We start from the raw sequence: 53,373 nt of genomic DNA, 5'->3' as shown, positions 1-53,373 counted from the left end.
GGGAGCGGCGGCGACCGTGGGTGCGAGGGTCCCGCCGAGGGCGAGCAGAAGCAGAGTCAGGAGAATCCGGAACAACGGTAAGTGCGGGGTGCTGCGCATGTCGGTTCCTTCCTGTTCGAGCATGGAGCGCCATGAGGCCGACGGCGTACTGGGTGACATGGGGCGGCGGGGTGATACGTCTGCCGGTCAGTACGACGGCGATGATGCGGCCGACCAATTCGCTTGCGACAACCGGATCGCTCTCCGCGCTGATGGCACGATGCCGAGGCGTGAGTCGGTCATGAAGGTCTCCGATGCGTGGGGGGTGCCGAGTGAACCGTTGACTCTCAGGATCGCTCGGACGTGCATGGGAACGCTCCCACGGAGATTAGGAAGGCGCCAGGACGTCGTCAAGGAGTCTGTCGAAACCCGACGTCAGGCATGCCGCTGAATGCCGGGTCCGCACATACTTCGAAAACCGCGTGATGCGTCGACTATTGAACGATCTCCAGCAGTAATGCGAGATCTGTGGGACTTACCGGCACTCGTATTGAATGCGGTCACGCACTTCAAGGGATTCGTCAGCTCTCGACGGTGTCGAAGCGTCGCACGTCGAAAGCGGCGATCGGGTGGGCCGTGGAGCCCTCGACGGCCAGGTCGGCGATGATCTCGCCGATGACGGGAACGAACTTGAAGCCGTGCCCGGAGAAGCCGCAGGCGATGGTGACCTGGGGATGCTGCGGATGGGTGGACAGCACGAAGTGCTCGTCGGGGGTGAGCGTGTACGTGCAGGCGGCACCCGTCAGGAATCGTCCGTCGGCCAGCGCGGGGATCCGCGGACGCAGATACGCGCGCATCGCTTCCACCTCCTCCGGATGGATCTCCCGGTCGAGCTCGTCCGGGTCGGCGCGGGAGCCCACGGTGTGGAAGGCGACCTTGGCGCCGCCGTCCGGGCCGTCGAGCGCGGGGAAGCCGTAGATGTCGGTGCCGTCGCGGTCCTCCCAGACGTAGACCGGATGCCGGTCCGCAGTGAAGGGCGCGGTGCCGCCCCGGGGAGCGAACCAGTACATGACGCGCCGCTCCACGTGCACCGGAACGTCGATGCCCCGCAGGAGCCGGGACGCCCACGCGCCCGGGGCGATGACCAGTCGGTCCGCCACATACGTCCCCTTCGCCGTGGTGACCCGGACGTTGCCGGGGGCGTCGATCCGCCAGCTGCGGACGGGCTCCTCGAAGCGCAGGTCGGCGCCGCGCCGTGCGGCCAGGTCGAGGTGGGCCGAGACGGTGAGTTCGGGCCGGGCCACGCCGGCCTCGCGCTCGTAGAAGGCCACCTCGTCGTCGGCGGGGGTGAACGTGGGGAAGCGGCGGCGGAGCTCGGCCCTGTCGAGCATCTCGTGGGCCAGTCCCCAGTCCCGGGCGCTGCGAACGCTTCCGGCGACCATCGGGCTGTCCTGCGGTCCGATGACCAGCCCTCCGGTGGTCGTGAACACCTCCTGGCGGCAGTCCGCAGAAAGTTGGTGCCACAACTCGCGGGAGCGCAACAGCAGGGGTACGTAGCCGGAGCCCTCGGCGTAGCTCTGCCGGTAGATGCGCGAGGCGCCGTGGCTGGCCCCCAGAGCGTGGGCGGGGCGGAATTGTTCCAGCCCGAGGACCCGCTTGCCTCGCCCGGCCAGGTGGTACGCAGCGGCGCTGCCCATGCCACCGAGTCCGATCACGATGACGTCGTAGGGGGCTGCCATCGTCGACTCCTCGGAATGTCACTTCGACCTCGTTCAACGATAGGACGTGTCGAGGATCCCGATCATTGCTGCCGGGACGACCGAACTCGAATCGGAGCCTGGGTTTGTGCCGTTTGACGGACCGAATGAGCCCGTCGCGGTCAGCCGGCGGGGGAGGAGGCGGGCAGGTCCTGGTCGGCGGCCCAGGAGGCCAGGATGCGCAGGCGTTCGTGGGTGGGGGAGCCGGGCTCGGCGGTCCAGACGGTCAGATTCTGGTCGGGGTCCGTGTTGGCGGTGAGGGTGTCCCAGTCCAGGACGAGTTCGCCGACGACGGGATGGTTGAGGGTCTTCGTGCCCACGGTGCGGGCGGCGACATGGTGATCGCCCCACCAGCGGGCGAACTGCTTGTCGCGCAGGGACAGTTCACCGACCAGTTCGATCAGGCGGGGGTCCTCGGGATACTTCGCCGCCTCCATGCGCAGTTGGGCGACGGCGATGTGCGCGGAGGTCTCCCAGTCGGCGTACAGGTTGCGCATCGCGGGAGTGGTGAAGATGATCCGCGGATAGTTGCGGTGTTTTTCCGGGATGCGGGAGAAGTCGGTGACCAGGGCGGCGGCCAGGGCGTTCCAGGCGAGGATGTCCCCGCGCCGTCCCTGCACGATGGCCGGGGTGGCGGTGAGGTCGTCCAGGACCCGCTGCAACTGCGGCTGGACCTTCTGGCGGCCGCGGCGCCGGGTGCGGTTGGTGGTCTTGCCGGCGAGCTGGAAGAGGTAACCGCGCTCGTCGTCGTCCAGGTGGAGCACCCGGGCGAGGATATCCAGCACGGGCGCCGACGCCTGCATACGGCCCTGCTCCAGGCGGGTGTAGTAGTCGGTGCTGATGCTGGCGAGCTGGGCGACCTCCTCGCGGCGCAGCCCCTCCACCCGGCGGGGCTTGCCCGTCTCGGGCAGGCCGACCGTGCGGGGGCTCAGCTCGGAGCGGCGCTTCTTGAGGAATTCTCCCAGCTCATTGAGGGGAACGTTGGCGGTCATGCTTCCCAGGATGGCATCGATCGCACCTGGACAAGGGGGGAGAATTTCCTCCCAGGATGTTTCCCTCCCGGGATATTTCTCTCCGCTTTTCGCGCCTGCCCCCGCGTGTGAGGCTCGATCATGAGCAGTCGCGTTCCTCACGACGGCTGCGGCTCACCGATCCCCGCACCGAAGGAAGACCCCATGCGCGGAGCAGTCATTCACGCCCCCGGCGATGTGCGCTTCGAGACCCTGGACGACCCGAAGATCCTCACGCCGACCGACGCCGTCATCCGTACGGCCGCCACCTGTGTGTGCGGCTCGGACCTGTGGCCCTATCGCGGCGCGGAACCGATCGGCGACCCGCACCCGATGGGGCACGAGTACGTCGGCATCGTCGAGGAGGTCGGCAGCGAGGTCACCAACGTCAGGCCGGGCCAGTTCGTCGTCGGTTCCTTCGCCACCTCGGACAACACCTGCGTGAACTGCCGGGGCGGCTGGCAGTCCTCCTGTCTGAACCGCGAGTTCATGAGCACCGCACAGGCCGACCACGTGCGCATCCCCAACGCCCACGGCACCCTCGTCGCCACCGACGAGCTCCCGGACGCGGAGCTGGTTCCTAGCCTGCTCGCCGTCTCGGACGTGATGGGCACCGGCTGGTACGCCGCCCTCGCCGCCGAGGTGAAGCCCGGCTCGACGGCCGTGGTGGTCGGCGACGGAGCGGTCGGCCTGTGCGGTGTCATCGCCGCCAAGGAACTCGGTGCGGAGCGGATCATCGCCATGTCCCGGCACCAGTCCCGGCAGAAGCTCGCCCGCGAGTTCGGCGCCACCGACATCATCAGTGAGCGCGGCGACGAAGGCATCACCCGCGTCAAGGACCTCACCGGCGGCATCGGCGCCGACTCCGTGTTGGAGTGCGTCGGCACCGCCGAGTCCATGCGGCAGGCCCTGCACTCCACGCGCCCCGGCGGCAACGTCGGCTTCGTCGGAGTCCCCCACGAGGTCTCGATCGACGGCCAGGAGCTGTTCTTCTCCCAGGTCGGCCTGCGGGGCGGCCCGGCCCCCGTGCGCCGATACCTGCCCGACCTGATCGACCTCGTCCTGACCGGCCGGATCAACCCGGGCAAGGTCTTCGACCTCACCCTGCCCCTGGACCAGGTCGCCGAAGGCTACAAGGCCATGGACGAGCGCCGCGCCATCAAGACCCTGCTCAAGCCCTGAGCGCAGACGCGTCCGCACCCGGGGCCGCACCGGCGCGGTGCGGCCCAAGGACCGGCAACCACCCCCGCTCGCACAAGGACTGACATGACGACCTTCGCCCTCATCGGTGCCGGACCCGGCCTAGGGCTCGCCACCGCCCGGCGCTTCGGGGCCGCCGGCCACACCGTCGCCCTCATCGCCCGCGACGAGCAGAAGCTGGACGGTCTGACGGCCGACCTCGCCCGCGACGACGTCCAGGCGCGCGGCTACCCGGCCGATGTCCTCGACATCGAGTCCCTGACCGCGGCCCTGTACGCGGCCGCGGCCGACCTGGGCACCGTCGAGATCCTCCAGTACAGCCCCGTGCCCCGCGCCGACTTCATGAAGCCCGTCCTCGACACGAGCGCCGACGACCTGGACGCCCCGCTCGCCTTCTCCGTCAAGGGCCCCGTCACCGCGGTGAACGCCGTCCTGCCCGGCATGCGCGAACTCGGCCGCGGCACGCTGCTGTTCGTCAACGGCTCCAGCGCCGTACGCCCCAATCCGAAGGTCGCCGGAACCTCGATCGCCTTCGCCGCCGAGAGCGCCTACGCCCGCATGCTGCACGACACGCTCGCCCCGGAGAACATCCACGCCGCCCAGCTGATCATCCCCGGAGCGATCCGGCCCGACGCCGAGCACAGCAGCCCCGACGTGCTGGCCGAGCGCCTGTACGACCTCCACGCCGAGCGGGACGGCTTCCGCCATTACGCCGAGCCCCTGCCCGACTGACCCGGACGACACCATGAACTCGGCCACCCTCCGCGCCGTCGCCCGTGCCGCCACGGCCATCACTGTGCTGCTGGTCGCGGCGGCCTGCGGCGACACCTCACCGGCCGCCCCGCACAAGACATCCTCCGCGTCCTCCGCCCGACAGCACACACCGACGGCCGAGGCACGCACCACCCCGTCCGACAGGAACACCGCCATGGACATCCGGGTCACCCTCGACGGCCGCCCCGTCGACGCCGCCCTGAACGACAGCCCGGCCGCCGGTGACTTCGCCGAACTGCTCCCGCTCTCCCTGGATCTGGAGGACTTCCACCAGACGGAGCGGATCGCCGACCTGCCGCGCAGACTGACCACCTCGGGCGCACCCGAGCCGCGCGCGCCGAAGGCCGGCGACCTGACCTACTACGCGCCCTGGGGCAACCTGGCCCTCTTCTACCGCGACGGCGACTCCGCCAACCCCGACCTGCTCATCCTCGGCCACATCGACGCCGACGCCGACCGGCTTGCCGGGGCCGGCCGGATCACCATCGAAGCCGCGCCCTGACCCGCCTCGCCGTTCGCCCCCGCATGAAGGGGGGGAGGAGATCCTCCCCTTTTCGCCCGGTTCGCTGCATGGGACCGTCGAAGACGTGGCCGCGCCGTCCGTCCCTACGGCTTCAGCCGCCACCACGATCCCCCGATGTCCACGCAAGGAGAGACCACACGTATGCCTTCCGCGTCCGGGACCACCCCCGGCAAGCTCCCCTTCGTCGTCTGGGTGCTCGCCGCCGGCACGTTCCTGATGGGGACCACCGAGTTCGTCGTCGCCGGTCTGCTGCCGGAGCTGGCCGATGGCCTCGGAGTCAGCGTCTCCCACGCCGGCCTGCTGATCACCGCCTTCGCCATCGGCATGATCGTCGGAGCGCCGACCATGGCCATGGCGACCCTGCGCCTTCCCCAGCGCCGGACGCTGATCCTCGCCCTGGCCGTGTTCTGCCTCGGGCATCTGGTCGCCGCCCTCAGCACCTCCTTCACGATCGTCCTCGCCGCCCGCGTCGTCACCGCCCTGGCCACCGGAGCGTTCTGGTCCGTGGGCTTCGTCGTCGCCACCACCGCCGCGGGACCGCACAACGCCACCCGCGCCACGGGCGTCATGATCGGCGGCCTGACCCTGGCCAACGTCGTCGGCGTGCCGATCGGTTCCTTCGCCGGCCAGTTCACCGGCTGGCGCGGCCCCTTCTGGGCCCTGGCCGTCCTTTCCGGGCTCGCCGCCGTCTTCATCGGCCGTTTCATCCCGGCCCGGGAGCAGCGCGTCGAGGTGTCCCTGCGGGCCGAGGTCCGGGCCCTGCGCCAGGGCCGGCTGTGGCTGGCGCTGGGCGCCGCGATGCTCATCATGGGCGGGGTCCTGGCGACGTACACCTACGTCACGCCGCTGCTGACCGACCGCGCGGGCATCCCGGCAGGCGCCGTACCGCTCGTCCTGATCGCGTTCGGCGTCGGCGCCCTGGGCGGCACCACCACGGGCGGCCGCCTGGGTGACCGGCGTCCGATGTCCACCACCATCACGGCCGCCGCGGCCACCGCCCTGGTCCTGTTCCTGATGATCCCGCTGTCCGGCAACCCTGTCACGGCCACGCTTCTCGTCTTCCTCATGGGCCTGACCGGCTTCACGGTCAACCCGGTGGTCACCGCGCTGGCCATGCGCTTCGCGGGCGATGCGCCCACTCTCACCTCGGCGTTGACCACGTCCGCCTTCAACACCGGTATCGCCGCCGGTTCGCTGATCGCCGGTACGGCCCTGGACTCCTCCCTCGGTCTGACCGGGCCGCCCCTGGTCGGCACCGTCATCGCCGCCCTCACCCTGCTGCCGCTGATCGCCCTCGCCGTCCACGGCTCGTCCGGCAAGGGCCGGATCGTGGCCCGCAGCAGCGTGTCCACGCAGGCGCGACGCGACGAGGCCGCGCAGGTGCCGTCGCAGCGCTGACTCGTGCCCGGATCCGCGCACCGCCCACCGTCGTGCCCCACATTCCCCACCTGAAGGGACAACAGCAGTGAATCCCACGTACGACTTCACCGGCCAGGCCGCTCTCGTCACCGGGGCCGGTGCCGGCATGGGCCTGGCGACCGCCCGCGCGTTCGCCGAGTCCGGAGCCGCCGTCGCGCTCACCGACATCGACGAAGCGGCCCTGAACGCCGCCGCGAAGGACCTCACCGGCGCCGGCCACCGGGTCCTCGCCCTCACCTGTGACGTCAGTGACGAGGACCAGGTCGCCGCCGCGGTCGACCGCACGGTGGAGACCTTCGGCCGCCTGGACATGGCCTACAACAACGCCGGAATCCAGATCCCGCCCAGCGACGCCGCCGACGAACCCGCCGAACGGTTCGACCGCGTCAACGCCATCAACCTCCGCGGCGTGTGGGCGTGCATGAAGCACGAGCTGCGGCACATGCGTGCGCAGGGCAGTGGCGCCATCGTCAACTGCTCCTCCCTCGGCGGCCTGGTCGGCCTTCCGGGACGGGCCTCCTACCATGCCTCCAAACACGGCGTCATCGGCCTGACGAGCAGCGCGGCCCTCGAATACGCCCCGCGCGGTATCCGCGTCAACGCCGTCTGCCCGGGCACGATCGACACCCCGATGGTCAGTGACATGATCGACAAGGGGGAGCTCGACCGCGCGGAGGCCGAGGCCAACCAGCCCATCAACCGGCTCGGCACCGCCGAGGAGATCGCCCAGGCGGTCCTGTGGCTGTGCAGCCCCGGAGCGGGTTTCGTCGTGGGCGTCGCCCTCCCCGTGGACGGTGGCTACGTCGCCCGCTGACAACAGCCCACGCATCAAGGAGAGTTGAGAGACATCATGGAATTCATCAAGGCGCAGCCCAGCAGCAAGGCCCCGGCGGACTGGTTCACCGGCGATGTGTGGTGGGACGTCATCGTGGCCGGCCAGGAGCCGTCCCGGATGCGTGCCAACCTGGTCCGCTTCTCGCCGGGCGCCCGCACCAACTGGCACTCCCACGCCGTGGGCCAGACCCTGCACGTCGTTTCCGGCATCGCCCTGATCGGCACCCGGGACGGCACCGTCTTCGAGGCCCGCCCCGGCGAGACCGTCGCGTGTCCGCCGAACGAGGAGCACTGGCACGGCGCCGCCCCCGACCGGTTCATGGAGCACATCGCTCTGTGGGAGGGCACGGCGGACGGCACTCCCGAGACCACGTGGGCCGAGCCGGTCAACGACCAGCAGTACAACGGCCGCCGCACCCGCGACCAGTAGCTCCCGGCCGGCCCGTCCCACCCGCATCCGGGCCCCGCTCACGACGTCACGACATCACGGCTTCCCGGACACGGCCGCCTGCCCTGCCCCGCGCGCAAATGCCCCCGATGACGTCGGCCAGTCGCCTCCGACGGAGCCTGAAGGGGGGAGGAAAGTCTCCCTGCCACGAGCGTTGCCGGTGGTGCAAGACTCCCCAGGTGCCCAGTAGCCGCTGCCCGAGCACGCGGTTGCCGGCCTTCCGGCGGTGACGACGATCCACTCGCGCGTCCCGCTGATGTGTACGGCCGATCCGTCCGCGATCCGAAGGCGTACGTATGTCAACTGAACTCCCCGAGTCCGCCGTTCCACCCCCCACCGGAGCCGGCGAGACCTCCCCGGCGCCCACGCGGCGCACCTTCCTCGCCACGAGTACCGCGGTCGGCGGCGCCGTCGTCGCGGGGAGCGTCGTAGGAGGGACCTCCCTCATCGGCACGGAAGAGGCGGCAGCCGCCGAGCGGCCGTCGTCCAGCCGTGTGTCCCTGACGGTGAACGGCATGCGTCGGACGGTGACGGTCGACAACCGCACCTCGCTGCTGGACCTGCTCCGGGAGCACCTCGACCTGACCGGGTCCAAGAAGGGCTGCAACGCGGGTGCCTGCGGGGCATGCACAGTTTTGGTCGACGGGCAGCGGGTCAACTCCTGTCTGACGCTGGCGGTGCGGTTGGAGGGTGCCGAGGTCACCACGATCGAGGGACTGGCCGAGGGGGATCAACTGCACCCGCTGCAGCAGGCGTTCATCGACGAGGACGCCTTCCAGTGCGGCTACTGCACCCCGGGCCAGATCGTCTCCGGGGTGGGTTGCATCCAGGAGGGGCACACCAACTCGCCGGAGGAGATCCGGGAGTGGATGAGCGGCAACATCTGCCGCTGCGGCTGTTACGTCAAGATCGTGCGCGCGGTCGAGCACACCGCGAGCCGGAAGTAAGGAGCCGCCGACATGCATCCCTTCTCCTTCACGAAAGCCGCCAACACCCGTGAGGCCCTCAACGCCGGGCGCGCAGGCGGCCGTTACATCGCCGGCGGCACCACCCTGGTCGACCTGATGCGCGAGACCGTCGAGCGCCCCGACAGCCTGGTCGACATCAGCGGCCTGCCCATGCGCGAGGTCACGGCGACCGAGCGCGGGGGTCTGCGCATCGGCGCCCTGGTGACCATGTACGAGGTTGCCGCCCACCCCAAGGTGCGTGTCCTGTATCCCGTCGTCTCCGAGGCGCTGGAACTGAGCGCCTCGGCCCAGCTGCGGAACATGGCGACCATCGGCGGCAACATCATGCAGCGCACCCGGTGCACGTACTTCCGGGACGTGACCGCCGACTGCAACAAACGCGAGCCCGGCTCCGGTTGCGCCGCGCTGCACGGCTACAACCGCACGCACGCCATCCTCGGCACCTCCGACGCCTGCGTGGCCACCCACCCGTCGGATGCCGCCGTGGCCTTCGCCGCGCTGGAGGCGACGGTGCACCTGCTGGGCCCGGACGGAGCACGACAAGTCCCCTTCGCTGCCTTCCTGTTGCGGCCCGACAGCACCCCGCAACGCGAACAGGCCCTGCGCAAGGGCGAGTTGATCACGGCGGTGGAGATCCCCGCTCTTCCGCGCCCGCTCATGTCCGGCTATCTGAAGGTGCGGGACCGGCAGTCGTACGAGTTCGCCCTGACGTCGGCGGCCGTCGCGCTGCACATCCGCGGCGGGGTCATCCGTGAGGCCAGAGTCGCTGCCGGGGGAGTGGGCACCGTGCCCTGGAAACTGCCTGCCGTCGAACAGCACCTCGTCGGGGAACGCCCCTCGGGGGCCCTGTGGTCGGCCGCTGCCGCGAAGGCGGCGGACGGCGCCCGTCCCCTCCAGCACAACCGCTTCAAGGTCGAGCTGCTCAAGCGCACCGTCGAACGCCAGCTGCGCGTCGTAGGAGGTACCGAGTGAGCCCCCAGCCGCAGGCAGCCGTGGGTGCGCCGCTGTCCCGGGTCGACGGCCGGCTCAAGGTCACCGGACAGGCGTTGTACGCCGCCGAACACGACGTCGACGGAGTCGTGCACGCCGTCATCGTCGACGCGGCCATCGGCCGCGGCCGCATCACGTCGATCGACACCGGCGCCACCGAGGCCCTTCCGGGCGTACTGAAGGTGATCCACCACCGCACCGCGCCGAAGCTGCCCTACCGCGACAACTCGGGGTCGAACAATCCGCCCGGCAGGCGACTCCGCGTCTTCCAGGACGACGTTGTCCGCTTCCACGGCCAGCCGGTGGCCGTCGTGGTGGCCACCACCCTGGAGGCCGCACAGCACGGTGCGAGCCTGGTCGAGGTCGGCTACGACGCCGAACAGCCCTCGACCGACCTGACCGGGGCCGAGCCGGACGAGCCGACCCGATACGCACGCGGCGACGCCGAAGCGGCCCTGCGCTCGGCCGCCGTACGACTGGACCTGACCTACCGCACGGCGCGCAACCACCACAACCCGATGGAGCCGCACGCCACCATCGCCCGCTGGAACGGCGACAAGCTCACCGTCTGGGACAAGACCCAGTGGGTGGTGGGCACGCAGACCGAACTCGCGGCGGTGTTCGGACTGGAGACGGACGCGGTGCGCGTCATCTCGCCGTTCGTGGGCGGCGGTTTCGGTACGGCGCTGCGCTGCTGGCCGCACGTGGTCGTCGCCGCGCTGGCCGCCCGCGAGGCGAAGCGCCCGGTCAAGCTCGTTTTGAGCCGCAAGCAGATGTACCTCGGAACCGGGTTCCGCCCCTCGTACCAGTACCGCCTCCGCCTCGGCAGTGACCGGCGGGGCCGACTGTCCGCCGCGGCCCACGAGTTGGACGCGGAGACGTCGTCGTACGAGACGTTCACCGAGTCCGTCCTTGCGGCCGGCCAGATGCTCTACAGCATGCCGAACGTGAGCCAGGCGTACCGGACGGTGCCGCTGGATCTGCCCACGCCGCTGTACATGCGCGGGCCCGGCTTCCAGACGGCCTCCTTCGTCATCGAGTCGGCCATGGACGAACTCGCCCACAAACTCGGCGTCGACCCGATCGAGCTGCGCCGGCGCAACGAACCGAACGAGGACGAGTCGTCGGGCCTGCCGTTCTCCACCCGCCGACTGCGCGAGTGCTACACGGTCGGCGCGCGCGAGTTCGGCTGGCACCGCCGCGACCCCGAGCCCCGCTCGACACGTGAGGGCGACTGGCTGATCGGCAGGGGCATGGCGGCCGGCGTCTACGACACCGCCCGCATGCCGGCCCAGGCCCGGGCCCGCCTCGACGCCGACGGCACCGCGCTGGTCGAGGCCGCCGCCACCGACATGGGCCCGGGCACCTACACCTCCCAGACTCAGGTCGCCGCCGACGCCCTCGGGCTGACCGTGCGCACGGTCACCTTCCGGCTGGGGGACTCCCGCTACCCGCCGACCCCACCGCACGGTGGCTCGATGACCATGGCCAGCGTCGGCTCCGCCACCCTCGACGCCTGCAACAAGGTCCGCCGTCAGGCGATCCAACTGGCCGTCCAGGACCGCGAGTCACCGTTGTACGGGGTGGACGCCGGCGATGTCGTGGTGCGGGGCGGCCGACTGCACGTGAAGAACGACCCCACGCGAGGGGAGACGTACCGGCGGCTGCTGGCCCGGAACCACCGCACCCACCTGGAAGCGGACGGCTCCTTCGCACCCCCGTCGGGCCCGGAACGGCACTCCTTCTACGGCTACAACGCGACCTTCGCCGAGGTGGCCGTGGACGCGACCCTGGGCCTGGTGCGGGTGCGGCGCGTGCTCGGTGTGTACGACGCGGGCCGCATCATCAGCCCGAAGCTCGCCGACAGCCAGGCCCTCGGCGGCATGGTCGGCGGCATCGGCACGGCCCTGCTGGAGCACACGCTCACCGACCACCGCGACGGCCGGATCGTCAACGCCAACCTCGCCGACTACCTCGTCCCCGTCAACGCCGACATCCCCGACCTCAAGGCGATCTACCTGGACGGCGAGGACCGCGAGGCCGACCCGCTCGGCGTCAAGGGCCTCGGAGAGCTCGTGATGATCGGAGTGGCGCCCGCCATCGCCAACGCGGTCTTCAACGCCACCGGCCGCCGCGTCCGTGAACTGCCCATCACTGCCGAGGCGTTGATCTGACCGAGCGCTCTTGCTCCCCCTCGGGGGAGTACCCACCGCTTGTCCGGCAGCCTGCCTCTCCCCGTCCGGCAGCCTGCCTCTCCCCGTCCGGCTGCCGGACTCTCCAGGGCCGTCGCCGCGACGTCTGCCCGCGTCGCGGCGACGGCCTGCCTACCGTGGCGTGAGTGGTGCCGCACCCGATCGACTGCTCTGCGGCCGCTCAAGGCTGAAGCTGAGGCTGAGCCTGCGGCCGCTCGGAGCGAGTGGCACGCATCAGCGCGAGTGCGGTCAGCGGTACGAGGGTGAGGGGGCCGCCACCGTGCCGACCAGCGGCGGCCCGGCTTGCCCCAGGGGCGAGCTCAAGGTGATGCCCGCCGTCCAGGAGCCGACGGCGATGCCCACGTTGGGCGCCGAGCCGCTGAGGCCGGAGACGAGGGTGGGCGCGGAACCGGCGAAGCGCAGGGCCGGCGCGCCGAGCACCGGGGTCGCGGCGAAGCCGGTCATCCCCATCAGGGTCACCAGGACGACGGCCGCCACGGGGATCGGGGAGAGGAAGGTCAACAACAGCAGCACCAGCGTGGTCGTGGCGCCGGCCGTGAGGAGGGTGGCGAGGGGGCGACGGTCACCCAGGGGCTCCGCGCGGGATGTGGGCCCGTTCGGTGAGCAGGGGCGAGACGTAGGTGTACGTCGCCAGGAGACCGCCCATCAGCAGCGTCATGGAACTCAGCGTCAGCCAGACCCGAACATCCCGCGGTGCGGCGAACTCGGCCCGGACTGAAGGGGCTTCGCGTCGCTCGTCGGCAGGGATGTACCGGCCGACGACGGCTGCCGCGCCGGCCGACAGCGCGGCCAGCACCCAGAACGGCCCGCGCCGGCCCGAGAGTTGTCCCAGCAACGCGCCCAGCGGTACGCCGACCACGGTGGCCACGGTCAGTCCCCCCAGGAGCATGCCCAGGGCCCGGGACGTCGCTGCCGGCCCTGCCGCGGTCGTGGCCACGACCGCGGCGACGGACCAGAAGGTCCCGGTGGCCAGTGCGGTCACCACGCGGGCGGCGAGCACGAGAGTGAAGGACGAGCTGAGCGCGGAGACCAGGTGGCCCAGAGCGAACACGACGAGCGCGAGGATCAGCGTGGAGCGCCGGGGCAGGTGCAGCGTCGCGACAGCCATCGCCGGTGCGCCGACGATCATGCCCGCCGCGAACGCCGTAATGAGGAAACCGGCCTGAGACAGGGAGACATTCAGATCGTCGGCGATTTCGGGCAGCAGGCCCGCAATGACGAATTCGGTGGTGCCCATGAGAAAGGTTCCGGCCAGGGCGGCGTGCGACCACGGCGGGGTGGGGTCGGGACGCCGTAAAGCATCGCACCGCGCGGGCATTCTGTGAGGGGGAGAAAACTCTCCCTGCGTCTGTCGTTCCGGCGCAACCGATGCCCCCGTGCAGGAATTACCAACGCGTGATCCATCAGCGAGAAACATTCGATTCCCGACCCTCACAGGCGGGCCCGGACACGAAAAGAGGAGAAATGCATCCGGGAAGAAAATCATCCGAGGAGGAAACTCTCGACCGCGGTGCCCTTGTGAAAGCGCATGCGTCAGCCGAAGAGGGCAACCACTCCATTGACCCAGATCGCGAGGAACGCAAGGGCCCCCACCAGGCAGCCGACGCCCGCCAGCACGCCGCCGGCCGTCCACGGCTCGGAGGGCGTCTCCTCGTACATCTCCCGCAGGCCGTCCCGGTAGGAGGCGGAGTCGTCCCAGTCGACGGGGTGCCCCAGCTCCTCGGCGCAGGCGGTCCGCACGGCGACCAGCTGCCGCTCCGCGAAGGAGGTGGCGGCCATGGCCTCGGGTCCGTGCCAGGCGAGGGCCTTCATCTGCCGCGCAGGAGACTCGTGCCGCGCCTCGAAGGCGACGGTCTCGTCGGCGTGGCGGTCCTCTTCGAGGTACATCCAGCGTCCGGCCTCGGCGGCATCGCCGTAGAGCCGGTACACCTCGGCCAGACGCCGACGGAGCGTCAGGTCGTACGGGAAGGATGAGACGAGACCGCGCAAACGCTGGCGCGCGACGGGAACCCGCCCGGCAGCCAGGTCTGCATCGACTCGGGCAAGGGTCTCTCTCAGTGACATGAACACATGATCGGGCGCCGCACTGATCCACGTCGACCTGGTTTGTCGCTCGTCGCTCAGACAGGCCCGCCCCGCCGGAGCGGTCAGGAGTCGAGGAGTTTGCGCTTCTGGTCCTCGAACTCGGCTTCGGTGAGGACGCCCCGTGTCTTGAGCTCGTCGAGCTGCTTCAGCTGTTCGATCTTGCTGCTCATGTCGGGGGTCTGCTGAGCCGCGGGCGACTCGGCAGGGGATGCCGGTTGCGGCGCGGGCTGCTGTGCCGCCCATCGCCCCTGCTGGCGGCGGGATACGCGGTTCGATACGGCGGTGGCGGTTCCGGCGACGACGGCCGTGCGGGCAACCCCTCGGAGGAGTCCAGGCATGGTGATCTCCCTTCTCGTTTCCCCCTGCCCTCGCTCTCAGGGCGCGGTTTCCGCCGCGTCCAGGGCGGCCAGGACCGCGGGCACCGGGATCCTCCCGGAGGCGACCAGTTCGGCGCCGCCGCGTCGCAGGGCGGCGGCGAACGGCGCGGCCCAGAGGTTCTCGTAGATCAGGACGCCGGCGGAGTTGCCGGGTTCCAGGGCGGCGGCTGCTTCCACGAGGTCGTCCTGGCCCAGCAGGCCGGAGGACGCTCCCTCGAAGACGGCGAGGTCGAGTTCGCCGTCGCCGGTGAGATCGCCGATCTCCAGGCCGGTCACGGATCCGTCGGCGTCCTTCCTGATGAACGTCAGGTCGAGGATCCGGATGAGGCCGCGGTCCACCAGGTCGACCAGGAGGGGGAAGCCCTCGCCGGTCATTCGGTTGCCGGGGAACTCGACGACCAGATAGTCGATCGGTCCCATCGCGCCGGATGTGTCGACTTCGTCGAATGTGTCGCTCACGGCGTCACCTTCTGGGCTTGTGGCTGTCTTCCCCTTGCCATTGCATCACCCGACCGCGGCGATCGCACCTCGTGCGGGGCTCACCCGTCGGGCGCACACGAGTCGCGTGTGCTGCAGCGTACGGATCTTCTTGTGTCCATGAGCAATGAAGGCGACGAGCAGCTCTCGGCCCGGGAACGCATCGAACTCGATGAACTGCGGCACCGGGTCGGCGCCCTGGAGAGTGCCGCTCGCCCGCAGACCGCGCGGCATCACTGGCTCCGGTCCACAGGCTCGGTCCTGCTGATCCTCTTGGCGGCGCTGCTGTCGCTGCTGTCCGTCATCGCGGTCTGGGCGAACAGCATCGTGCGGGACACGGACCGCTACGTCGCCACGGTGGGACCGCTGGCGTCGGATCCGGATGTGCAGAAGGCCGTCACCAACCGGGTCACCGACGTGGTGCTGGCGCAGATCGACGTGGACGTGCTGGTCAAACAGTTGCAGGACGCCGTGTCGGAGAAGGGTGTGCCGCCGAAGGCGGCCCAGCTGGTCGGCAATCTGGACGGACCGATCGCGAGCGGCCTGAAGCAGCTGGTCAGCGGCACCGTGGAGCGGGTGGTCAGCAGCAGCGCCTTCGAGAAGGTCTGGGTGGACGCCAACCGCAGGGTGCACTCGTCGGTCGACAAGGCCCTGACGGGCGAGGGCGGCGGCGCGGTCTCGCTGAAGAACGACGAGGTGGCCATCGACGTGGCACCGATCGTGGACCAGGTCAAGGAGCGGTTGGTCGGCGCCGGCCTCGGAATCGCCGCGAAGATCCCGGACGTCCACACGGACTTCGTGGTGGTCCAGTCGAAGGACATCGGCAAGATCAAGACCTATATGAGGATCCTGGAGATCATGGGCAGCTGGCTGCCCCTCATCGCCCTGCTGGTGGCCGCGGCGGGGGTGTACACCGCGTTCAACCGTCGGCACGCGCTGATCGGGGCCGGGTTGGCGGTGTTCCTGGCCATGCTGGTCCTCGGGATCACCCTCACCGTCTTCCGGGACATCTACCTCGACCATCTGCCCTCCGGAGCGTCCCCGGCCGCCGCCGGAGCGGTGTACGACGCGCTGATCAGGTTCCTGCGCGCCGGTGTACGGGCCCTCGGCGCCGTCGCCCTCATCGTCGCCGTAGGCGCCTTCCTCAGCGGCCCGTCCCGGATCGCCGTCCTGGTCCGCAACGGCTGCCGCAGGAGCATCGGCGCCCTGCGTGACGTGGCGGTCTCCGAAGGACTCCGACTCGGGGCGGTCGGGCGGTTCGTGCACCGCTTCAAGCGCTGGATCGGGGTCGCGATCCTGGTGGTCGCCGCGATCGTCCTGTTCACCTGGACCTACCCGACCACGATGGTCGTGGTGTGGACCACGGTCATCGTGCTGGTGGGCCTCGCGATCCGTGAATTTCTGGACGGCGGTTCCGGATCACCCGCCGAACCGGCGGCCGGCGGGGCCGCTCGCTGACGCGTGGCCGGGCGGGGAGTCCGTACTGCCTGTGCGGCCCGCTCCCGCGGTGAACTCCCGGCTGCCGGCCTTGCCCGAGCGCTGCCCACCACACCATGCAGACCCGGGCACTCCACGCCAACCTCCCCCGGCAACGCCAACGCCCGCTGCCCGGGTGTCTTGGCAGCCGAACGTAGGGAACGCCCTCGTCTCCGCAGTGAGAGGGCATCCGCTGGGGCGGACGCCCCTCGCCAGGCGGGCCTCACAATGACGCGGCGAACCTGTGCAGTCAGAGCACTAGCCGCCGATCGCGGACATGGGCCGGTCCGGCTGGACGAAGGTCGGGTCGTCCAGGCCCGCGCCGGCCTTCTTGCCCCACATCGCCTCGCGCCAGATCCGAGCGATCTCCTCGTCCCCGGCGTCGGAGCGCAGAGCCAGCAGATCCGGCTTCGCCAGCCACTGCAGGCCCTCCTCGGGCATGCAGTAGGTGCACCGCAGATTGCACCGGTCGGTCAGCGAGACCCGCAGGTCGGTGGACTGCCGGCCATAGGTGTCGATCAGCATGTTCCTGAGGCCGGTCCTGATATTCCCGACGCCGTTCCTGCCCCGTGCCCCGCTGTCTCCGGCACCGCATCGGAAGCACGGTGGATCGGGCCGCTGACCCGGGCCAGAGGCAAGCCGCTCGCCCGGCCGGCGTGGGCGATGATCTCGGCGGTGATCGAGATGGCCGTCTCCTCGGGGGTACAGGCACCGAGGTCGAGGCCGATCGGAGACCGCAGCCCGGCCAACTGCTCCTGGGTGACGCCGACTTCGCGCAGCCGGAGAAGTCGCTCCTCGTGGGTGCGCCGGGAGCCCATCGCGCCGACGTAGCCGACGGGCAGGTCGAGTGCCCGCCGCAGCAGCGGGATGTCGAACTTGGCGTCGTGGGTGAGCACACAGACGGCGGTACGGGCGTCCACGGCCGTTCGTGCCAGGTAGCGGTGGGGCCAGTCGACGACGACCTCGTCGGCATGCGGGAAGCGTGCCTCGGTGGCGAAGACGGGGCGGGCGTCGCACACGGTGACGTGGTAGCCCAGGAACCGGCCCGCCCGGGCCAGGGCGGCGGCGAAGCCGACGGCGCCGAAGATCAGCATGCGGGGGCGGGTGGCGGCCGCGTGGACGAGGACGGAGAGCCTCTCGGGGCAGGTGTCGGCGTCTCCACCGACCGCGTGGAGTGCGGTGCGCCCGGTGCGCAGTTGGGAGGTGGCCAGGTCCGCCACCACCCGCCCGATCGCCCCGTCGCCGAGCGCGCTGTCGGCGATCCAACTGTCGCCGAGGACACCCAAAGTGGCCCCGACCAAGTCCACTGGCCCGGCCACGACTTGGGCGACGGCGGCGGACCGGCCCTCGACCGCCTCGGCGAACGCCGCGCCGAGATGCGCCTGGGCTGCCGGGTCGCTGCGCTGGACGAGCACGTCGAGTTCGCCACCGCAGGTCAGTCCGACGGAGAAGGCGTCGTCGTCGGAGTACCCGAACCGGGCACGCTGTGGAGGCCTTGCTCCTGGAGCAGCTGTCGGCACAGTTCGTACACCGCGCCTTCGACGCACCCGCCGGAGACGCCGCCGACGGCGTTGCCGTCCTCGTCCACAGCCACCGACGTACCGATGGGCAGGGGTGCGCTGCCCGTGACGTCGACGATGGTCGCCAGGGCGAAGGGGCGTTCCTCGCGGCACCAGCGGTGCGGTGTGTCCGCGATGTTCAGCATGGTGGGCTCCAGACCAGACGGTCGTTGTCGCAGAAGGTGAGCGGGCCGCCGCCGTACGGGGGTTCGGCTGCCGAACCGGTCCGTGGGGGCGGAGGTGTCAGAGCAACGCCTCGGCAATGATGGGCAGTTGGCGGATCCGGCGGCCGGTGGCAGTCGTGCACACCAGCGGAAGGCCAGGCACGAGATCGACGCCACCGCGGGAGACTGGGTGACCGTTCGCCTCGACAGGGCGGCTGATCACGCGACGAGTCTTGCACCACGGGAGTCACACATGGCAGGGAGAGTTTTGTCCCCCTGCTTCTCCTTGGCCGTCCCTTGGTTTCTTTGCCCGCAAGTGAGAGCTACGTGAAGGAGGCTGATCGGGTCGGGTGGGGGAGGGTAGGGGTCATTAAGTCCGCGAGTGCGGTGATCGAAGGGAGACGCCCCGTGCGAGGAGGCACGCAGATTCACGACGACGTCAGCGGCGACGCCGGCAGGCAGGACCTGACGACTGTCCGAGCGCCTGGCAGGGTTACCGGGCTGGAGGCCGCTGCACGCACCGCACCGGTGCCTGTGCCCGGCGGCCGGGCCCGAACGGGGCGGGCCCCGGGGGCGGTGCACTCATGAGCCGCATCCTGGTGACCGGTTCCGCGGACGGTCTCGGACGTGCCGCCGCGGACACGCTGCTGTCCGAAGGCCACGACGTCGTCGTACACGCCCGCAATCAGGAACGTGCTGGGGGCCTGGCAGCGCTGGTGGAGCGCGGGGCGCACCTCGTGACGGGGGACTTCACGGAGCGGGATGCCGTTCGGCGCATCGCCGCCGAGCTGAACGACGTCGGCCCGTTGGGCGCGGTCATCCACAACGCCGGCGTGTGGAGCGGGCCGGCGGTCATGCCGGTCAACATCATCGCCCCGTACGTGCTCACGGCCCTGCTGCGCGGACCGCGACGGCTCGTCTACTTGAGCAGCGACTCGCACTTCGGTGGACAACCCCGGCTGGACGGAGTCGACTGGCGTGGCGAGAGCGCGGGCTCGTACTCCGACAGCAAGCTGTACGTCACGGCGCTCGCTGCCGCAGTGGCCCGGCTGCGTCCCGGTGTGCTCAGCAACGCGGTCGATCCCGGCTGGGTGCCGACCAAGATGGGCGGTCCCGGCGCACCGGACGACCTGGAGCTCGGGCATCGCACACAGGAGTGGCTCGCCTCCAGCGATGACCCCCAGGCCCTGACCACCGGCGGGTACTGGTACCACGGCGAGCGAATGCAGCCGCACCGGGCAGTGCACGACGAAGCGTTCCAGGACCGCCTCCTGCAAACGCTGGCCGAAGAGACGGGCCTCGAACTCTGAGGGCCGACCACGACCGCGCATCCTGGCCGGCCGCCACCCACGTCGCGGCAGCTGCCGCGAGGGGCTCGTCACCGTGCTCTTGGCCCCGGGCCGATGACGCGCGCCTCGGGCCGAGCGGCACCGGGTGGGGGGCGGGTTTCCGGCCGCCCGGACAACCGCGCCGACAAGGGCACGTCAGAGTGGCAGGCCGGTGAGCCCGTTGGACGACTTCCTCACCGAGCCCCTCGACCTGCTGCGTAAGAAGCCCGGTGGCCAACGGCTCCTACGACGACGTCCTCGCCATGCTCAGCAGTTGACCGACCTGTAGTGACCGACGTGGAACCACTCCCCGAGGGCACCTTGCTGCGCGCGCCTCGGCGCCGGCCGTCGGGCGTCTTCGCGGGGTGCGGGAGGAGGGCGTAGCCATGGATCGGTGGTCTCTGGATAGCCGGGCGGGATGCGGCGAGGATGGGGCCATGGACAAGAAGGAACTGGCCGAATTCCTGCGCCGTCGGCGTGAGACGTTGCGGCCCCGTGACGTCGGCCTGGTCGAGGGGCCGCGCAGGCGTACCCAGGGCCTGCGTCGCGAGGAGGTCGCCCAGCTCGCCGGTATGTCCACCGACTACTACGCCCGGCTGGAGCAGCAGCGTGCTCCGCAGCCCTCCGTGCAGATCACCGCGGCTCTCGCCCGGGCGCTGCGGCTGACCCTGGACGAACGCGACCATCTCTTCGCCCTCATCGGTCACAACGCCCCGGCCCGCTTCCGCCGCTCCGAACACGTCAGCCCGACCCTGATGCGGGTCCTGGACAGCCTGGACGACACTCCGGCCCTGGTGACGACCGACCTGGTGGACACGCTCGCGATGAACTCCTTGGCCGTCGCGCTGCTCGGCGACCAGACCCGTCACACCGGGCTGGCCAGTAGCGGCTACTACCGCTGGTTCATGGACCCGGCCGAGCGTCTTGTGTACCCCGAGGAGACCCACGAAAGTCACGGCCGTGCCCAGGCAGCACGCCTGCGGGCCGCGCTGACAGCCGGCAGCGACACTCCCCGAGCCGCCCGGATCCTCGCCGAACTCCAGGAACACAGCCCCGAGTTCGTCCGCATGTGGGAACTCCAGGAGGTCGCCCGCTACGGCGACTGCAAGACCCTCCTGCATCCCGAACTCGGCCGCATCGACGTCGACGCCCAGCTCCTCTACACCGAGAACCGTGCCCAGACCCTGGTCGTGCTGACCACCCGCCCCGGCACGGAGAGCCACAGCAAACTCGAACTGCTCTCCGTCATAGGGCACCAGCAGCTCACCCCCTGAGGTCCCGGCCGCTGGGTCTCGTGGCCGGGTCGCCCATTTGACCGGATGCTACCTCCGCTTTACTGTTGAAGACATGCGGAGGCTGCATCCGTTTCGATGCGCCGCAGAGTGACGGCAGGCAGGAGGGCGTATGAGCGCCGGTGCACAGCGCGAACGCAGCCCCGCGCGGACGTGCAGCACAACCGTGCGGGAGGCGATGCTCGCGGCGGTGCCGCAAACCCGCTTCGAGGAACTCGTGGCCCGTCAGGCGGACATGAGCAACTCGGTTAGCTGCCGGCGGCCCTGGCCGCGGCCGACCGTGCGACGCCGTCGTCGATGAACCGAGCCGCCCACCAATGAGTCACCATCCGGCGAAGGCCGCCGCGACGCCGTAGCCCCGTCGCGTCGCGGGGACCGCGTCCCGGAACCGTGGCCACCGAAACCGGGGTTCCGTTCCGGAGAAGGAGTTTCACCATGAAGATCGGCATTCTCGGCACCGGGAACATCGGCAAGACGCTGACCAGGCGGTTGAGCGCGGCCGGGCACGACGTGAAGGCGGCCAATTCGCGTGGCCCGGAGACGATCGAGGCGGACGTGTTGGCCTCGGGCGCACGAGCAGTGACAGCGGCGGAAGCGGTAGTGGACGTCGACGCCGTGATCCTCTCCATCCCCTTCGACCGCATTCCGCAGGTCGCACCACTGATCGCCGGGGTGCCGGCCGACACGGTTGTCATCGACACGTCGAACTATTTCCCGCACCGGGACAACGGAATCGCGGCGATCGAGGCCGGCCAGGCCGAAAGCGTGTGGGCTGCCGAGCAGTTGGGCCGGCCCATCGTCAAGGCGTGGAACTCGATAGGAGCCGAGTCGTTCGCGCAGAGGAACAAGCCGGCGGGAAGTGCGGACCGCATCTCGCTCCCTGTCGCTGCCGACAGCCCGCGAGAGCGTGACCTGGCCATGGCCCTCGTCGAGGACACCGGGTTCGACGCCTTCGATGCGGGGCCGCTCGCGGAATCGTGGCGACAGCAGCCCGGCACACCCGCCTACTGCACGGATCTCACCCGTCAGGAGCTGCCGGACGCACTGGCGACGGCCGACGCGGCGCGATCACCGAGGCGGCGCGACCTCGAGCTCGCCGTGGTCCAGGAACGCTTCGGGGCCGGCATGCAACCGGACGCGGAATACCTCGTCCGCCTGAACCGCGCGATTGCCATGTGAGGGGGACGGGGCCGACGCGTTGGCGCGGGGAGGGCCGCGACCGGCTCGAGTTACTCCGGCTCCCCGCCGTCCGCATCGAACACCTTGGTGAACGTGGCACCGCACCTGCAGCGCGAGTGCTCGACCAGTTCCCCTTCTTCGGACACGCTCAGTCCCTGACTGAGTCTCACGTGCACATGATCACCCATGGGAAGCTGCCTTCCTTGAGGCCGGCGGTCCGCTTCATCGTGTGGGCTGACCGGGCCCGCCCGCAATGCCACAGCTCACACGTTCGCGAATGCGACCACAGGAGCCAGGTCCCGCCGCGTCAACCTTGACAACCAATGACTCAAGTTTTATCCAGTTAGGAGAGGCAATCGAGGGGAAGCCGCAGCTCGCAACAGGCGAGGAGGTGGTGAGATGCAGGCGCGCGACGAGGGCGCGGACCTGTATGTGGTGCTGGGGGTGGAGCCGTCGGCGACGGCCGACGTGATCACCTCCGCCTTCCGCGCCCGGGTACGGGAACTGCGCCCCGACACCCGCGTGGACGCGGCTACCGCCGAACGCTTCGGCGAGGTGAGGACGGCGTACGAGACGTTCCGCGATCCGGTCCTGCGCGCAGCCTACGACCGGACGCATCAGAGGACGGCAGAGCGAACAGACGCCCCCGGGCCCGCCTTCACGTCGACGGTCAAGCCCGTGCCGCGTCACCTCGTGGCGCTCGGAGTCGCCCGCCCCGAGCCGCCGCTGCGGGCCGGCCCCGTCCGGTGGCAGCGGACATGACGATGAGACCCGACCAGGGACGTGAACCCGTGCATGGCTGAGGAGATCAGATGGCGCGCTCGGTCGGAATCGACCTGGGAACGACGAACTCCGTCGTCTCGGTCCTTGAGGGCGGCGAGCCCACGGTCATCACGCATACGGAAGGCGCTCTCGCCAGGGGAAATACCACGTTACGGAGGACACCATGCGCATGCACTGGGACGCCTTCACCGCCGCAGTCCAAGAGCGCGGTGAATACCCCACGCGGGGGGAGGCGGAGCGAGTCTCCCGGGTTGTCCTGGCCCTGCTCGGTGCTCATCTGGTGGGCGAGGTGCGCGCCGAACTGGCCGCCCGGCTCCCTGAAACGATGGCGTTCGTCCTGCTCAACCCGCTCCAGGCACACGAGCCCCTGTCACCCGAGCGGTTCGTCCGGGCAACCGCGGCCTGGATCGAAGGCGCCACGGAGACGACCGCCACGTGGGATGTCAGCGCCGTGCTCAGCGTCGTGGCCGACATCGCGGACGAGGACCTGATGAACCGCATCCTGCTCCAGCTCCCACCGGGCTACGACCTGCTCTTCGGACACTCGTAGGCTCAGGCTCACACAACCGTCGCCTCCTGCGTCGTCAGGGCGGCGGGGCGCCGGCCCAGCTCCGGTGCGATCAGGTGTCGTGTGTCGTGCAGGATCTGTTCGTACTCCTCGCGGCGGAACTCGTACGGCAGCTCCAGGCGCAGCTCCGACACCTCCGCGACGGCGGGGTCGGCGGCGAGTTGTTCGAGGATCTGCTCGGCGGTGCCCACCACGTCGGGAGCGAACAGGGTGCGTTTCGGACCCTGAGGTGCCAGGGTCCGCTCATGGCGGCTCGCGGCGTAGGCGCGGTAGCGGGCCCGGCCGGCCGCGTCGGCGCTGTCGAAGGGCACGATCACCCGCCCCAGCGCCACCCGCGCCGGACGGTCCGCGTCCTTCGCGGACAGCGTGCGGCGGTACGCGGTCAGCAGGTTCAGCTGGGCCGTGGTGAAGCGTCGGTGCCCTCGCCGGTGACGATGTTGCCCGACAGCAGGTTCAGGCCGTTCGTGGCGGCCCAGCCGGCCGAGCGCAGGCTGCCGCCCCCGTACCACAGGCGCCGCGCCAGACCGGGGTTGTGCGGTTGCAGGCGGGGGCGCTGGACGTTGCCCGGCGAGTGGATGACCGTGTCCGGGCCGCCGAGGTAGTCGCCGCGCAGATTGCTGACGACGCGGGCGATCCTGCCGTAGGACAGGTCGAAGCCGCGCCAGTCCCCGTCGTACACGAGATCTCCGAGCAGGTCGGCGTGCGGCATGCCGGTGCTGAAGCCGATCTGGAGCCGCCCCTGGGACAGGACGTCGGCCAGCGCCAGGTCCTCGGCGAGACGGAAGGGGCTCTCGTAGCCGATCGGGATGACGGCGGTGCCCAGTTCGATCCGCTCGGTGCGCTGGCCGGCCGCGCGAGGAATACGGCCGCCGAGCCGACGCCGTGTTCGAGGTGGCGCTGGCGGATCCAGGCGCCGTCGAAGCCCAACCGCTCGCCGTACTCGAACAGTTGGAGAGTCTCCTCCAGGCCGGTGTACGGGTCGTCGTCGGCGAAGTTGCCCGGGGTGAGAAAGGCCAGTGAGGTGATCGTGGGAGTGCTCATGTGACGCCGGTCCTCAGCTCGGGGTGGGCTCGGGGGCGGGGATCGCCGCGAGCAGCTCACGGGTGTACTCGTGGTGGGGGCTGGTGAACAGCTCCTCCGGCGGGCCGGTCTCGACGATCCGGCCGGCCCGCATCACGGCGACCTGGTGCGCGATCTCATCGAGCGCGGAGACCGGCTCGTCGCACACCACCAGGTCGGGGGAGAGGACGAGGGCGCGGGCGATCGCCACCCGGTCGAGCAGTTCACGGGCCCGGGCGAACCGGGACGCGCGGTCGCCGACCTTGAAGGCGCGCAGCGGCTCGGTGATCACCTCGGCCATGGAGAAGCGCAGCGCGGATCGAGCGAGGCATACGGGGCCTGGTAGACGAGCCGGGCGCGGCGGCGCAGCCCACTGGCCCGGGCACCCTTGGCGGTCGTGACGTCGGTGTCGTCGAACAGCGGCGTGCTGCAAGGGCAGTCGGGCCGGCACGGGGTCCCGGTCAGGAACCGCCGCGCTCGCGGGGGATCTTCAGGCCGGCCTCGATGGCCACCGGCAGCCGGTTCTCGGCCGGGGGCAGCGGGCAGGTGGCCAGGTCCGTGTAGGCGCACGGCAGGTTCGCGGCGCGGTTGAAGTCCAGGACGACCGTGCCGTCGGCGGTGGGCGGCTCCAGGGCGAGGGACCGGTTGGCGGCGTAGGTGGTGACCCCCGAGGTCCGACCTCGCCTCGGTCCGTGTCACCGGTCCGGCAGCTCCACCACTACGGTGCCGAAGTGCCGTCCCTCGAACAGTTCCTGCAACGCCTGAGGGGCCCGTTCGATGCCCGGAATCCGCACATGCGGGAAAGAGATCTCACCGGAGCGCAGCCAGCCGCCGAACCGCTCGGCCCACTCCTGCGCCACCTCGGGATGGTCGATGCCGCTGTAACCGCGCAGCGTGATCCCCATGTTGACGACGCGGAAGGTGTCGATCTCCACCGGAGCGCTGTCACCGTCCCGGTGCGGTGACAACTGGCCGGACAGCGCGCCGACGAGCGCGAAACGGGCGCCGCGGCGCGCCGCCGTGAGCGCCGCTGTCAGTTGCTCGCCACCCACGGTGTCCACCAGGACGTCGATGCCTTCGGGTGCCGCGGTCCCCAACTGCCGGGCGAGCGTGGTGGATCGGTCGCCCGGCACCAGCACCGCGTCGTAGCCCAGGTCGGTGCGCAGCCGCTCGGCCTTGGCCGGGGAGCGGGTACTGCCGATGACCTTCCCGGCGCCCAGCAGCCTGGCGACCTGACCGGCCAGGGTTCCCACCGCGCCCGCCGCCCCGGTGACGAAGACCGTGTCGCCGGGACGGATCTCGGCGAGCCGGGTGAGCGCGCCGTAGGCGGCCGACCCCGATGACAGGTGGGCGACCGGGTCCGGCAGCGCATCGCCGACCGGGGTGCAGTCGGCTGCGGCCACCAACGCGTGCTCGCGCCATCCCAACAGGTGGGTGACGGTGTCTCCCGGCCGCAGTGGGCTGTCCGGGCCCGCGCCGACGACCTCGCCGACAGCGGGGCCGAACACCACCTCACCGGCGTTGATCGTCGGCAGCGGCACTCCCTCGGGTGCGCCTGCGATCAGGGTGCGCAGCCCGGGGAACACCAGGAAGTACCGGTTGCGGACGAGGACTTGCCCGGGGCCCGGCGTCGGCAGTGGCTGTGCGACGACGGAGAAGTGCTCGGGGCCGGGCAGCCCCTCGGGGGTGGCGGCGAGCCGGATCTCGCGGGTGGTGGAGGGCAGGGGAGTAGCCATGCGGTGGGGCTCCTGTTCGGGAGAGGCGAAGCAGGCCGGGCGGGACGACCGGCCGGTACGGGCGCGCAGACGTTAGCCCCTGACGCGCGCGTCAAAGGCAAGTGACGCAAGTAAGGCAAGTACGGCTGCCCGCACTGTCCACGCCGGCCCCGTGTCCGCAATGCAAGATCTGTCCGGAAGGTTATTGACCAACGTGGTGGACCTCTGCTGAACTCCGGTGCCATGAACCCGCGCGTGGAACTCACTCGGCGGCGCCACATCGACCTGGCGCACGTCTCCAGCGCGTTTTGTTGTCGCTGACCCGGTAAGAGGTCCCCGGCGGCAACCGGAGTGCACCGACGGTGCGCGTCCGGCGGAGGCGGTCCGTAACCGCTCGTAATGCAGTGCCGTCCCGTGGGATCGCCGTGTCCGCCTCCTGAGCGACTGCTCCCGCGACCTCACCTCCCGCTTCCGCACGGGCTGTGATCCGCTCCCACCTGCGTCGCCGTCGCACCGACTGCCCGGTCTCCCGTCGACCGGCTCGCGAGTCGGCCGTTCACTCACGCTCTCCGCTCTCCGCTCTCCGCATCCTGCTCTCCGCCCTCGCCCTCCGCACCCGGCACGGAGCACTCAGCTGTGCGCCCACCTCTCCGACAAGGACTCCCTCATGCCGCTGTCCATCCGCAAGCTCACCGGCCGTATCGGCGCGGTCGTGGAGGGCGTCGACCTCACGGCGACTCCCGGTCTCTCGACGGTCACGGCGCTCCGTGACGCCCTCAACGAGCACAAGGCGATCGTCTTCGATCAGGTCGACCTCGACAACGCCGGCCAGGAGCGTGTGGCCCAGTGGTTCGGCGACCTCACCACCGCCCACCCCAACGTGCCGGCCGCCGACGGCACGACGAACGTGCTCGCCGTCGACAGCGCCACGTCCAAGGCCAACGAGTGGCACACGGACGTCACCTTCGTGGTCAACCCGCCGCAGCTCACCACGCTCCGGTCGATCGTGACCACGCCGTACGGCGGCGAGACGCTCATCGCCAACGCCGCCGCGGCCTACCGCGACCTGCCCGAACCGCTGCGCGCCCTCGCGGACACGCTGCGCGTCGTGCACACCAACCAGTTCGACTACGCCCGCCCTTCGGCCACGACGGCACAACGGCAGGAGTACGACCGCCTCTTCGTGTCGGCGCCGTACGAGGCGGAGCACCCGGTCGTGCGCGTGCACCCCCTGACCGGTGAACGAGGGCTGTTCATCGGCGGGTTCGCCAAGCGGATCGTCGGCCTGTCCAGCGGCGAGTCGGCCGACCTGCTGCGCATCCTCCAGGCGTACGTGACACGTCCGGAGAACATCCTTCGCTGGGCCTGGTCCCCGAACCAGCTGCTGATCTTCGACAACCGGATCACCCAGCACTACGGGGTGGACAACTACGACGACCACCCGCGCCGCCTCAACCGGGTGACGGTCGCCGGAGAGGTGCCGGCCGGTGTCGACGGCCGCCGCAGCGAGCAACTCGTCGGCGACGCCTCGCACTACAGCAGCGTGCTGGCGGTGGCCGCATGACCGAGGTCCGCATCCCGGCCCGGGCCGTCGCCAAGGCCCCGGCCGTCGAGACGACGAGGGCACGGGAGCGCGAGGTGTTCCTGCCGCGTGACGCGCGCCGTCGGACGACTGGGCTCACCGCGCTCCGCGAACGCCTGCGCTGGCCGCTGGGCATCTACACGACCCCGGTCGTGATCCTCATCGCCTGGGAGATACTCGCCCGGACCGACGTGGTGTCGAAGACCTACGCTCCGGCGCCGACCTCGATCGTGAAGTCGGCCACCGATCTGTGGCAGCAGGGAGTCCTCGGGCCGGACCTGGCCATCTCGCTGCAGCGGGCCGGTATCGGTCTCGCGATCGGGCTGACGGTCGGCATCGTCGCCGGAGTGCTCGGCGGGCTGCTGCGCAGCGGCGAGTACCTGTTCAACGGCCTCGTACAGGTGCTGAACACCATCCCGCTCCTCGCGGTGCTGCCCCTGATGATCGTGTGGTTCGGCATCGACGAGCTCACGAAGGTGCTGCTGATCTCCTTCGGGGCCGGTGTCCCGATGTACCTCAACCTGTTCGCCGCCATCCGGGGCGTCGACCAGCGGCTGATCGAGATGGCCCGCACGACGGGTGCGGGCACCTGGCGCCTGGTGACACGGGTGCTGGTGCCCGGAGCCCTGCCGGGGTTCCTGGTCGGCCTCAGGTTCTCCCTCGCCTACAGCGTCCTGGGCCTGGTCGCGGCCGAAACGGTCAACGCCGACAAGGGACTTGGCTTCCTCATCACCCAGGGGCAGACCTATCTGCAGACCAACCAGGTCTTCGTGGGACTGGTGATCTACTCGCTCCTCGGTCTGCTCGCCGATCAGTTCGTCCGGGTTCTCGAGCGGGTGCTGCTGCGGTGGCGACCCAGTTATGAGGCGTCATGAGCAGCACGACCGCGACCGAACTCCGTCGGCAGACCGGGGCCGTCGTCGAGCAGGTGGTGCGTCGGTTCGGTGACCGGGTGGTGCTCGACCACCTCGACCTCACCATCGCCGACGAGGAGTTGGTGATCCTGCTCGGCCCCTCGGGCTGCGGGAAGAGCACCCTGCTGCGGCTGCTCGCCGGACTGGACCGGCCCGACGCGGGGCGGGTCGAGGTCCCGGCACGGCGTGCGATCGTCTTCCAGGCCGACCGGCTGCTGCCGTGGCAGCGGGTGCTGCCCAACGTCACGCTCGGCCTGCATGGACCCGACGCGGAACGGCGGGCCCTCGACGTGCTCGCCGAGGTCGGGCTCGCGGGCCGTGAGAAGGCGTGGCCCAAGGAGCTCTCCGGCGGCGAGGCCCAGCGGGTGTCACTCGCGCGGGCCCTGGTGTCGGAGCCCGAACTGGTTCTGCTCGACGAGCCGTTCGCGGCCCTCGACGCCATCACCCGGCTGCGCATGCACGACCTCGTCCGGGCCCTGCGGACCAAGCATCACGCGGCCATGCTGCTCGTCACCCACGACGTCGACGAGGCGATCGCCCTGGCGGACCGCATCGTCGTCATGAGCAACGGCCGCATCGGCACCTCGCACGAGGTGCACCTCTCGGCCGCGAACCGCGAATCGAGCGTCGCACGAGAGGAACTCCGCGCCCGGCTGCTGGAGGACCTCGGCCTCGCCGGCCAGCACTGACTTCTCTCCCCGAACCCTCACCCAGCACAGAAGGCACACCACATCCCATGCGTAAGACCATGCGTAAGAGAACCAGCAGACTCATCGGCGCCGTCGGCTCGCTCACCCTCGCGAGCACCCTCGTCGCCTGCGGATCGTCGTCGTCGGACACGGCCGCGCCGCTGAGCAACGCCGCCGACGCGAGCGACGCCAAGCACCCCGAGTGGAGCAAGTACACCTTCACCATCGGCGACAACGGCGGTGACGGCAGCCAGGAGCTGGCGAAGGTCACCGGCGTGTTCGACAACGCGCCCTACAAGGTGAAGTTCGCCCGCTTCACCTACGGCCCGCCGCTCGTGCAGGCGGCAGCCTCGGGCGACATCGACCTCGGCAGCGTCGGCGACGTACCGCCGATCACCGGTGCCGCGAAGGAGTACGGCTTCAGGATCGTCGCCGTCAACCGCTCGCTCACGCCCGACCAGGCGGTGGAGAACATCATCGTGCCGAAGGGCTCGAAGCTGAGGACGGCCGCCGACCTCAAGGGCAAGAAACTCGCTGTCCCGCAGGGCAGTTCGGCCCACGGTCTGGCCCTGAACGCGCTGAAGAGCGTCGGCCTCACCCCCAAGGACGTCAAGCTGGTCTTCCTCGACCCGGCGGCCGGCGCGACGGCGTTCAACACCGGCAAGGTGGACGCCTGGTCGATCTGGAACCCGCAGTCCGCGATCGCGGTCAAGAACGGCGCCCGGATCCTGGTGAAGGGCCTCCCGCCGATCGACCAGACCAGCAGCTACTACGTCGCCAGTGACACGTCGCTGAAGGACAAGACCAAGCGTGCCGCTCTCACGGACGTGTTGAAGAGGCTCTCGCGGGAGTTCGCCTGGGCCGTCAAGAACCCCGAGAAATACGCGCAGGCGCTCTCGAAGGAGCAGGGCATCCCGCTGGCCGACGCCAAGGCGTCCCTGGCCGCCTACTCGAACCGGGTGACCCCGGTGGAGAAGTCGGACATCGAGCTGGAGCAGAAGCTCGCCGACGCCTTCCTGGAGGCGGGTCAGATCACCAAGAAGGTCGACGTCGAGTCGATCACCGACAACCTTCTCCCGGCCGGTTACGACAGCTCCACGCTGAAGGTCACCTCATGAGCACCGGGCGGCGGCAGCTGCACCTCAACGCCTTCCTCATGGAAGCGGGCCACCACGAGGCGGCGTGGCGGCTCCCGCACAGCAATCCGCGGGCCGACTTCGACCTGCGGCACTGGATCGAGCTGGCGCAGCTCGCCGAGAGCGCCAAGTTCGACTCCCTGTTCCTCGCCGACGGGCCGGCCCTCATCGGCACCGGCGAGTTCCGGCCGCCGGGCCAGCTGGAACCACTGACCCTGCTGACCGCGCTCTCCCAGGCGACCAGCAGGATCGGCCTCATCGCGACCGTTTCGTCGACCTACAACGAGCCGTACAACCTCGCCCGCCGGCTCGCGTCCGTCGACCACGTCAGCGGCGGCCGCGCCGGCTGGAACATCGTCACCTCCGCCGGAGCCGACGAGGCCGCCAACTTCGGCCTCGACAACCGCCCCGACCACGCCGAGCGCTACGCCCGCGCCGACGAGTTCCTGAAGGTCGCCAAGGCGCTGTGGGACAGCTGGGAGTCCGAGGCCGTCGTCGCGGACAGGTCCACCGGACGCTACGCCGACCCCGAGCGGCTGCACCGCATCGGCCACCGGGGCAGGCACTTCAAGGTGGCCGGCCCGCTCAACGTCGAGCGCCCGCCGCAGGGCTACCCCCTGCTCGTCCAGGCCGGCTCCTCCGAGGACGGCAAGGACTTCGCGGCCCGCCACGCCGAGGCGATCTTCACCGCCCACACGACGTACGAGCGGGCGGCCGCCTTCTACGCCGACATCAAGGCACGGGCCGTGTCCGCGGGCCGCGACCCGGACGGCGTGATCGTCCTGCCCGGCATCGTCCCCTACATCGGGTCGACCGAGGCGGAAGCCCGGGATCTTGCACGGCAGTTCGACGAGCTGCGCGTCCCGGAGTACGGGCTGCGCCAGCTGGCCGCCGTGTTCGAGACCGAGCCCTCCGTCTTCCAACTCGACGAGCCCCTGCCGGACTTCATCCTCGCCAGGCCGAAGCTGGAGGGCACACAGAGCCGTTCCGACCTGATCATCGATCTCGCGGTGCGGGAGCGGCTGACGGTCCGGCAGCTCATCTCCCGGCTCGGCGGCGGGCGCGGTCACTTCGAGTTCGTCGGCACGCCCGAGCAGGTCGCGGACACGATCATCGCCTGGTTCGAGGGCGGAGCCGCGGACGGCTTCAACATCATGGCCCCCGCCCTGCCGTCGGGCCTCGCGGCCTTCGCCGAGCACGTCCTGCCGATCCTGCGCGGCAAGGGACTGTTCCGCGAGGAGTACGACGGCACGACCCTGCGCGAGCACTACGGGCTGCCGGTCCCGGCCAACCAGTTCCATGGCTGACCCGCTCACGACTCCCGCCGCTTCCCGGAGCGGCGGGAGTCCGCCCGCCCTGCGGGTCGAGGCGCTCCGCAAGACGTACGCGGACGGCTTCACCGCGGTGGCCGGACTGGACCTGGAGATCCCGGAAGGCGCCTTCTTCGGGCTGCTCGGCCCGAACGGCGCCGGGAAGACCACCCTGATCGGCTCGGTGTGCAACATCGTCCGCCCCACCGCGGGCACGCTCTCCGTCTTCGGCCACGACCACCGCAGCCGCCAGGCCCGCAGGCTGCTGGGGCTGGCCTCGCAGGAGATCAACGTCGACCGGTTCCTGTCCATCCGGCAGATCCTGATCTACCACGCCGGATACCACGGCATCGGCCGCAAGACGGCCGCCCGGCGCGCGGACGAACTGCTCGTCCTGTTCGGCCTCGACGACAAGGCCGACGTACGCGCCTACGAACTGTCCGGCGGCATGCAACGGCGCCTCGTCCTCGCGCGCGCCCTCATGCACCACCCCCGCCTGCTCATCCTCGACGAACCGACGGCCGGCGTCGACGTCGAACTGCGCTCGCAGATCTGGCGGATCGTCAAGGGCCTCAATGCCGCAGGCACCACTGTGCTGTTGACGACGCACTACCTGGAGGAGGCGGAGACCTTGTGCGACGAGATCGCGCTGCTGCGCAAGGGCCGGATCGTCGACCGCGGCTCCGCCGCCTCACTACGGAAGCGGTACGCGGCCCGCGACATCTCGGAGGTCTACAACCGGGTGATCACGGCGGAGGAGGTCGTCACGTGAGCGGCACCGAGACCCCGGCCCGCCCGGCGTACGACGAACCCTTCGAGGCGGAACGCGCACCCTTCTTGTGGCTCCTGGAGCGGGAGGTGCTGCGCTTCCTGACGATCTGGCGCTACAGCGTCGTCGGCCCGGTGCTGTCGACGGTGCTGTTCGTCGTCGTCTTCGGATCGGCCCTCGGCTCGCACGTCGACACGATCGACGGTGTCGGCTACGGCAGTTTCATCGTGCCCGGCCTCTTCACCCAGGCGATCGTCAACGTCGGCTTCTTCAACGGGACGACCAGCCTGTTCGAGGCCCGCCGCGACCAGTACATCAACGACGTGTACGCGAGCCCGCTCAGTTGGTGGGAGATCAACGCGGCACTGGTGGGCGGCGGCATCGCCCGAGGCGCCGTCGTGGGCACGGGCGTCCTGGCCGTGGCCCTGCCGCTCACCCACGGCCGCACCCCGGCCCGCCCCCTGGTCCTGCTGCTCGGCACCCTCGGACTGCTTCTCGTCGCCGCACAGGTCGGAGTCATCGCCGGCGCCCACGCCAAGTCCCTCGACCACGTCTACTCCATGGAGTCGATCATCCTGCTGCCGCTGGGCTTTCTCGGCGGCGTCTTCTACTCGGTCCACCAACTGCCCTCGTTCTGGGACGCCCTGAGCCACCTCGACCCCGTCTTCTGGCTGGTCCAGGTCGAACGCATCGGGTTCCTCGGCCAGGGCGACGTCGGCGCGGGTCCGGCCCTCGCCGTGGTCTGGGCCCTCGCGGCGGCGCTGACAGCCTGGTCGGCAGCGCTGTTCGCGACCGATCGCCTCAAGCCCTGAACACCGCACGCCGAGTGGCTCCTGACCATCCCCAGCCGGGGAGTCAACCGCCACCTCGCGGTGGAGTCCCCACCAACGAACATCCCGAGCCGCGCACCGGAGACCGCCACACCATGACCATCATCGCCCTGGACTCCAGCTCCCCGCACATCCTGGACAACCCCGCCTGGGCCGCGCTCACCGGTCCGCACGCCCACTTCGCCGAACGCAAGGGCCACGCCGTCCGATACCACCCCGACGTGGCCCCCTTCCACGCCGTCGCCGACGAGGACGACCCGCGCTCCTGGGACGACCTCGCAGCCCTCGTCGGCCCCGGCGGCACCGCCTCGGTGCGGGGCGTGACCGAGGCACCGGAGGGCTGGGAGGTCGTGCGCACCGGACACGGCGTCCAGCTCGTGGACACCGGCCTGCGCGCGGAGCCCGACCCCGAGGCCGTACGGCTCGGCCCCCACGACGTGCCCGAGATCCTCGACCTGGTCGCCCGCACCCAGCCGGGCCCCTATCTGCCCCGCACCGTCGAACTGGGCACCTACCTCGGCATCCGCCACCACGGCCGGCTGATCGCCCTGGCCGGCGAGCGACTGCATCCGCCCGGCTGGACCGAGATCAGCGCCGTGTGCACGGATGCCGCCCACCGCGGCCGGGGCCTGGCCACCCGCCTGGTCCGCGCGGTCGCCGCCGGCATCAAGGAGCGCGGCGAACGCCCCTTTCTGCACGCCGCGGCCACCAACGCGAACGCGATCCGGCTCTACGAGTCGATCGGCTTCACCCTGCGCCGCCGTACCGTCTTCTCCCTCGTACGGCATACCGGAGCCGCCGCGCCGGAAGAAACGGCATAGCCGTGCGGTTTGGCCTTTCTGCGTGAGTGCCGCGCTCTGTCGTTCCTGACCCGTTCTGCTGTCCCAGCCGCCGTGTCCTGCCCCCGCCCGTGAGCCGGATTTCTCGTACGGACTCCCAGGAAGGCACCCGCCTGTGTCCCCTTCTCCCTCCCCGCCGCATCTCGCCCACCCCGACGACACCCACGACGAGCAGCGGGCGGCATCATGAAGTTCCTCGCCATCACGCTCATCGTGCACCGCCCGGATCCCGTCACCGGGGTCCAGAAGCCGACCCACGAACGCTTCCGCGAGGTCCTCGACAACGCGCTGCTCGCCGAGGAGTTGGGCTTCGACGGCTTCGGCGTGGGGGAGCGCCACGAGCGGCCGTTCATCTCCTCCTCGCCGATCGTCGTACTCAGCCATGTGGCCGCGCTGACGAAGCGGATCCGCCTGTTCACGGCCGTCACGACGCTCAGTCTGCTCGACCCGGTCCGGGCGTACGAGGACTACGCCAGCCTCGACCACCTCTCCGACGGGCGCCTCGACCTGATCATCGGCAAGGGCAACGGCGCCGCGCAACGCGACCTGTTCCACGTCACGCCCGAGGACCAGTGGGACCGCAACGCCGAGAGTTACGAGGTCTTCCGGAAGATCTGGCGCCAGGACAAGGTCACCGCCGGCACCCGCTTCCGTCCCCCGCTGACGGACGCCGAGGTGTGGCCGCGGCCGTACCAGCAGCCGGTCCGGGTCTGGCACGGCAGCGCGACCAGCAAGGAGTCGGTCGACCTGGCCGCCCGCTACGGCGACCCGCTCTTCTCGGCGAACGTCACCCACCCCATGGAGCCGTATGCCGAGTTGATCCGTCACTACCGCGAGCGCTGGGAACACTACGGCCACGACCCGGCGGACATCGCCGTCGGCGCGGGCACGGCGGGCACCTACGTCGCACCCACCACCCAGGGGGCGCTGGCCGCGTACCGGCCGGTCTTCGAGTCCAACCTGGCGTTCTTCAGGAAGGCCGGCCTGCCGGTCGTCTTCGGGACGCTGGAGGACTTCGTCGAGCGCAGCCCCGCTCTGATCGGCAGCCCGCAACAGGTCGTCGACAAGGTGCACCGCTACCACGAACAGTTCGGGCACACGGTGCTCCACCTGCAGGCCGACGCGAGCGGTCTGACGGAGTCCCAACACCGCGCCTCGCTCGAGCTGTTCCAGTCCAAGGTCGCCCCCGTGCTGCGCCGTGAGATCCCGGACCCGCCGTTCGTGTGGGGACCCGTGCTTCCGGCGGCACCGCTCACCCAGGAGTCCGTCCATGTGTGATGTTGCCCTCGGCGTTCTCGACCTGGTGCCGATCCCCTCCGGCTCGACGGCCGCCGATGCCCTGCGCAACTCGGCCGACCTCGCGCAGCAGGTCGAGCGCTTCGGTTATGCCCGCTACTGGTTCGCCGAGCACCACCTCAATCCCGGCGTGGCCGGCACGTCCCCCGCGGTCCTGCTGGCCCTGACCGCGTCCAGGAGTTCGGTCTGCTCGACGCACTGCACCCGGGCCGCTTCGATCTGGGCCTTGGCCGCTCGGGCGGCCGCCCACCGGGGCAGCCGGCCGCACCCTTGCCGACGGCGACCCCGGTCGTCGACGGCCGCGCCCCGAACGGCCTGTTGATCCCGCCCCGCTTCTCCTTCGAGCAGTTGCTCGGGTCACCCCGCATCGCGCTGCAGCGGAGACTGCTTCTGCTGCCGGGCGCCGAGTCACAGGACTACGCGGAGCAGATCGACGACATCCTCGCCCTGCTCGCCGGCACCTACCGTTCCGCGGAGGGCGTCGAGGCGCACGTCGTGCCGGGGGAGGGCGCCGACGTGGAGGTGTGGATCCTGGGCAGTAGCGGTGGTGAGAGCGCCGCTGTCGCGGGCGGCAACGGTCTGCGGTTCGCGGCGAATTACCACGTCAGCCCGGCCACGGTCCTGGAGGCGGTGGACGGTTACCGGTCCTTCTTCCAGCCTTCCGAGTTCCTCGACAAGCCGTACGTCAGTGTCTCGGCGGACGTCGTCGTCGCCGAGAGCGACGCCACTGCCCGCGCCCTCGCCACCGGCTACGGCCCGTGGGTCCGCAGCATCCGCACCGCCGAGGGCGCCATCGAGTACCCGACGCCGGAGGAAGCGCGCGCCCACCCGTGGACCGACGAGGACCGGGCCCTCGTCCAGGACCGCCTCGACACCCGGTTCGTCGGCTCACCGGGCCGGGTGGCCGACCAGTTGGAACAACTCCAGGAGGCCACGGGCGCAGACGAGTTGCTCATCACGACGATCACCCACGACCATACGGACCGGGTCCGTTCGTACGAACTGCTCGCGGAGGAATGGCGGCGACGGGGTCACTCCCTTCCGTCGAGCTGATGTTCAGGAGGCACACTCGTGGTGGATACAGCTCGTCGTGTCGCCCTGCTGGGAGGCGGCTTTTCCACGGACGAGGACGGTCTGCTCGACGACTGGTTGCTCAACCATGCGAGGAGGCCCCGACCCAAGGTGTGCTTCGTTCCCACTGCCAGTGGTGACGCGCCTGGATACATGGATCGATTCTTGCGGGCCTTCGAGTCACGCGACTGTGAGCCGTCCGTCTTGTCCTTGTTCCGGCGCGAGCTGGACGACGAGGCTCTGCGGGCGTTTCTGCTCAGCCAGGACGTCGTGTACGTCGGCGGCGGCAACACCGCGAACCTGCTGGCGGTCTGGCGTGCGCACGGGGTCGACCGGCTGCTGCGCGAGGCATACGAGGGCGGGACGCTGCTGTGCGGAATCAGTGCCGGGGCCAACTGCTGGGCGGAGGGCTCGCACACCGACTCCTTCGGTCCGCTGACGTTCCTGCAGGACGGGCTGGGTCTCCTGCCGGGTTCGGTGTGTCCGCACTACGACAGCGAACCGGGGCGCCGCGCCTCCTACCGGGAAGCCGTAGGTACGGGCATGCTGTCCGCCGGCTGGGCGGTCGAGGACGGAGTGGGGGCCCTCTTCACGGACGGCCGTCTTGAGGAAGCCGTCACCCGGACCCCGGACGCCCGCCTGTACCGGGTGCAGGCAGATGAGAATCACGAGGTCATCGAGCGGCCGCTGTCCTGCCGGTTGCTCAATGAACCGGAGTGACGGCAGGGCGCGCGCTCAGTCGCGTGGTCCTGCGCCGTGCAGGAGTGTGTCGATCACGAGTGTGGCCAGGGCGTCCGGATCCCTGGCCGCCGGGTCCTGGGCGGCGTCGGGCCGGTTGATGGCCTCGCTGAGAAGAGCGATGTAGACCTGCCGCGTCCACTTGAGGTCCGCTTCCGACGCGATCAGTCCCTCACCCTGTGCCCGGGCGAGGAGGCTGAGGGTGCGCGCGTTGATGTCCTCCCAGAGGGCGGCCGTGGTTTCGGTGTGAGGTGTGGCGTGGCCGAGGGTGAACGGCCATGAGATCTTGACCCGCAGGGCGTTCGCGGTCACCCGGTGAAGCGCGACGAGGGCAGGGGCGGCGTCGGGCCGGGCGTCCTCGATGGCGTCGATGAGCTGCTGCTTCGCGGAGACGGCGAGCGCCTCCAGAAGAGCCTGCCGATTGGCGAACCGTCGGTGCACGGTGATCCGCGTCAGTCCCGCCGCCTCGGCGATCTGCTCCATGGAGGCGCCGGCGTCCTCGGCCAGCACCCGCTCGGCCGCCTCCAGAATCGCGCGCACACTGCGCTCGGCATCTGCCCGCAGTGCTCGGCCCATGTCTGTCTCCTGTCGCGTGGTTTGGTCCCTGATTCCTTGTAGAGGATACGTGAACGATGCGCATCCTCAGCTAAGAGATTCTGCAGCGTTGCAGTTCTCGAATTAACTGATACAGTGATGACACCGATTGAGGTTGCCGGACCGGCACCCCCGATCGCCCAAAGACAGCAAGCCCGACATGAATCCCGTACCTCAGGAGTCCGAAATGGCAACGACAACCCGACCGGTAGCCCTCGTGACGGGCGCGTCCTCCGGCATCGGAAAGGCCGCCGCGCTCGCACTGGCCGCGAAGGGGTACGAGGTGGTCGGCACCAGCCGCAACACCGCCCATGTCACCCCGCTCGACGGCGTGACGTTCCTCGACCTCGACGTGACGAGCGACGAGTCGGTGACCACCGCGGTCGGCGAGGTCATCGACCGGTTCGGACGGATCGACGTGCTGGTCAACAACGCGGGTATCGGCTCGGCGGGCGCCGCCGAGGAGAGCTCCGCCGCGCAGGCCCAGGGACTCTTCGACATCAACGTCTTCGGCGTCATCCGCATGACCAACGCCGTCCTGCCGCACATGCGCGCCCGGCGCAGCGGACGGATCATCAACATCTCGTCCATCGTCGGGTTCATGCCGCAGCCCTACATGGCGGTGTACGCAGCCTCCAAGCACGCCGTCGAGGGCTACTCGGAGTCCGTCGACCACGAGGTGCGCGAGTACGGCGTGCGGTCCCTGCTCGTCGAACCCGCCTGGACGAACACGGCGTTCGACGCGGCCAGCGTGCGGCCCGACCGGCCCCTGGACGTCTACGCCCAGCAGCGGCACGTCTTCGAGGAGTACATGGCCGGCGCGGTCAAGGACGGCGACGACCCCGCCGTCGTCGCCAAGGAGATCGTCGCCGCCGCCACCGACGCCAAGCCGAAGCTGCGCTACACCGCCGGTGCCATGACCGGACGCGTGCGCACCATGCGCCGCATCGTCCCGTCCCGCATGTTCGACCAGCAGCTGCGCAAGCTCAACCGCCTGCCCGCCGCCTGACACCCCTCTTCCGCAACAGAAAGCGAAGCCCGCGCCATGAGCACCTATCTGGCAGACGCGGCCGGGGACCTCACCGTGGAAGGCCCCTCCGCGACGTTCACCTACCGGCGGATCGGCCCGCGCGGCGGAACCCCGCTGGTCCTGCTGAACCGGGTCCGGGGGACCCTCGACTGGTGGGACCCCGAGCTCCTGGACCGGCTGGCCGCCGCCCACGACGTGATCGTGTTCGACAACGTCGGCACCGGCTACACCACCGGCACCCCGCGCGACTCGGTCGAGGGGCTGGCCGACGGCACCGTCGAGTTCATCGAGGCCCTCGGCCTGGAGCAGGTCGACCTGCTCGGCTGGACCCTGGGCGGCACCGTCGCCCAGCACATCGCCCGCACCCGGCCCGGCCTGGTCCGCAAGCTGGTCGTGGCGGCCGCCAACCCCGGCGGCACGGTGCCGGGCGCGCCCGACCCGGACCCGAAGGTGCGGGCCACCATGACCAAGTCCGAGGTCACCGGGGACGACCTGGTGTTCCTGTTCTTCCCCGAGACGGACACCGGACGCGCCGCCGGGTACGCGCACCTCGCCAGGGTGGCCACCCGGCTGGCCACCGGGCGACCCGACGTGTCCGAGGCGGCGGCCCTGGGGCAGATCACCGCGATCGGCAAGGACGCGTCGATCCCCTTCGAGCAGGTGAAGGAGGAGCTGGCGAGCATCCAGCAGCCCGTCCTGTACGCCACCGGCATGAAGGACGCGATGATCCCGGCTCTGGCCTCGTACACCGCCGTCCAGTACGTCACCGACGCCACGCTCGTCGCGTACGCCGACGCCGGCCACGCCTTCCTCTTCCAGCACGCCAAGGACTTCGCCGCCCAGGTGACGGCCTTCCTTGGCGACTGAACCGACCGAACAGGCCGAACCGACCGACCGGAGAGACATCGTGCAGCCGACCAGCGTCCCGGCGCGCCGGGAGGTGACACCGCTGGAGTTGTTCTTCGACCTGGTCTACGTCTTCGCGATCGGCCAGCTGTCGCATCAGCTCCTGGCACACCCGACATGGACGGGCGCGGCCCAGACGCTCGTGCTCTACCTCGCGGTCTACGCGGCATGGGCGTACACCACATGGGCGGTCACCCTCGTCCCGGCCGAGGATCCGCGGACCCGGCGGATGCTGCTGACGGTCATGCTGCTTGGGCTGTTCATGAACGCCGCGATCCCACGGGCCTTCGGTGACGCCGGCTGGGTCTTCGTCGCGACCTTCCTGCTGATTCATCTCGGCCGGACGGTATGGCTGCTCGGGGTGGGCCTCGACGCGCGTGACCAGGAGCATTGGCGCCGGGTCCTGGTCTGGTTCGCCGCTGCCGCGCCCTTCTGGCTGACCGGCGCGGTGACCGACGGCGGCGCACGGCTGCTGTGGTGGTCGGCGGCGACCCTGATCGAGCTGGCGGGCACCTGGACGGCGCATCCCCTGCCCGGCCGCAGGCTCGACTCCCGGCAGGTCGGCTTCGCCGGGGGCCATCTGCTGGAGCGCGGCCGCCTGTTCATGATCGTCGCGTTCGGCGAAACCATCATGACCACGGGTACGGCGCTCACCTCGGCGCCGTACGCCCCCATGACCCTGCTGACCAGCGGTGTGGCGCTCGCCGGCACGGTCGCGTTGTTCTGGCTGTTCTTCAGCCGCTCCGAGCACATCGTGCGCCACTACGAGCGGACCGAGGACCCGATCCGGGCGGGGCGCAGCGGCGTCTACAGCCTCATGGTCTCCGTCGCCGGGATGATCGCCGCCGCCGCGGGTGACGAACGCGTCATCGCCCACCCGGCGCATCACGCCGGCCTCACCACCAACCTGCTGCTGTTCGCCGGGCCCGCCCTCTTCCTCGGGGCGCAGACCTGGCACGGCAGGACCCTCTTCGACGACCTGCCCGGCGCGCGGCTGACCGCGCTGTCCGCGCTGGTCCTCGGATGCGCGGTCACGACGAAGGCCCCGGCCCATCTGTCAGCCCTCATCGCCGCCGCGATCGTCGTCGCACTGGCCGCGTTCGAAGAGCGCCGGTCACCCGGGGAGGCCGCCGCGAAGCCGGTCGCCTCGGGCCCATGTCCCTGACCACCCACCACTCAGGAGCCATCCATGGACTTCTCCACCAGCGCCCGCTCGGCCGGCTCCGCGAAGGAGGGACGCCATGGCAGAGGCGGGTGTGCTGATCTGTGACGACCAGGAGCTGATGCGAGTCGGCCTGCGCATGGTGGTGGACAGCCAGCCGGACCTCACCGTCGTCGGCGAGGCCGGGGACGGCGAGACGGCCGTGGCGCAGGCACTCGCCCTGCGCCCGGACCTCGTCCTCATGGCCGTGCGGCTGCCGGGACTCGACGGAATCTCGGCCACCGCGCAGGTACGCGCCGCACTGCCCCGCACACAGGTACTGGTCACCACCTCCTGCGACCGGGACGAGTACGCCTACGCGGCTCTGCGTGCCGGAGCCCGTGGCTTCCTCGTCAAGGACACACCGACCGCCGAGATGCTCGTCGCCGTCCGCGGTGTCCTGCGCGGTGACGCGATGATCGCCCCCTCGGTGACCCGGCGGTTGATCGACCGCTTCGTCACCGGCGCCGTCGCTCCCCTCACCGACAAACGTCTCGACGTGCTCACCGACCGTGAGCGGGAGGTGCTGGCTCTGGTCGCCCGTGGGCTGAACAACACGGAGATCGCCGAGAAGCTGTTCCTCGGGGAGACCACGGTCAAGACCCATGTGGCCCGCATCCTCACCAAACTCCACCTCCGCGACCGCATAGGGGCCGTGGTCACGGCCTACGAGAGCGGACTGGTCCGCCCTGGCGGATGACACGGTCGGGCGCCCTGGATGACGCCCGACGACATTCTCCATTCCTAGTTTCGGCACATGTCGATCACGCGAACGCCGCTCAGCACAGCGGATGTTCGCCCGCCTGCCCCGGCCCGGTACGCCGATGACAGCCCGTAGAGGCGGTCCCGAGCAGCGCCGCCGGGTGCCGGACAGGCGCCGCCAGGTCGACCGGAAACACACCCCGCACCCACCCCCCTCAGCACTGGAGCAGTCATGAGCCAGCACAGCCTGTTCACGATCGAGACCGTGGCGCCGAAGATCCGCAGGGTCACCTTCGCGAACCCGCCGGTGAACGTGGTCGGCGCGGACACCGTCGTCCAACTGCTCGATGTCGTCAACGAGTTGAGCCAGGACGAGCAGGTTCAGGTCGTCGTCTTCGACAGCGGTACGCCCGGATACTTCTACAACCACGCCGATCTCGCCCAGGTGCCCGACCTTCTTGCACTGAACGACGCGGACGGCACTCCGACGTGGGTCGAGCTCGTCACCCGCCTCAGCAGCGCCCCGTTCATCAGCATCGCCTCCATCCGTGGGCGCACCCGGGGTGGAGGGGACGAGATCACCCTGGCCTTCGACCTTCGCTACGCCAGCCTCGAAGAGGCCGTCTTCTGCCAGCCCGAGGTCGCGATCGGCATCGTCCCCGGCGGTGGCGGCAGCGACCGACTGGCCCGGCTTCTGGGGCGGGACCGTGCCCTCGAAGCGGTCCTCACCAGCCAGGACTACGACGCCGCACGTGCCGAGCAGTACGGATGGGTGACGCGGGCCGTCCCCGACGCCGAACTCGACGACTTCGTGAACGGCGTGGCAGCGCGCATCGCCTCCTTCGACAAGGAGTCGGTCCTGGGCGCCAAGGCACAGATCAACCGGTCGACCCTGCCGCCGGCGGCCGACCTGCGTGCGTCCTGGGCGGACTTCGCGGAGTCCGTCAACTGGCCGGGATTCCAGGCCCGCATCCCGCAACTCGGCAAGCTCATCGCCGAGATCGGCCTCGAGGAGATCGAGCGGAACCTGGGCGACTACCTCGGCATCGCGAACCAGCAGGCGTAGCCGGCGCCGTCATCCTCGGACAGCGAGGAAGCTTCTGACTCCGGCGGCTCGGCGATCCGGGCCGACCCGCACCTCGGCCCGGGCGCCCTGATCGACCCCCGCCGGATGGCACGGCAACGCGCCCGGCACCGTCCACGGCGGCGTCCTCGCGAGCCTCGCCGACAACGCGATGGCCGCCGCCGTCACCGCTGTGCGCGTCGGCCGCCGTACCGCCCACGCCACCACCAGCTGCCAGATCTTCCGGGCCGGCGGCCAACGGGGCACCCTCCATCCCCTCACGACATGACGCCCGCAATGCCTTCACCCCGACTCGATCACCAAGGACTTCTCATGGATCTCTCCGCCGGCACCGTCCTCGTCACCGGGGCCAACCGCGGGCTGGGCCGGGCCCTCGCCGCCGAGCTGCTCAGCCGCGGTGCCTCCGTCTACGCAGCCGCCCGCAACCCCGACGACGTCGACCTGCCCGGCGCCAACCCGATCGCGCTCGACATCACCGACGCCGCCTCGGTCTCGGCCGCCGCCCGGGCCACCGGCGACGTGACGGTCCTGATCAACAACGCCGGCTCGTCCACCGGCACCGACCTGCTCACGGGCGATCTGGACAACCTCCGCCTGGAGATGGACACCCACTACTACGGCACCCTGTCGGTGGTCCGCGCCTTCGCGCCCCAGATCGCGGCCAACGGCGGCGGCGCCATCCTCAACATCCTGTCCGCCCTGTCCTGGTTCAGTTTCCCGGGTTCCGGTGCGTACTGCGCCGCCAAGTCCGCGCAGTGGTCCCTCACCAACTCCCTGCGCCTGCAACTCGCCGACCAGGGCATCCGGGTGGCCGGGCTGCACGTGGCCTACATGGACACCGACATGACCCGGGCGGTCACCGCGCCCAAGTCCGCCCCCGCGGACGTCGCCCGGCTCGCCGCCGACGGTATCGCCAACGGTGTCTACGAGATCCTCGCGGACGACATAAGCCGCGAGGTCCAGTCAGGGCTGGCCGGAGGCGTCACCGCGCTGTACCCCGAACTTCCGTGACGGGCAGACGTCACGCCGACCTGCCCGACCGGCACGGGCCTGCTGTCGCCGTCCGGCAGATCGACGCAACGAGGTCTGCGTCGTGGGGGCGCCCCCCCCCCCGGGGGGGCGGCCCCCCCCCCCCCCCCCCCCCCCCCCCCCCCCCCCCCCCCCCCCGGGGGGGGGGGGGGCCCCCGCCCGGGGGGGGGGGGGGGGGGCCCCCCGGCGGGGGGGGGGGGGCGGGCCCCCCCCCACGGCCGGACCACACCGCGGACCGCGCCACCTCGCGGTTATCGCTTTGCGGTGGCCAGTGCCGCGCGGATGGCGTCCTCGCCGGCCGGCCGGCCCTTCTCGTTCGAGTACGGCCCGTACGGGGTCCCCCACACCGGCGTCCCCGTCGCCTGCCGCCGGCCATCGGCCAGCGCCCCCGCGTCCACGACGCCGTACCCGATGGATTCGACGAATTCTGTCACCGCCGCCTTCGCCGCCGCCGAGTCCCCGGCGATCGGCAGGTAGGAGCGGTCGGCCGCCCCCACCGGGCGGGTGAGGGACAGCAGGTGCTTGAAGAAGATGTTGTTGAACGCCTTCACGACCAGGGCGTCCGGGAGGTGGCGCAGCAGCAGTTCGCTCGAGGTGAGCGACCCGCTCTCGAGCTCGGGGATGTGCCCGTCACGCTCGGGACCGTAGTTGCACGTGTCGGTGACCGTGACCGTGTCCGCGAGCGTTTCGGGACCACGACCTGGTGCCCGGCCTCGACGGCGAGTCGCGCGACGGTACTGCCGATGTGTCCGCTTCCGATGAATCCCACTGTCGTCATGTTCTCAGCGTCCCTCGGGAAGAGCCGAAGCCTTGGCATTTGCCGGAATCACTGTGATCCGGCTTGCTGCCGTCAGCCGGCGGAGAAGTAATGGCCGTTGTCCAGATCGGCGAGCAGGCCGGGCTGAGCGGGTTCCCAGCCGAGCGTACGGCGGGTGATGAGGTTGGACGCCGGGTAGCTCTGCGTGACGATGTTCGCGAGGAACCCGAAGTATCCCGGCACCATCAGTACGTCCGAGGGAATGCTCACGGCGGGCAGGCCCAGCCGGCTGCCGATGGTTTCGGCGATCTCGCGGAACGGGATGCCACCGTCCCCGACCGCGTGCCAGTACTTGCCGGCCGGCCCCTTCTCCAGCGCCAGGCGGAACAAGGCGGCGACATCGCGGGCGTGCACGGCGTTCCACAGGTTCGCGCCGTCTCCGGGATAGCCGATGAAGCCCTTCTCCTTCGCGAGCGCGATCAGTGTGGGCAGGAAGCCTGCACGATCGGTCGTGCTGTGCGCGATGTTGGCGATCCGCACGACCGAAGACCGCACGCCCTGCTCGGCGAGGCCGATCACGGTGGTCTCCACGACGTTGCGGACCCGCAGGGTGCCCTTGTACTCATCGCCGCCGGGAAGGGCCGGGTCGTCCTCGGTGGCCGGCCGGCCCAGGTTCCCGGGCGAGCCTATGCTCCCCGCCGCGACCAGCGGCTTTCCGGTTCCCGCGAGGGCATCGCCGTACGCGAGCATGATCGGGACCTCTGCCGCGGCCACGGCGTCGAGCCCGCCGGAGGGAAGCAGGTCCTGCCTGTGTGCGACGTGGATGACGCCGTCGGAGTCCGCGGCCGCCTCCTTGAGCCCGTCGAGGTCCTCCAGGTCCCCGCGACGCACCTTCGCGCCGAGCGCGGACAGCGCTGCCGCGGCCGTGTCCGACCGGGCCAGGCCGGTGACCTCGTGCCCGGCGGCGATGAGCTCGGGAACGATGTACGAACCGGAATGGCCGGTCCCGCCAGTGACGAAAACGCGCACGTTGCTGCTCCTTGTGCATGAGGTGGTGCGGGTGCGTTCGGTGTGCCCCGTGCCCGGGGTTGGCGATGGCGATGGCGACCGTGCCGCACGGCGCGTCCCGGTACGCGCTCACCACCGCCGCCGCGCCGGGGCTCAGCCCTTGAATTCGTCGACGCCGAGGGCGAAGTCCCAGTGGCCGACCCCGTTGCCGGCGAGGCTCACCGTGACCAGGCCCATTCCTTCCAGCCAGTGCGCCATCTTCAGGCCGCCGACGTCCAGCGGGCGCAGCCCGAGGCTCTCGACGAATGCGGCCACGTCCGCCTTGGCCTGCGCGTTGTCGCCGGCCATGAAGACGTTGGGCCGGCCGTCCTCAAGGACATTGCGGAAGATGGTGTTGAACGCCTTGACCACGCTGGCGCCGGACGGGGCCACCTTGGCGGCTTCCTGCGCGACCGAGGTCTCCTCGCCGTGGGCCAGTCCGTCGAACGTGGCGTTGAAGGGGTTGCTGATGTCGACGATGACCTTGCCCGCGAGGGCGTCTCCGTACTCGGCGACGACCGGAACGACACCGTCGTACAACAAGGCCGTGATGACGATGTCTCCGGCCGGGACGGCGCCCCACGTGCCCGTCGTCACGCCGCCGCCCAGAGCCTTGGCCAGGTCATCGGCCTTGGACTGATCGCGTCCCATGACCTCGACGGTATTGCCGCCCGCCACAGCGAGCGTGCCGATGGCGCGGGCCATGTTTCCCGTACCGATAAGGGTGATGCTGCTCATGAGGTGTGCTCACTTTCTCTTCTTGAGTCGGCTTGCCTGGTGTGTGGTTCAGATGGCGGTGGTGCCGCCGTCGGCGACCAGTTCCAGACCGTTGACGTAGCTGGAGTCGTCCGAGGCGAGGAAAAGGGCGATGCTGGCGATTTCTTCGGGGCGCCCCATCTTTCCGCGGGGAATGAGGGACTCGAATTCGGCCTTGGTGGCCTCGTCGAACAGTTCTTCCTGCTTTGCGGTGGCGACCTGGCCGGGAGTCAGGACGTTGACCCGGATCTTTCGGTCGCGCAGTTCGTTGAGCCAGACGCGGGCCCAGGCCTGCTGGACGGCTTTGCTTCCCGCATAGAGGCTCCAGCCGGGGAAGGCGCCGAGAGAGGCGTTGGAACCGGTCATGAGGATCGAACCGTTGTCGTTCATCAGCGGCAGTGCCTTCTGCACGGTGAACAGGGTGCCGCGCGCGTTGAGCGAGAAGGCGCGGTGGAACTGGTCTTCGGTGATCTCGCCGAGGACGGCGGGCTCGCCCATCCCGGCGCTGGCCCACACCACGTCGATCGAGCCCTTTTCCCGCTTGACGGTGTCGTACAAGCGGTCTAGGTCGTCCAGTTCGGCCGCGTCGCCCTGGACGGCGGTGACGTTGCGGCCGATCAGCTTGACGGCCTCGTCCAGTGCTTCCTGCCGCCGGGCCTGGATGAAGACGTGCGCTCCTTCCTCGACGAACAGTTTGGCGCCGGCCAGTGCCAAGCCGGTGGACCCGCCGGTGATTACCGCTACCTTGCCATCGAGCTTTCCCACGATCACTCCGTTGAATTGATGGGTATACGAAGTCCGATGTCGAATTCTTGTGTCGAATTCGTTCCGGCTTCAATAGCTACCTATTCAGGCTGCCATTTGTCCGAGCGGGTGTCCAAGACCTCTTTTAACCGTGGTGATACCCTGAAGACATCACCGACTGGGAGACGGACCCCATGGATCTGGACCTGCGCAAGTTGCGTTACTTCGCCGCCGTGGCAGACCAGTTGCACTTCGGCCGGGCCGCCGATGAGCTGCATATCGCGCAGCCGGTGCTCAGCAGGCAGATCCGGGCGCTCGAGCAGGATCTCGGCGCCCCGCTGTTCACCAGGGATCGCCACGGCGTGGCGCTGACCGACGCGGGCCGGCAGCTGCTGGCCGACGCCGGCCCGTTGCTCGCCTCCGCGCACGCGGTCCGCCGCCGGGTGTCCGTGGCGGCCCGTGGCAGCCGACGGCTGATGGTCGGTTTCCGGGCCGGCATCCCGGTCATCCCGGCGGCGCGGGCGTTCGAGGCCCGGCACCCGGACGTGATCGTGGACGTGCAGCGGATCGAATCGGACGACCAGGCCGCGATGTTGCTCGACGGCCGCATCGAGGTCGCCTATGTGCGGTTGCCCATCGACGAGACCGGCCTGCGCGTGACCCCGCTGTCCACAGAACCGCGGGTGGCGGTGCTGCCCGCCGGCCACCGGTTGGCCGGCAAGGAGGAGGTCACCGAGGCCGATCTGGCCGGCGAACCGCTGCTCTGGCATGCCGACCCGAACACACAGCCCACCAGGCGCGCGCACCCCAACGCCGGGTACCTGGTGCGCGGGGTGGACGAGACGCTCGAGCATGTCGCGGCCGGCCGGGGCATCTCGTTCCTGGCCCGTTCGGCGTCCGTGTTCTACTCACATCCGGAGGTCGCGTATGTGCCCATCCCGGATCTGGCGCCCGACCAGGTATGCCTCGCGGCGGCGGCCTCGCGCACCTCGTCGGTGATCGATGACTTCTTCGCCGCGGCCCAGGCGACGGCCGAGATCACGGCGGAATGCGGGAACTATGAAATGTGGCAGCTGGGAAGCGATGCCATTTCGTAGCACGGTCGGGCTGGTCCGACACGGGGGCGCTCCCCGGGCGAGCGCCCCGCCCGTCAGACTCCGAGTGCCTCGATCACGAGCTGTGCGACCTTGCGTGCCGAATACTGCTGCTGACCGGTGATCAGCCTGCCGTCGCGCACGGCGAAGGCCTTGAAAAGACCCCCCTGGATGTAGTTGGCTCCGCGTCCCCTGAGCTCGTCCTCGACCCGCCACGGTGTCACCTGCTGCCCGACGGCCGCGTCGTTGAAGGCCTCCTCGACGTTGGCGAAGCCGGTGACGGTCTTTCCCTCGACGAGGTAGGAGCCGTCGGAGAGTCTGAGGTCGACCAGTGCGGCTGTGCCATGGCAGTAGACCGCTGTGGGCTTCTCCGACTCGTAGAAGCTCCGGATCGTCTCCTCGAGCTGCGGGTGGCCGCGGAAGCTGAACATCGGTCCCAGACCGCCGGCGACCATGATCGCGTCGTAGTCGTCCGGGTCCAGGTCGGCGAGGGCCGGCGTGGCCTCCAGCAGCGCCATCAGCTCGGGTGTGTGGACGAACCCCAGGGTGATCAGATCGTCTGCCGACCACTTCGACGGGTCGCGGGGATCGCTGATCGGGTCCATCTCGACCTTGCCACCTGCCGGGCTCGCGATCGTCACCTTGACGCCTCGCTCGGTCAACTCGTAGTACGGGTGCGTCAGTTCGGCACCCCAGAAGCCCACCGGCCAGCCGAGCGTGGAAGTAGCCGGGTTGGAGACGACGATCAGGACTTCCCTGGGCGTGGAGGAAACGAGGTCCACCTGCACGCGGTGCTCGGGCGTCGCCGCGGTGTCTTCGGTTGCCATGTCGGGCCTTGCCTTTCGTTCCTGACCCGGCGACTTCGGCAGGCCGGGTCCGTCGCCGTGTCGGAGCGGCGGTGAAGGTGCCCCCGCATGATCGACATGCCCTGAAGCTAGGGATCAACGATGTCGTCGGGAGTCGTCCAGGACGCCCGACCGCGTCATCCGCCAGGACGAACCTGCCGACCCCCACTTCGGGGGAACTCGATCCGGTAACCGTTCGGGTCCGTGAGCCACGGCGTCTTGAGGTCGTGAGGGCGGCCCGGAAAGTTCCATGCCCTGCAAGGCGAGCGTACCCAGGTGCGTTCCGCTGGTGGCGGGCTCTGCCCTGGGCCCGGCGGTCAGCGGTAGTAGGGCTCGACCGCGGCCCGTACCTCGTCGAGCAGCGCGGGGCCGTCCTGCGGCACGGGCGGTCGGCTGCTGCCCGGCCTGATGTCCAGGAGCTGTTCGTTGGACAGGGCGAACACCACTCGCCGCAGTCCTGCCCATTGGATGACGGCCTCGCACATCCCGCACGGCTGGCAGCTGGTGTACATGGTGGTGCCTGCCGCCGTCTGCGCGTCGAGTTCTCTTGCGGCCCACCTCGCCAATTTGAGTTCCGGGTGTGCGGTGACGTCGTTGTCGGTGCGGGTGGTGTTGTGCTCCTCGGCCAGGATCGTCCCGTCCGGTCCTGCCAACAGAGATCCGAAGGGCGGGTTGCCGCTCGTGCGTGCCTTGGCCGCGAGAGAGATGGCCTGTCGGAGGAGGATGTGGTCGTCGGGTGTGGTCATGACTGCTCCCTCGTGGTGCGGGGTGGGGTGTTGGGCGGGAGAAGGCGCGCGGCCACGGTGGCGAGGGCTTGCCATGCCGCCTGCGGGTGACATGTCGCGTGGGGGTCGCCCTGGTAGGTGTCGAGGACGACGGACTCGGCGCCCAGCAGCCGCAGTTGGTCGAGGTCGTCCATGATCTGGTCGATGGTGCCCTCACCGGCGAACCGGCCCGCTCCGTCGACAGGTTCCTTGGTGAGTCGCAGGGCGATGCGGGGAGCCAGGGCGGGCACGGGCACGTGTTGCTCGTCCGCGTACGTCCGCAGCCTGCCTGCGGCTTCGCGCAGCCACGGCATGGTGGGGTGCAGCGGATGCCATGCGTCTGCGAGTCGTACGGCCCGGCGCAGCCCCGCGTCGCTGTTGCCGCCGACCCACACCGGGATCCGGCGGTCTCCGTATGAGGCGGTGTCCTTCCAGGCGGCCCGGATGTCCCGCAAGTGGCTGTCGGTCAGCTGTCCGCGCTGTGAGAACGGGATGCCGAGGGCGGTGAACTCCTGCCGTGCCCAGCCCACTCCCACCCCGAGGATCAGCCGGCCGCCGCTCAGCTCATCCAGATTGGCCGCCATTCGGGCGGTGAGCAGCGGGTGCCGGTAGGGAGCGATGAGGACCGTCGTGCCGAGCTGGATACGGGTGGTGAGGCCGGCCAGCCAGGACAAGGTGGTGAAGGGCTCGTAAAAGGGGGCCGGGTAGCGCTCGGCGACATCCGGCGTAATGGCTATGTGGTCCGAGATCATCAGTAGGTCGAAGCCCAGGCCCTCCACGGTCTGGGCCCAGCTTCGCAACACTCCGGGGTCGGTGCCCGGGCCGAAATTGGGGACGTTCACTCCGATCTTCATAGGGCCCAACCCTAGGCAGGGTGTACGGGTCGCCAGAAGGGATTCCCGCCTGTTCAGGGGCAGTTCGGCCGTGGATCCGCCGGTAGAATGGGCGTATGACCGAGAGTCTCGACGTGACGGACTGGGCGATCCTGGCGGAAGTCCAGCGGGACGGGCGGATCCCGTTCACCGAGCTGGCGCGGCGGGTGAACCTGAGCGCGTCGGCGACCAAGGAGCGGGTGCGTCGGCTCGAGGAGGCCGGGGTGATCACCGGGTACCGGGCGGAGGTGAACCCGGAGCGGACCGGTTACCCGGTGATGGCGGTGGTCCGGCTCAAGTACCCGGGGCCGGGAACCCGGCACCAGCCGCTGCGCCGGCTGCTGGAGGAGCGCTCGGAGATCCTGGAGTGCCTTCGCACCACCGGAGACGACTGCTACGTCATGAAGGTGGTGGCCACGTCGATGGCCCACCTGGAGGAGATCGTCGACGAGCTGGCCGAGTTCGGGAGCACCACCACCAACCTCGTCCTCAGCCGGACGCTTCCGTTGCGCGGGCCGGGGGTGCCTCGGGTGAACACGGTCAGGTAGGCGCTGACGTTGTGCGGACGCCACTCCATCGCCGGGGCCCGGCCTGGCGACACATCCGCTGTCACATGGGGACAGGGCCCGAGGTCGGCGGTAGTCCGGGCCAGGGCGCCGAGGGTGGGGCCGTCGGCGGCGGAGCGCCCGCTCCACCTCGGCGGCCGAAAAGGCGCGAAGGTGAAGGAGTTCGTGTGCAAGCACACCACCGCCGGACGCCGAGAGAGACCGGCACTGGAGTGACGTCGTAGCCAACTCCGTTGGCTGGTAGGTGTATCGGTACGACCTGGAGTCGGGGCCGAAACGGCCCCATGCGATGAAGGCGACAAGGGCGAGGTAGATCAGGTCGCCGGCGGTCGTGGCCTTCTCGCCACGGCGCAGACGCATGGTGACCGCGCAGGCGAACAGCAGAACCAGTCATGGCGGCCAGCGGCACCAGCACCGGCGCGATGTCGAACACCGCGGGCAGAAACAGGCCGACCGCAGCCAGCAGCTCCACGGCGCCGATGGCCTTGAGAGTCCCCGGGCTCAACTCCAGGACCCACTGCGCAGAGGAGCCCATCGCGGCCGGCTTCTCCTGCGGCACGAACATCTTGGAGCTGCCCGCCAGGCGAGGACTTCCGCACCCGAAACGAGGGAGCGCTCAGCGGAGAGACGTGGGTCACACCGCGTCATGTCACAGGCGTCGCGGCCGCCTCGTCTTGAGGGTGAAGGCATCGACGAACGTGGAGGAGCGCACGATGGACGCGCGATTGAACTACTTCGCCAGCCCGATCGCCGGCAAGGCGCTCAAGTACTTCATGTCGGTCGGCCGGGAGCTGAAGGGGTCGCCGCTGCCGGCTACGACGCAGGAATTGGTGGCGCTGCGCGTGAGCCAGATCAACGGCTGCGCGGCCTGCATCGACATGCACACCAAGGAAGCCGCCGCGGCCGGCGAGAGCCCGGTGCGGCTGAACCTGATCGCGGCTTGGCGGGAAGCCACGGTCTTCACCGAGGCCGAACGCGCCGCGCTCGCGTTGGCGGAGCAGGGGACCCGGGTCGCGGACGCGGCCACCGGGGTCAGCGACGAGGTGTGGGCGCGTGCCACCCAGCACTATGACGAGGAGCAGCTCACGGCCCTCGTGCTGCTGGTCTCGTTCATGAACACGGTGAACCGGCTGAACATCATCACCCAGCAGCCGGCCGGCGATTACCAGGTCGGTCAGTTCCACTGAACCGCCACCGCACCCTGGCCCGGGCCGGGTTTGCCGGGACCACACATCGGATGATCTTCGAAAGACAAAGGGGGAGTCGGAGTGGGCAAGGTCGAGGAGTTCGAGGAGCTGCGGCCGCTGCTGTTCTCGATCGCGTACCGGATCCTGGGCAGCGTGGGCGAGGCGGAGGACGCTGTACAGGAGACCTGGCTCCGCTACGACGCCTCAAGCACCCGGCCCGTGTCGGCCAAGGCGTTCTTGTCAGCCACGGTGACCCGGATCGCGATCGACGTGCTGCGCTCCGCCCGGGTACGGCGGGAGAAGTACGTCGGACCGTGGTTGCCCGAGCCGCTGCTGGACGATCCGTACGAGGACCCCGCCCGCGCGGCCGAGTTGGCCGACTCGGTGTCGATGGCGGCGCTGCTGCTCCTGGAGCGGCTCAGTCCGCTGGAGCGGTCGGTGTTCGTGCTCCGCGAGGTCTTCGCCTTCGGCTTCGACGAGATCGCCACCGCCGTGGGGCGCTCGGAGACCGCGTGCCGACAGCTGCTCGTACGGGCACGCCGCCACATGCACGACGGACGGCCCCGGTTCGAAGCGGACCGCCGGGAGCGGCAGGAGCTCGCGAGGCGGTTCTTCGAGGCACTGACGCAGGGCGACGTGGACGGGCTGCAGAATCTGCTGTCCGCCGACGTCCAGCTCATGGGGGACGGCGGTGGCAAGGCACCGCAGCTGGCCAGGGCCGTCACCGGCGCCGAGAACGTCGCCAGGCTGCTCGCCACCGTCTACCCGCTCATGGCTCGGATCGACATCACGTTCGAACCGCACGAGGTCAACGGCCAGCCGGGCGCGCTCTTCCGCGACCGCG

General features: G+C 70.1%; 59 protein-coding genes and 6 pseudogenes (2 of these 65 only partly in view). 40 read left to right on the top strand and 25 right to left on the bottom strand.

Features of this window, described 5'->3' with window-relative positions; all coding sequences use genetic code 11:
- The 3 genes and pseudogenes from ACGFWE_RS01340 to ACGFWE_RS01330 form a co-directional block, all read right to left on the bottom strand.
- Positions 1-99 (bottom strand): annotated as a pseudogene (locus ACGFWE_RS01340) (SGNH/GDSL hydrolase family protein); its annotated part reaches 615 nt to the left of the window's first position; the annotation flags it as partial.
- Between the two features lie 461 nt (positions 100-560).
- Positions 561-1,718 carry an N-methyl-L-tryptophan oxidase gene (gene solA / locus ACGFWE_RS01335; protein ID WP_393597013.1) on the bottom strand — a complete coding sequence of 386 codons (1,158 nt, stop codon included), beginning with the start codon at positions 1,716-1,718 and terminating at the stop codon, positions 561-563.
- Between the two features lie 140 nt (positions 1,719-1,858).
- The gene (locus tag ACGFWE_RS01330) at positions 1,859-2,728 is read right to left on the bottom strand and encodes a helix-turn-helix domain-containing protein (protein WP_393597011.1); all 870 of its coding nucleotides are present in this window, start codon (positions 2,726-2,728) and stop codon (positions 1,859-1,861) included.
- A gap of 183 nt (positions 2,729-2,911) precedes the next feature.
- Between ACGFWE_RS01330 and ACGFWE_RS01325 the strand changes: the two genes are divergently transcribed.
- The 9 genes from ACGFWE_RS01325 to ACGFWE_RS01285 all read left to right on the top strand — a co-directional run bounded on the left by ACGFWE_RS01325 (position 2,912) and on the right by ACGFWE_RS01285 (position 12,076).
- Positions 2,912-3,928: a zinc-dependent alcohol dehydrogenase family protein gene (locus ACGFWE_RS01325; RefSeq protein ID WP_393597009.1), complete on the top strand. Its 1,017-nt coding sequence runs from the start codon at positions 2,912-2,914 to the stop codon at positions 3,926-3,928.
- 84 nt (positions 3,929-4,012) lie between these two features.
- Positions 4,013-4,678, top strand: a complete 666-nt coding sequence (locus ACGFWE_RS01320; RefSeq protein WP_393597007.1) for an SDR family NAD(P)-dependent oxidoreductase — start codon at positions 4,013-4,015, stop codon at positions 4,676-4,678.
- 13 nt (positions 4,679-4,691) lie between these two features.
- Positions 4,692-5,222, top strand: coding sequence for a cyclophilin-like fold protein (locus tag ACGFWE_RS01315; protein ID WP_352385341.1), 531 nt, complete (start codon positions 4,692-4,694; stop codon positions 5,220-5,222).
- 162 nt (positions 5,223-5,384) lie between these two features.
- A complete protein-coding gene (locus tag ACGFWE_RS01310) occupies positions 5,385-6,641 on the top strand; it encodes an MFS transporter (RefSeq protein WP_393597004.1) in 1,257 nt (418 codons plus the stop codon).
- Positions 6,642-6,708: 67 nt separating this feature from the next.
- Positions 6,709-7,476 (top strand): SDR family NAD(P)-dependent oxidoreductase, encoded by a 768-nt coding sequence (locus ACGFWE_RS01305; RefSeq protein ID WP_393597002.1) that lies wholly within the window; start codon positions 6,709-6,711, stop codon positions 7,474-7,476.
- Between the two features lie 36 nt (positions 7,477-7,512).
- Positions 7,513-7,926 carry a cupin domain-containing protein gene (locus tag ACGFWE_RS01300; RefSeq protein ID WP_393597000.1) on the top strand — a complete coding sequence of 138 codons (414 nt, stop codon included), beginning with the start codon at positions 7,513-7,515 and terminating at the stop codon, positions 7,924-7,926.
- A gap of 314 nt (positions 7,927-8,240) precedes the next feature.
- Complete coding sequence (locus tag ACGFWE_RS01295) at positions 8,241-8,891, top strand: 2Fe-2S iron-sulfur cluster-binding protein (protein WP_393596998.1); 651 nt, start codon at positions 8,241-8,243, stop codon at positions 8,889-8,891.
- A 12-nt stretch (positions 8,892-8,903) separates the two neighbouring features.
- A complete protein-coding gene (locus tag ACGFWE_RS01290; RefSeq protein WP_393596996.1) occupies positions 8,904-9,884 on the top strand; it encodes an FAD binding domain-containing protein in 981 nt (326 codons plus the stop codon).
- A complete protein-coding gene (locus ACGFWE_RS01285) occupies positions 9,881-12,076 on the top strand; it encodes a xanthine dehydrogenase family protein molybdopterin-binding subunit (protein WP_352385353.1) in 2,196 nt (731 codons plus the stop codon). Before ACGFWE_RS01290 ends, ACGFWE_RS01285 begins: the two co-directional genes overlap by 4 nt.
- 267 nt (positions 12,077-12,343) lie before the next feature.
- Here the strand turns inward: ACGFWE_RS01285 and ACGFWE_RS01280 are convergent, their stop codons facing one another.
- From ACGFWE_RS01280 to ACGFWE_RS01260, 5 genes are all read right to left on the bottom strand, one after another.
- Positions 12,344-12,628 carry a hypothetical protein gene (locus tag ACGFWE_RS01280; RefSeq protein ID WP_393596994.1) on the bottom strand — a complete coding sequence of 95 codons (285 nt, stop codon included), beginning with the start codon at positions 12,626-12,628 and terminating at the stop codon, positions 12,344-12,346.
- A gap of 49 nt (positions 12,629-12,677) precedes the next feature.
- Positions 12,678-13,433, bottom strand: a complete 756-nt coding sequence (locus ACGFWE_RS01275; RefSeq protein ID WP_393596992.1) for an MFS transporter — start codon at positions 13,431-13,433, stop codon at positions 12,678-12,680.
- 215 nt (positions 13,434-13,648) lie between these two features.
- Entirely contained in the window at positions 13,649-14,179 is a 531-nt protein-coding gene (locus tag ACGFWE_RS01270) for a DUF6584 family protein (RefSeq protein WP_393596990.1), read from the bottom strand.
- Positions 14,180-14,262: 83 nt separating this feature from the next.
- The gene (locus ACGFWE_RS01265) at positions 14,263-14,538 is read right to left on the bottom strand and encodes an SHOCT domain-containing protein (RefSeq protein WP_393596988.1); all 276 of its coding nucleotides are present in this window, start codon (positions 14,536-14,538) and stop codon (positions 14,263-14,265) included.
- A gap of 36 nt (positions 14,539-14,574) precedes the next feature.
- Complete coding sequence (locus ACGFWE_RS01260; protein WP_069764702.1) at positions 14,575-14,997, bottom strand: DUF6325 family protein; 423 nt, start codon at positions 14,995-14,997, stop codon at positions 14,575-14,577.
- A 177-nt stretch (positions 14,998-15,174) separates the two neighbouring features.
- On the opposite strand from ACGFWE_RS01260, the gene ACGFWE_RS01255 reads away from it, so the two are divergent.
- Positions 15,175-16,512 (top strand): hypothetical protein, encoded by a 1,338-nt coding sequence (locus ACGFWE_RS01255; protein WP_393596986.1) that lies wholly within the window; start codon positions 15,175-15,177, stop codon positions 16,510-16,512.
- A 276-nt stretch (positions 16,513-16,788) separates the two neighbouring features.
- On the opposite strand, the gene ACGFWE_RS01250 is transcribed toward ACGFWE_RS01255, so the two are convergent.
- Both ACGFWE_RS01250 and ACGFWE_RS01245 read right to left on the bottom strand, forming a co-directional pair.
- Entirely contained in the window at positions 16,789-17,055 is a 267-nt protein-coding gene (locus tag ACGFWE_RS01250) for a hypothetical protein (RefSeq protein ID WP_393598982.1), read from the bottom strand.
- Positions 17,049-18,235: pseudogene (locus ACGFWE_RS01245) on the bottom strand (XdhC family protein). Before ACGFWE_RS01245 ends, ACGFWE_RS01250 begins: the two are co-directional and overlap by 7 nt.
- Positions 18,236-18,837: 602 nt before the next feature.
- Here ACGFWE_RS01245 and ACGFWE_RS01240 point away from each other — a divergent pair.
- From ACGFWE_RS01240 to ACGFWE_RS01215, 6 genes and pseudogenes are all read left to right on the top strand, one after another.
- The gene (locus ACGFWE_RS01240; RefSeq protein WP_393596984.1) at positions 18,838-19,563 is read left to right on the top strand and encodes an SDR family NAD(P)-dependent oxidoreductase; all 726 of its coding nucleotides are present in this window, start codon (positions 18,838-18,840) and stop codon (positions 19,561-19,563) included.
- 455 nt (positions 19,564-20,018) lie between these two features.
- Positions 20,019-20,855 carry a helix-turn-helix transcriptional regulator gene (locus ACGFWE_RS01235; RefSeq protein WP_393596982.1) on the top strand — a complete coding sequence of 279 codons (837 nt, stop codon included), beginning with the start codon at positions 20,019-20,021 and terminating at the stop codon, positions 20,853-20,855.
- Positions 20,856-21,308: 453 nt separating this feature from the next.
- A complete protein-coding gene (locus ACGFWE_RS01230; protein WP_393596980.1) occupies positions 21,309-22,052 on the top strand; it encodes an NADPH-dependent F420 reductase in 744 nt (247 codons plus the stop codon).
- A gap of 399 nt (positions 22,053-22,451) precedes the next feature.
- Complete coding sequence (locus ACGFWE_RS01225) at positions 22,452-22,814, top strand: J domain-containing protein (protein ID WP_393596978.1); 363 nt, start codon at positions 22,452-22,454, stop codon at positions 22,812-22,814.
- Positions 22,815-22,864: 50 nt separating this feature from the next.
- Positions 22,865-22,963 (top strand): annotated as a pseudogene (locus ACGFWE_RS01220) (Hsp70 family protein); the annotation flags it as partial.
- A 35-nt stretch (positions 22,964-22,998) separates the two neighbouring features.
- Positions 22,999-23,385 carry a DUF2267 domain-containing protein gene (locus tag ACGFWE_RS01215; RefSeq protein WP_352385375.1) on the top strand — a complete coding sequence of 129 codons (387 nt, stop codon included), beginning with the start codon at positions 22,999-23,001 and terminating at the stop codon, positions 23,383-23,385.
- Positions 23,386-23,393: 8 nt separating this feature from the next.
- On the opposite strand, the gene ACGFWE_RS01210 is transcribed toward ACGFWE_RS01215, so the two are convergent.
- Positions 23,394-23,714 carry a hypothetical protein gene (locus ACGFWE_RS01210; protein ID WP_393596976.1) on the bottom strand — a complete coding sequence of 107 codons (321 nt, stop codon included), beginning with the start codon at positions 23,712-23,714 and terminating at the stop codon, positions 23,394-23,396.
- An 80-nt stretch (positions 23,715-23,794) separates the two neighbouring features.
- Entirely contained in the window at positions 23,795-24,205 is a 411-nt protein-coding gene (locus tag ACGFWE_RS01205; RefSeq protein ID WP_393598886.1) for a hypothetical protein, read from the bottom strand.
- Here ACGFWE_RS01205 and ACGFWE_RS01200 point away from each other — a divergent pair.
- Positions 24,104-24,448 (top strand): hypothetical protein, encoded by a 345-nt coding sequence (locus tag ACGFWE_RS01200; protein WP_393596974.1) that lies wholly within the window; start codon positions 24,104-24,106, stop codon positions 24,446-24,448. The genes ACGFWE_RS01205 and ACGFWE_RS01200 overlap by 102 nt on opposite strands.
- Before the next feature lie 9 nt (positions 24,449-24,457).
- Here the strand turns inward: ACGFWE_RS01200 and ACGFWE_RS01195 are convergent.
- The 3 genes and pseudogenes from ACGFWE_RS01195 to ACGFWE_RS01185 all read right to left on the bottom strand — a co-directional run.
- Positions 24,458-24,882: pseudogene (locus ACGFWE_RS01195) on the bottom strand (ABC transporter ATP-binding protein); the annotation flags it as partial.
- Positions 24,883-24,923: 41 nt separating this feature from the next.
- Positions 24,924-25,136: pseudogene (locus tag ACGFWE_RS01190) on the bottom strand (DUF1684 domain-containing protein); the annotation flags it as partial.
- A gap of 21 nt (positions 25,137-25,157) precedes the next feature.
- Positions 25,158-26,198: an MDR family NADP-dependent oxidoreductase gene (locus ACGFWE_RS01185; protein ID WP_393596972.1), complete on the bottom strand. Its 1,041-nt coding sequence runs from the start codon at positions 26,196-26,198 to the stop codon at positions 25,158-25,160.
- Positions 26,199-26,844: 646 nt separating this feature from the next.
- On the opposite strand from ACGFWE_RS01185, the gene ACGFWE_RS01180 reads away from it, so the two are divergent.
- The 12 genes from ACGFWE_RS01180 (at position 26,845) to ACGFWE_RS01125 (ending at position 37,333) form a co-directional block, all read left to right on the top strand.
- Positions 26,845-27,741 carry a TauD/TfdA family dioxygenase gene (locus tag ACGFWE_RS01180; RefSeq protein ID WP_352385391.1) on the top strand — a complete coding sequence of 299 codons (897 nt, stop codon included), beginning with the start codon at positions 26,845-26,847 and terminating at the stop codon, positions 27,739-27,741.
- Complete coding sequence (locus ACGFWE_RS01175) at positions 27,738-28,634, top strand: ABC transporter permease (protein WP_352385393.1); 897 nt, start codon at positions 27,738-27,740, stop codon at positions 28,632-28,634. Before ACGFWE_RS01180 ends, ACGFWE_RS01175 begins: the two co-directional genes overlap by 4 nt.
- Entirely contained in the window at positions 28,631-29,362 is a 732-nt protein-coding gene (locus ACGFWE_RS01170) for an ABC transporter ATP-binding protein (protein ID WP_393596970.1), read from the top strand. The genes ACGFWE_RS01175 and ACGFWE_RS01170 overlap by 4 nt, the downstream gene beginning before the upstream one ends.
- Positions 29,363-29,421: 59 nt before the next feature.
- On the top strand, positions 29,422-30,480 hold the full coding sequence (locus ACGFWE_RS01165) for an aliphatic sulfonate ABC transporter substrate-binding protein (protein WP_352385397.1): 1,059 nt from the start codon (positions 29,422-29,424) through the stop codon (positions 30,478-30,480).
- Entirely contained in the window at positions 30,477-31,805 is a 1,329-nt protein-coding gene (locus ACGFWE_RS01160; RefSeq protein ID WP_393596968.1) for an LLM class flavin-dependent oxidoreductase, read from the top strand. Before ACGFWE_RS01165 ends, ACGFWE_RS01160 begins: the two co-directional genes overlap by 4 nt.
- Positions 31,798-32,580, top strand: a complete 783-nt coding sequence (locus ACGFWE_RS01155) for an ABC transporter ATP-binding protein (protein WP_393596966.1) — start codon at positions 31,798-31,800, stop codon at positions 32,578-32,580. The genes ACGFWE_RS01160 and ACGFWE_RS01155 overlap by 8 nt, the downstream gene beginning before the upstream one ends.
- Entirely contained in the window at positions 32,577-33,389 is an 813-nt protein-coding gene (locus ACGFWE_RS01150; protein ID WP_352385403.1) for an ABC transporter permease, read from the top strand. The genes ACGFWE_RS01155 and ACGFWE_RS01150 overlap by 4 nt, the downstream gene beginning before the upstream one ends.
- A 113-nt stretch (positions 33,390-33,502) precedes the next feature.
- A complete protein-coding gene (locus ACGFWE_RS01145; protein WP_393596965.1) occupies positions 33,503-34,228 on the top strand; it encodes a GNAT family N-acetyltransferase in 726 nt (241 codons plus the stop codon).
- Between the two features lie 204 nt (positions 34,229-34,432).
- Positions 34,433-35,524 carry an LLM class flavin-dependent oxidoreductase gene (locus ACGFWE_RS01140; protein ID WP_393596964.1) on the top strand — a complete coding sequence of 364 codons (1,092 nt, stop codon included), beginning with the start codon at positions 34,433-34,435 and terminating at the stop codon, positions 35,522-35,524.
- Positions 35,517-35,864 carry an LLM class flavin-dependent oxidoreductase gene (locus tag ACGFWE_RS01135; RefSeq protein WP_393596963.1) on the top strand — a complete coding sequence of 116 codons (348 nt, stop codon included), beginning with the start codon at positions 35,517-35,519 and terminating at the stop codon, positions 35,862-35,864. The genes ACGFWE_RS01140 and ACGFWE_RS01135 overlap by 8 nt, the downstream gene beginning before the upstream one ends.
- A complete protein-coding gene (locus tag ACGFWE_RS01130; protein WP_393596962.1) occupies positions 35,813-36,595 on the top strand; it encodes an LLM class flavin-dependent oxidoreductase in 783 nt (260 codons plus the stop codon). The genes ACGFWE_RS01135 and ACGFWE_RS01130 overlap by 52 nt, the downstream gene beginning before the upstream one ends.
- An 81-nt stretch (positions 36,596-36,676) precedes the next feature.
- Positions 36,677-37,333 carry a peptidase E gene (locus ACGFWE_RS01125; RefSeq protein ID WP_352385799.1) on the top strand — a complete coding sequence of 219 codons (657 nt, stop codon included), beginning with the start codon at positions 36,677-36,679 and terminating at the stop codon, positions 37,331-37,333.
- 15 nt (positions 37,334-37,348) lie between these two features.
- Here ACGFWE_RS01125 and ACGFWE_RS01120 read toward each other — a convergent pair whose 3' ends face one another.
- Positions 37,349-37,927: a helix-turn-helix domain-containing protein gene (locus tag ACGFWE_RS01120; RefSeq protein ID WP_352385409.1), complete on the bottom strand. Its 579-nt coding sequence runs from the start codon at positions 37,925-37,927 to the stop codon at positions 37,349-37,351.
- 205 nt (positions 37,928-38,132) lie between these two features.
- Here ACGFWE_RS01120 and ACGFWE_RS01115 point away from each other — a divergent pair, with 205 nt between their 5' ends.
- The 7 genes and pseudogenes from ACGFWE_RS01115 to ACGFWE_RS01085 all read left to right on the top strand — a co-directional run bounded on the left by ACGFWE_RS01115 (position 38,133) and on the right by ACGFWE_RS01085 (position 43,879).
- Complete coding sequence (locus tag ACGFWE_RS01115) at positions 38,133-38,954, top strand: oxidoreductase (protein WP_352385411.1); 822 nt, start codon at positions 38,133-38,135, stop codon at positions 38,952-38,954.
- A 36-nt stretch (positions 38,955-38,990) separates the two neighbouring features.
- Positions 38,991-39,842 carry an alpha/beta fold hydrolase gene (locus ACGFWE_RS01110; RefSeq protein WP_393596959.1) on the top strand — a complete coding sequence of 284 codons (852 nt, stop codon included), beginning with the start codon at positions 38,991-38,993 and terminating at the stop codon, positions 39,840-39,842.
- Entirely contained in the window at positions 39,832-41,046 is a 1,215-nt protein-coding gene (locus tag ACGFWE_RS01105; RefSeq protein ID WP_393596958.1) for a low temperature requirement protein A, read from the top strand. Before ACGFWE_RS01110 ends, ACGFWE_RS01105 begins: the two co-directional genes overlap by 11 nt.
- 76 nt (positions 41,047-41,122) lie before the next feature.
- Entirely contained in the window at positions 41,123-41,782 is a 660-nt protein-coding gene (locus tag ACGFWE_RS01100) for a response regulator transcription factor (RefSeq protein ID WP_352385417.1), read from the top strand.
- A 234-nt stretch (positions 41,783-42,016) separates the two neighbouring features.
- Positions 42,017-42,850 carry an enoyl-CoA hydratase/isomerase family protein gene (locus ACGFWE_RS01095; protein WP_352385418.1) on the top strand — a complete coding sequence of 278 codons (834 nt, stop codon included), beginning with the start codon at positions 42,017-42,019 and terminating at the stop codon, positions 42,848-42,850.
- 136 nt (positions 42,851-42,986) lie between these two features.
- A pseudogene (locus tag ACGFWE_RS01090) lies at positions 42,987-43,136 on the top strand (hypothetical protein); the annotation flags it as partial.
- A gap of 44 nt (positions 43,137-43,180) precedes the next feature.
- Positions 43,181-43,879, top strand: a complete 699-nt coding sequence (locus ACGFWE_RS01085) for an SDR family oxidoreductase (RefSeq protein WP_352385419.1) — start codon at positions 43,181-43,183, stop codon at positions 43,877-43,879.
- A 269-nt stretch (positions 43,880-44,148) separates the two neighbouring features.
- On the opposite strand, the gene ACGFWE_RS01080 is transcribed toward ACGFWE_RS01085, so the two are convergent.
- The 5 genes from ACGFWE_RS01080 to ACGFWE_RS01060 all read right to left on the bottom strand — a co-directional run bounded on the left by ACGFWE_RS01080 (position 44,149) and on the right by ACGFWE_RS01060 (position 47,222).
- Positions 44,149-44,448 (bottom strand): hypothetical protein, encoded by a 300-nt coding sequence (locus ACGFWE_RS01080; protein ID WP_393596955.1) that lies wholly within the window; start codon positions 44,446-44,448, stop codon positions 44,149-44,151.
- Positions 44,445-44,675: an NAD(P)-binding domain-containing protein gene (locus tag ACGFWE_RS01075; protein WP_393596953.1), complete on the bottom strand. Its 231-nt coding sequence runs from the start codon at positions 44,673-44,675 to the stop codon at positions 44,445-44,447. Before ACGFWE_RS01075 ends, ACGFWE_RS01080 begins: the two co-directional genes overlap by 4 nt.
- Before the next feature lie 72 nt (positions 44,676-44,747).
- Complete coding sequence (locus ACGFWE_RS01070; RefSeq protein WP_393596951.1) at positions 44,748-45,683, bottom strand: SDR family oxidoreductase; 936 nt, start codon at positions 45,681-45,683, stop codon at positions 44,748-44,750.
- 132 nt (positions 45,684-45,815) lie between these two features.
- Positions 45,816-46,439, bottom strand: coding sequence for an NAD(P)-binding domain-containing protein (locus tag ACGFWE_RS01065; RefSeq protein ID WP_352385423.1), 624 nt, complete (start codon positions 46,437-46,439; stop codon positions 45,816-45,818).
- Positions 46,440-46,487: 48 nt separating this feature from the next.
- Positions 46,488-47,222: an SDR family oxidoreductase gene (locus ACGFWE_RS01060; protein WP_352385425.1), complete on the bottom strand. Its 735-nt coding sequence runs from the start codon at positions 47,220-47,222 to the stop codon at positions 46,488-46,490.
- Between the two features lie 173 nt (positions 47,223-47,395).
- Between ACGFWE_RS01060 and ACGFWE_RS01055 the strand changes: the two genes are divergently transcribed.
- Complete coding sequence (locus ACGFWE_RS01055; RefSeq protein ID WP_393596948.1) at positions 47,396-48,298, top strand: LysR family transcriptional regulator; 903 nt, start codon at positions 47,396-47,398, stop codon at positions 48,296-48,298.
- Positions 48,299-48,351: 53 nt separating this feature from the next.
- Here ACGFWE_RS01055 and ACGFWE_RS01050 read toward each other — a convergent pair whose 3' ends face one another.
- From ACGFWE_RS01050 to ACGFWE_RS01040, 3 genes are all read right to left on the bottom strand, one after another.
- Entirely contained in the window at positions 48,352-49,122 is a 771-nt protein-coding gene (locus tag ACGFWE_RS01050) for a type 1 glutamine amidotransferase domain-containing protein (protein ID WP_352385429.1), read from the bottom strand.
- A gap of 335 nt (positions 49,123-49,457) precedes the next feature.
- Positions 49,458-49,886, bottom strand: a complete 429-nt coding sequence (locus ACGFWE_RS01045; RefSeq protein WP_393596946.1) for a nucleoside deaminase — start codon at positions 49,884-49,886, stop codon at positions 49,458-49,460.
- Entirely contained in the window at positions 49,883-50,758 is an 876-nt protein-coding gene (locus ACGFWE_RS01040) for a TIGR03619 family F420-dependent LLM class oxidoreductase (RefSeq protein WP_393596944.1), read from the bottom strand. Before ACGFWE_RS01040 ends, ACGFWE_RS01045 begins: the two co-directional genes overlap by 4 nt.
- Before the next feature lie 95 nt (positions 50,759-50,853).
- Between ACGFWE_RS01040 and ACGFWE_RS01035 the strand changes: the two genes are divergently transcribed.
- Positions 50,854-51,324 (top strand): Lrp/AsnC family transcriptional regulator, encoded by a 471-nt coding sequence (locus ACGFWE_RS01035; protein ID WP_352385435.1) that lies wholly within the window; start codon positions 50,854-50,856, stop codon positions 51,322-51,324.
- A 61-nt stretch (positions 51,325-51,385) separates the two neighbouring features.
- Here the strand turns inward: ACGFWE_RS01035 and ACGFWE_RS01030 are convergent, their stop codons facing one another.
- The gene (locus ACGFWE_RS01030) at positions 51,386-51,877 is read right to left on the bottom strand and encodes a DoxX family protein (protein ID WP_393598884.1); all 492 of its coding nucleotides are present in this window, start codon (positions 51,875-51,877) and stop codon (positions 51,386-51,388) included.
- Positions 51,878-52,055: 178 nt separating this feature from the next.
- On the opposite strand from ACGFWE_RS01030, the gene ACGFWE_RS01025 reads away from it, so the two are divergent.
- Together ACGFWE_RS01025 and ACGFWE_RS01020 are read left to right on the top strand one after the other, a co-directional pair.
- A complete protein-coding gene (locus ACGFWE_RS01025) occupies positions 52,056-52,529 on the top strand; it encodes a carboxymuconolactone decarboxylase family protein (RefSeq protein WP_352385438.1) in 474 nt (157 codons plus the stop codon).
- Positions 52,530-52,610: 81 nt separating this feature from the next.
- A protein-coding gene (locus ACGFWE_RS01020; RefSeq protein ID WP_393596942.1) for an RNA polymerase sigma-70 factor crosses the window boundary here: on the top strand, positions 52,611-53,373 show its 5' portion. It continues 158 nt past the right edge of the window; 763 of the gene's 921 nt are visible here — the first part of the coding sequence; the start codon lies at positions 52,611-52,613; its stop codon lies beyond the right edge, outside the window.

The sequence above is a fragment of the Streptomyces sp. NPDC048523 genome (assembly GCF_043199815.1).
Classification (GTDB): Bacteria; Actinomycetota; Actinomycetes; order Streptomycetales; family Streptomycetaceae; genus Streptomyces.
Note: the sequence above shows the minus strand (reverse complement) of the source record. Positions and strands in the feature narration are given on the sequence as shown.

What these genes read in the sequence shown, in the direction of transcription:
- ACGFWE_RS01295 (WP_393596998.1), top strand. Translation starts at nt 8,241, where the DNA reads ATGTCAACTGAACTCCCCGAGTCCGCCGTTCCACCCCCCACCGGAGCC.
- ACGFWE_RS01315 (WP_352385341.1), top strand. Translation starts at nt 4,692, where the DNA reads ATGAACTCGGCCACCCTCCGCGCCGTCGCCCGTGCCGCCACGGCCATC.
- ACGFWE_RS01045 (WP_393596946.1), bottom strand. Translation starts at nt 49,886, where the DNA reads ATGACCACACCCGACGACCACATCCTCCTCCGACAGGCCATCTCTCTC.
- ACGFWE_RS01250 (WP_393598982.1), bottom strand. Translation starts at nt 17,055, where the DNA reads ATGCTGATCGACACCTATGGCCGGCAGTCCACCGACCTGCGGGTCTCG.
- ACGFWE_RS01310 (WP_393597004.1), top strand. Translation starts at nt 5,385, where the DNA reads ATGCCTTCCGCGTCCGGGACCACCCCCGGCAAGCTCCCCTTCGTCGTC.
- ACGFWE_RS01040 (WP_393596944.1), bottom strand. Translation starts at nt 50,758, where the DNA reads ATGAAGATCGGAGTGAACGTCCCCAATTTCGGCCCGGGCACCGACCCC.
- ACGFWE_RS01030 (WP_393598884.1), bottom strand. Translation starts at nt 51,877, where the DNA reads ATGGGCTCCTCTGCGCAGTGGGTCCTGGAGTTGAGCCCGGGGACTCTC.
- ACGFWE_RS01155 (WP_393596966.1), top strand. Translation starts at nt 31,798, where the DNA reads ATGGCTGACCCGCTCACGACTCCCGCCGCTTCCCGGAGCGGCGGGAGT.
- ACGFWE_RS01035 (WP_352385435.1), top strand. Translation starts at nt 50,854, where the DNA reads ATGACCGAGAGTCTCGACGTGACGGACTGGGCGATCCTGGCGGAAGTC.
- ACGFWE_RS01055 (WP_393596948.1), top strand. Translation starts at nt 47,396, where the DNA reads ATGGATCTGGACCTGCGCAAGTTGCGTTACTTCGCCGCCGTGGCAGAC.
- ACGFWE_RS01325 (WP_393597009.1), top strand. Translation starts at nt 2,912, where the DNA reads ATGCGCGGAGCAGTCATTCACGCCCCCGGCGATGTGCGCTTCGAGACC.
- ACGFWE_RS01110 (WP_393596959.1), top strand. Translation starts at nt 38,991, where the DNA reads ATGAGCACCTATCTGGCAGACGCGGCCGGGGACCTCACCGTGGAAGGC.
- ACGFWE_RS01095 (WP_352385418.1), top strand. Translation starts at nt 42,017, where the DNA reads ATGAGCCAGCACAGCCTGTTCACGATCGAGACCGTGGCGCCGAAGATC.
- ACGFWE_RS01230 (WP_393596980.1), top strand. Translation starts at nt 21,309, where the DNA reads ATGAAGATCGGCATTCTCGGCACCGGGAACATCGGCAAGACGCTGACC.
- ACGFWE_RS01140 (WP_393596964.1), top strand. Translation starts at nt 34,433, where the DNA reads ATGAAGTTCCTCGCCATCACGCTCATCGTGCACCGCCCGGATCCCGTC.
- ACGFWE_RS01170 (WP_393596970.1), top strand. Translation starts at nt 28,631, where the DNA reads ATGAGCAGCACGACCGCGACCGAACTCCGTCGGCAGACCGGGGCCGTC.
- ACGFWE_RS01180 (WP_352385391.1), top strand. Translation starts at nt 26,845, where the DNA reads ATGCCGCTGTCCATCCGCAAGCTCACCGGCCGTATCGGCGCGGTCGTG.
- ACGFWE_RS01085 (WP_352385419.1), top strand. Translation starts at nt 43,181, where the DNA reads ATGGATCTCTCCGCCGGCACCGTCCTCGTCACCGGGGCCAACCGCGGG.
- ACGFWE_RS01225 (WP_393596978.1), top strand. Translation starts at nt 22,452, where the DNA reads ATGCAGGCGCGCGACGAGGGCGCGGACCTGTATGTGGTGCTGGGGGTG.
- ACGFWE_RS01260 (WP_069764702.1), bottom strand. Translation starts at nt 14,997, where the DNA reads ATGGGACCGATCGACTATCTGGTCGTCGAGTTCCCCGGCAACCGAATG.
- ACGFWE_RS01320 (WP_393597007.1), top strand. Translation starts at nt 4,013, where the DNA reads ATGACGACCTTCGCCCTCATCGGTGCCGGACCCGGCCTAGGGCTCGCC.
- ACGFWE_RS01135 (WP_393596963.1), top strand. Translation starts at nt 35,517, where the DNA reads ATGTGTGATGTTGCCCTCGGCGTTCTCGACCTGGTGCCGATCCCCTCC.
- ACGFWE_RS01165 (WP_352385397.1), top strand. Translation starts at nt 29,422, where the DNA reads ATGCGTAAGAGAACCAGCAGACTCATCGGCGCCGTCGGCTCGCTCACC.
- ACGFWE_RS01025 (WP_352385438.1), top strand. Translation starts at nt 52,056, where the DNA reads ATGGACGCGCGATTGAACTACTTCGCCAGCCCGATCGCCGGCAAGGCG.
- ACGFWE_RS01235 (WP_393596982.1), top strand. Translation starts at nt 20,019, where the DNA reads ATGGACAAGAAGGAACTGGCCGAATTCCTGCGCCGTCGGCGTGAGACG.
- ACGFWE_RS01300 (WP_393597000.1), top strand. Translation starts at nt 7,513, where the DNA reads ATGGAATTCATCAAGGCGCAGCCCAGCAGCAAGGCCCCGGCGGACTGG.
- ACGFWE_RS01100 (WP_352385417.1), top strand. Translation starts at nt 41,123, where the DNA reads ATGGCAGAGGCGGGTGTGCTGATCTGTGACGACCAGGAGCTGATGCGA.
- ACGFWE_RS01265 (WP_393596988.1), bottom strand. Translation starts at nt 14,538, where the DNA reads ATGCCTGGACTCCTCCGAGGGGTTGCCCGCACGGCCGTCGTCGCCGGA.
- ACGFWE_RS01270 (WP_393596990.1), bottom strand. Translation starts at nt 14,179, where the DNA reads ATGTCACTGAGAGAGACCCTTGCCCGAGTCGATGCAGACCTGGCTGCC.
- ACGFWE_RS01050 (WP_352385429.1), bottom strand. Translation starts at nt 49,122, where the DNA reads ATGGCAACCGAAGACACCGCGGCGACGCCCGAGCACCGCGTGCAGGTG.
- ACGFWE_RS01175 (WP_352385393.1), top strand. Translation starts at nt 27,738, where the DNA reads ATGACCGAGGTCCGCATCCCGGCCCGGGCCGTCGCCAAGGCCCCGGCC.
- ACGFWE_RS01290 (WP_393596996.1), top strand. Translation starts at nt 8,904, where the DNA reads ATGCATCCCTTCTCCTTCACGAAAGCCGCCAACACCCGTGAGGCCCTC.
- ACGFWE_RS01275 (WP_393596992.1), bottom strand. Translation starts at nt 13,433, where the DNA reads ATGCCCGCGCGGTGCGATGCTTTACGGCGTCCCGACCCCACCCCGCCG.
- solA (WP_393597013.1), bottom strand. Translation starts at nt 1,718, where the DNA reads ATGGCAGCCCCCTACGACGTCATCGTGATCGGACTCGGTGGCATGGGC.
- ACGFWE_RS01215 (WP_352385375.1), top strand. Translation starts at nt 22,999, where the DNA reads ATGCGCATGCACTGGGACGCCTTCACCGCCGCAGTCCAAGAGCGCGGT.
- ACGFWE_RS01330 (WP_393597011.1), bottom strand. Translation starts at nt 2,728, where the DNA reads ATGACCGCCAACGTTCCCCTCAATGAGCTGGGAGAATTCCTCAAGAAG.
- ACGFWE_RS01075 (WP_393596953.1), bottom strand. Translation starts at nt 44,675, where the DNA reads ATGACGACAGTGGGATTCATCGGAAGCGGACACATCGGCAGTACCGTC.
- ACGFWE_RS01065 (WP_352385423.1), bottom strand. Translation starts at nt 46,439, where the DNA reads ATGAGCAGCATCACCCTTATCGGTACGGGAAACATGGCCCGCGCCATC.
- ACGFWE_RS01160 (WP_393596968.1), top strand. Translation starts at nt 30,477, where the DNA reads ATGAGCACCGGGCGGCGGCAGCTGCACCTCAACGCCTTCCTCATGGAA.
- ACGFWE_RS01240 (WP_393596984.1), top strand. Translation starts at nt 18,838, where the DNA reads ATGAGCCGCATCCTGGTGACCGGTTCCGCGGACGGTCTCGGACGTGCC.
- ACGFWE_RS01255 (WP_393596986.1), top strand. Translation starts at nt 15,175, where the DNA reads ATGAGCAATGAAGGCGACGAGCAGCTCTCGGCCCGGGAACGCATCGAA.
- ACGFWE_RS01145 (WP_393596965.1), top strand. Translation starts at nt 33,503, where the DNA reads ATGACCATCATCGCCCTGGACTCCAGCTCCCCGCACATCCTGGACAAC.
- ACGFWE_RS01115 (WP_352385411.1), top strand. Translation starts at nt 38,133, where the DNA reads ATGGCAACGACAACCCGACCGGTAGCCCTCGTGACGGGCGCGTCCTCC.
- ACGFWE_RS01185 (WP_393596972.1), bottom strand. Translation starts at nt 26,198, where the DNA reads ATGGCTACTCCCCTGCCCTCCACCACCCGCGAGATCCGGCTCGCCGCC.
- ACGFWE_RS01120 (WP_352385409.1), bottom strand. Translation starts at nt 37,927, where the DNA reads ATGGGCCGAGCACTGCGGGCAGATGCCGAGCGCAGTGTGCGCGCGATT.